Source organism: Demequina sediminis, assembly GCF_039545075.1.
In the GTDB taxonomy this organism is placed as follows: domain Bacteria; phylum Actinomycetota; class Actinomycetes; order Actinomycetales; family Demequinaceae; genus Demequina; species Demequina sediminis.
This window is the reverse complement of the sequence record NZ_BAABRR010000001.1, coordinates 1-54,763: the sequence shown is the minus strand read 5'-3', so window position 1 is coordinate 54,763 and position 54,763 is coordinate 1. Positions and strand designations below refer to the sequence as shown.

The 54,763-nt window shown below is 71.1% G+C and carries 62 protein-coding genes and 2 tRNA genes (1 of these 64 cut by a window edge); 31 read left to right on the top strand and 33 right to left on the bottom strand.

Going from position 1 to position 54,763, the window contains the following annotated elements; translation table 11 throughout:
* From ABEA62_RS00315 to ABEA62_RS00305, 3 genes are all read left to right on the top strand, one after another.
* Positions 1–8, top strand: the end of a protein-coding gene (locus tag ABEA62_RS00315; protein WP_286215701.1) for a beta-ketoacyl-ACP synthase III. The gene continues 994 nt to the left of window position 1, outside the view; the window shows 8 of its 1,002 coding nt (coding positions 995–1,002); the start codon falls outside the window, past its left edge; the stop codon is at positions 6–8.
* Between the two features lie 81 nt (positions 9–89).
* The gene (locus ABEA62_RS00310; protein ID WP_286215700.1) at positions 90–338 is read left to right on the top strand and encodes an acyl carrier protein; all 249 of its coding nucleotides are present in this window, start codon (positions 90–92) and stop codon (positions 336–338) included.
* A 52-nt stretch (positions 339–390) separates the two neighbouring features.
* Positions 391–1,623 (top strand): beta-ketoacyl-[acyl-carrier-protein] synthase family protein, encoded by a 1,233-nt coding sequence (locus ABEA62_RS00305; protein WP_286215698.1) that lies wholly within the window; start codon positions 391–393, stop codon positions 1,621–1,623.
* Between the two features lie 34 nt (positions 1,624–1,657).
* On the opposite strand, the gene ABEA62_RS00300 is transcribed toward ABEA62_RS00305, so the two are convergent.
* The 3 genes from ABEA62_RS00300 to def all read right to left on the bottom strand — a co-directional run bounded on the left by ABEA62_RS00300 (position 1,658) and on the right by def (position 3,402).
* Positions 1,658–2,239 carry a TetR/AcrR family transcriptional regulator gene (locus ABEA62_RS00300; protein WP_286215696.1) on the bottom strand — a complete coding sequence of 194 codons (582 nt, stop codon included), beginning with the start codon at positions 2,237–2,239 and terminating at the stop codon, positions 1,658–1,660.
* Positions 2,240–2,277: 38 nt separating this feature from the next.
* Positions 2,278–2,775 carry a DUF3145 domain-containing protein gene (locus ABEA62_RS00295; RefSeq protein ID WP_286215694.1) on the bottom strand — a complete coding sequence of 166 codons (498 nt, stop codon included), beginning with the start codon at positions 2,773–2,775 and terminating at the stop codon, positions 2,278–2,280.
* Positions 2,776–2,901: 126 nt separating this feature from the next.
* Positions 2,902–3,402: a peptide deformylase gene (gene def / locus ABEA62_RS00290; protein ID WP_286215693.1), complete on the bottom strand. Its 501-nt coding sequence runs from the start codon at positions 3,400–3,402 to the stop codon at positions 2,902–2,904.
* 44 nt (positions 3,403–3,446) lie between these two features.
* Between def and ABEA62_RS12670 the strand changes: the two genes are divergently transcribed.
* From ABEA62_RS12670 to ABEA62_RS00280, 3 genes are read left to right on the top strand one after another with little or no spacing between them, the layout of a single operon-like run.
* Entirely contained in the window at positions 3,447–3,809 is a 363-nt protein-coding gene (locus ABEA62_RS12670; protein ID WP_425557930.1) for a GNAT family N-acetyltransferase, read from the top strand.
* Positions 3,701–4,003: a GNAT family N-acetyltransferase gene (locus ABEA62_RS12665; protein WP_425557929.1), complete on the top strand. Its 303-nt coding sequence runs from the start codon at positions 3,701–3,703 to the stop codon at positions 4,001–4,003. Before ABEA62_RS12670 ends, ABEA62_RS12665 begins: the two co-directional genes overlap by 109 nt.
* 43 nt (positions 4,004–4,046) lie before the next feature.
* Positions 4,047–4,868 carry an NAD(P)H-hydrate dehydratase gene (locus ABEA62_RS00280; protein WP_345377925.1) on the top strand — a complete coding sequence of 274 codons (822 nt, stop codon included), beginning with the start codon at positions 4,047–4,049 and terminating at the stop codon, positions 4,866–4,868.
* Positions 4,869–4,885: 17 nt separating this feature from the next.
* Here ABEA62_RS00280 and ABEA62_RS00275 read toward each other — a convergent pair whose 3' ends face one another.
* The 3 genes from ABEA62_RS00275 to ABEA62_RS00265 form a co-directional block, all read right to left on the bottom strand.
* Positions 4,886–5,458 (bottom strand): hypothetical protein, encoded by a 573-nt coding sequence (locus ABEA62_RS00275; protein ID WP_286215687.1) that lies wholly within the window; start codon positions 5,456–5,458, stop codon positions 4,886–4,888.
* Positions 5,459–5,519: 61 nt separating this feature from the next.
* Positions 5,520–5,819, bottom strand: a complete 300-nt coding sequence (locus tag ABEA62_RS00270; RefSeq protein ID WP_286215685.1) for a DUF1905 domain-containing protein — start codon at positions 5,817–5,819, stop codon at positions 5,520–5,522.
* Positions 5,816–6,337, bottom strand: a complete 522-nt coding sequence (locus ABEA62_RS00265; RefSeq protein WP_286215684.1) for a gluconokinase — start codon at positions 6,335–6,337, stop codon at positions 5,816–5,818. The genes ABEA62_RS00270 and ABEA62_RS00265 overlap by 4 nt, the downstream gene beginning before the upstream one ends.
* A 118-nt stretch (positions 6,338–6,455) precedes the next feature.
* On the opposite strand from ABEA62_RS00265, the gene ABEA62_RS00260 reads away from it, so the two are divergent.
* The 7 genes from ABEA62_RS00260 to ABEA62_RS00230 all read left to right on the top strand — a co-directional run bounded on the left by ABEA62_RS00260 (position 6,456) and on the right by ABEA62_RS00230 (position 12,349).
* Positions 6,456–6,593, top strand: coding sequence for a hypothetical protein (locus ABEA62_RS00260; RefSeq protein ID WP_345377921.1), 138 nt, complete (start codon positions 6,456–6,458; stop codon positions 6,591–6,593).
* A gap of 88 nt (positions 6,594–6,681) precedes the next feature.
* Entirely contained in the window at positions 6,682–9,432 is a 2,751-nt protein-coding gene (locus ABEA62_RS00255; RefSeq protein ID WP_345377919.1) for a DUF4040 family protein, read from the top strand.
* Positions 9,429–9,800: a cation:proton antiporter subunit C gene (locus ABEA62_RS00250; RefSeq protein WP_345377917.1), complete on the top strand. Its 372-nt coding sequence runs from the start codon at positions 9,429–9,431 to the stop codon at positions 9,798–9,800. Before ABEA62_RS00255 ends, ABEA62_RS00250 begins: the two co-directional genes overlap by 4 nt.
* A complete protein-coding gene (locus ABEA62_RS00245; protein WP_286215677.1) occupies positions 9,797–11,344 on the top strand; it encodes a monovalent cation/H+ antiporter subunit D family protein in 1,548 nt (515 codons plus the stop codon). Before ABEA62_RS00250 ends, ABEA62_RS00245 begins: the two co-directional genes overlap by 4 nt.
* Positions 11,341–11,703, top strand: a complete 363-nt coding sequence (locus ABEA62_RS00240) for a Na+/H+ antiporter subunit E (RefSeq protein ID WP_286215676.1) — start codon at positions 11,341–11,343, stop codon at positions 11,701–11,703. The genes ABEA62_RS00245 and ABEA62_RS00240 overlap by 4 nt, the downstream gene beginning before the upstream one ends.
* Entirely contained in the window at positions 11,700–11,957 is a 258-nt protein-coding gene (locus ABEA62_RS00235; protein ID WP_286215674.1) for an MrpF/PhaF family protein, read from the top strand. The genes ABEA62_RS00240 and ABEA62_RS00235 overlap by 4 nt, the downstream gene beginning before the upstream one ends.
* Positions 11,954–12,349, top strand: coding sequence for a cation:proton antiporter (locus ABEA62_RS00230; protein ID WP_286215672.1), 396 nt, complete (start codon positions 11,954–11,956; stop codon positions 12,347–12,349). Before ABEA62_RS00235 ends, ABEA62_RS00230 begins: the two co-directional genes overlap by 4 nt.
* A gap of 7 nt (positions 12,350–12,356) precedes the next feature.
* On the opposite strand, the gene ABEA62_RS00225 is transcribed toward ABEA62_RS00230, so the two are convergent.
* Positions 12,357–12,599 (bottom strand): hypothetical protein, encoded by a 243-nt coding sequence (locus ABEA62_RS00225; protein ID WP_286215669.1) that lies wholly within the window; start codon positions 12,597–12,599, stop codon positions 12,357–12,359.
* Positions 12,600–12,933: 334 nt separating this feature from the next.
* Between ABEA62_RS00225 and ABEA62_RS00220 the strand changes: the two genes are divergently transcribed.
* Positions 12,934–13,353: a hypothetical protein gene (locus ABEA62_RS00220; RefSeq protein ID WP_286215668.1), complete on the top strand. Its 420-nt coding sequence runs from the start codon at positions 12,934–12,936 to the stop codon at positions 13,351–13,353.
* Between the two features lie 29 nt (positions 13,354–13,382).
* On the opposite strand, the gene dinB is transcribed toward ABEA62_RS00220, so the two are convergent.
* Both dinB and ABEA62_RS00210 read right to left on the bottom strand, forming a co-directional pair.
* Entirely contained in the window at positions 13,383–14,579 is a 1,197-nt protein-coding gene (gene dinB, locus ABEA62_RS00215) for a DNA polymerase IV (RefSeq protein WP_345377911.1), read from the bottom strand.
* Between the two features lie 182 nt (positions 14,580–14,761).
* A tRNA-Ile gene (locus ABEA62_RS00210) sits at positions 14,762–14,835 on the bottom strand.
* A gap of 119 nt (positions 14,836–14,954) precedes the next feature.
* Between ABEA62_RS00210 and ABEA62_RS00205 the strand changes: the two genes are divergently transcribed.
* Positions 14,955–15,027: transfer RNA gene (locus ABEA62_RS00205), tRNA-Asn, on the top strand.
* A gap of 98 nt (positions 15,028–15,125) precedes the next feature.
* Here the strand turns inward: ABEA62_RS00205 and ABEA62_RS00200 are convergent.
* On the bottom strand, positions 15,126–15,410 hold the full coding sequence (locus ABEA62_RS00200; protein WP_286215667.1) for a VOC family protein: 285 nt from the start codon (positions 15,408–15,410) through the stop codon (positions 15,126–15,128).
* 116 nt (positions 15,411–15,526) lie between these two features.
* Positions 15,527–17,515 (bottom strand): DNA primase, encoded by a 1,989-nt coding sequence (gene dnaG, locus ABEA62_RS00195; RefSeq protein ID WP_345377908.1) that lies wholly within the window; start codon positions 17,513–17,515, stop codon positions 15,527–15,529.
* 170 nt (positions 17,516–17,685) lie between these two features.
* Between dnaG and ABEA62_RS00190 the strand changes: the two genes are divergently transcribed.
* From ABEA62_RS00190 to ABEA62_RS00170, 5 genes are all read left to right on the top strand, one after another.
* Positions 17,686–19,227, top strand: coding sequence for an HNH endonuclease (locus ABEA62_RS00190; RefSeq protein ID WP_286215666.1), 1,542 nt, complete (start codon positions 17,686–17,688; stop codon positions 19,225–19,227).
* Between the two features lie 88 nt (positions 19,228–19,315).
* Positions 19,316–19,771 (top strand): DUF6941 family protein, encoded by a 456-nt coding sequence (locus ABEA62_RS00185; RefSeq protein ID WP_345377905.1) that lies wholly within the window; start codon positions 19,316–19,318, stop codon positions 19,769–19,771.
* 4 nt (positions 19,772–19,775) lie between these two features.
* Positions 19,776–20,198, top strand: a complete 423-nt coding sequence (locus tag ABEA62_RS00180; protein WP_345377903.1) for a hypothetical protein — start codon at positions 19,776–19,778, stop codon at positions 20,196–20,198.
* A complete protein-coding gene (locus ABEA62_RS00175; RefSeq protein WP_286215664.1) occupies positions 20,195–20,599 on the top strand; it encodes a hypothetical protein in 405 nt (134 codons plus the stop codon). Before ABEA62_RS00180 ends, ABEA62_RS00175 begins: the two co-directional genes overlap by 4 nt.
* Positions 20,596–21,624: a DUF368 domain-containing protein gene (locus ABEA62_RS00170; RefSeq protein WP_286215663.1), complete on the top strand. Its 1,029-nt coding sequence runs from the start codon at positions 20,596–20,598 to the stop codon at positions 21,622–21,624. Before ABEA62_RS00175 ends, ABEA62_RS00170 begins: the two co-directional genes overlap by 4 nt.
* A gap of 15 nt (positions 21,625–21,639) precedes the next feature.
* On the opposite strand, the gene ABEA62_RS00165 is transcribed toward ABEA62_RS00170, so the two are convergent.
* The 5 genes from ABEA62_RS00165 to ABEA62_RS00145 form a co-directional block, all read right to left on the bottom strand.
* On the bottom strand, positions 21,640–22,917 hold the full coding sequence (locus ABEA62_RS00165) for a deoxyguanosinetriphosphate triphosphohydrolase (protein ID WP_286215662.1): 1,278 nt from the start codon (positions 22,915–22,917) through the stop codon (positions 21,640–21,642).
* Positions 22,918–22,973: 56 nt separating this feature from the next.
* Positions 22,974–23,546, bottom strand: a complete 573-nt coding sequence (locus ABEA62_RS00160) for a dihydrofolate reductase family protein (RefSeq protein ID WP_286215661.1) — start codon at positions 23,544–23,546, stop codon at positions 22,974–22,976.
* An 88-nt stretch (positions 23,547–23,634) separates the two neighbouring features.
* The gene (dusB, locus tag ABEA62_RS00155; protein ID WP_425557926.1) at positions 23,635–24,807 is read right to left on the bottom strand and encodes a tRNA dihydrouridine synthase DusB; all 1,173 of its coding nucleotides are present in this window, start codon (positions 24,805–24,807) and stop codon (positions 23,635–23,637) included.
* Positions 24,808–25,112: 305 nt separating this feature from the next.
* Positions 25,113–26,372, bottom strand: coding sequence for a YibE/F family protein (locus ABEA62_RS00150; RefSeq protein ID WP_286215659.1), 1,260 nt, complete (start codon positions 26,370–26,372; stop codon positions 25,113–25,115).
* Positions 26,373–26,379: 7 nt separating this feature from the next.
* On the bottom strand, positions 26,380–27,765 hold the full coding sequence (locus tag ABEA62_RS00145) for a glycine--tRNA ligase (RefSeq protein ID WP_345377899.1): 1,386 nt from the start codon (positions 27,763–27,765) through the stop codon (positions 26,380–26,382).
* A 175-nt stretch (positions 27,766–27,940) separates the two neighbouring features.
* Between ABEA62_RS00145 and ABEA62_RS00140 the strand changes: the two genes are divergently transcribed.
* Genes ABEA62_RS00140 through ABEA62_RS00120 form a run of 5 tightly spaced genes read left to right on the top strand, consistent with a single transcriptional unit; the run spans position 27,941 to position 31,475 of the window.
* Positions 27,941–28,894 carry a metal ABC transporter substrate-binding protein gene (locus tag ABEA62_RS00140; protein ID WP_286215658.1) on the top strand — a complete coding sequence of 318 codons (954 nt, stop codon included), beginning with the start codon at positions 27,941–27,943 and terminating at the stop codon, positions 28,892–28,894.
* A 46-nt stretch (positions 28,895–28,940) separates the two neighbouring features.
* Positions 28,941–29,699, top strand: coding sequence for a metal ABC transporter ATP-binding protein (locus tag ABEA62_RS00135; protein WP_286215657.1), 759 nt, complete (start codon positions 28,941–28,943; stop codon positions 29,697–29,699).
* On the top strand, positions 29,696–30,532 hold the full coding sequence (locus ABEA62_RS00130; RefSeq protein WP_286215655.1) for a metal ABC transporter permease: 837 nt from the start codon (positions 29,696–29,698) through the stop codon (positions 30,530–30,532). Before ABEA62_RS00135 ends, ABEA62_RS00130 begins: the two co-directional genes overlap by 4 nt.
* Positions 30,529–30,930: a Fur family transcriptional regulator gene (locus ABEA62_RS00125; RefSeq protein WP_286215654.1), complete on the top strand. Its 402-nt coding sequence runs from the start codon at positions 30,529–30,531 to the stop codon at positions 30,928–30,930. Before ABEA62_RS00130 ends, ABEA62_RS00125 begins: the two co-directional genes overlap by 4 nt.
* The gene (locus ABEA62_RS00120; protein WP_286215653.1) at positions 30,930–31,475 is read left to right on the top strand and encodes a DedA family protein; all 546 of its coding nucleotides are present in this window, start codon (positions 30,930–30,932) and stop codon (positions 31,473–31,475) included. The genes ABEA62_RS00125 and ABEA62_RS00120 overlap by 1 nt, the downstream gene beginning before the upstream one ends.
* Here ABEA62_RS00120 and ABEA62_RS00115 read toward each other — a convergent pair.
* The 12 genes from ABEA62_RS00115 to hrcA all read right to left on the bottom strand — a co-directional run bounded on the left by ABEA62_RS00115 (position 31,472) and on the right by hrcA (position 42,780).
* The gene (locus ABEA62_RS00115) at positions 31,472–32,230 is read right to left on the bottom strand and encodes an isoprenyl transferase (protein WP_425557924.1); all 759 of its coding nucleotides are present in this window, start codon (positions 32,228–32,230) and stop codon (positions 31,472–31,474) included. The two genes, ABEA62_RS00120 and ABEA62_RS00115, sit on opposite strands and share 4 nt — an antisense overlap.
* 44 nt (positions 32,231–32,274) lie before the next feature.
* On the bottom strand, positions 32,275–33,006 hold the full coding sequence (gene recO / locus ABEA62_RS00110) for a DNA repair protein RecO (RefSeq protein ID WP_286215652.1): 732 nt from the start codon (positions 33,004–33,006) through the stop codon (positions 32,275–32,277).
* 241 nt (positions 33,007–33,247) lie between these two features.
* Positions 33,248–33,691 carry a phage tail protein gene (locus ABEA62_RS00105; protein WP_286215651.1) on the bottom strand — a complete coding sequence of 148 codons (444 nt, stop codon included), beginning with the start codon at positions 33,689–33,691 and terminating at the stop codon, positions 33,248–33,250.
* Between the two features lie 68 nt (positions 33,692–33,759).
* Positions 33,760–35,499: a 2-isopropylmalate synthase gene (gene leuA, locus ABEA62_RS00100; protein WP_345377892.1), complete on the bottom strand. Its 1,740-nt coding sequence runs from the start codon at positions 35,497–35,499 to the stop codon at positions 33,760–33,762.
* 352 nt (positions 35,500–35,851) lie between these two features.
* Positions 35,852–36,751, bottom strand: a complete 900-nt coding sequence (gene era / locus ABEA62_RS00095; RefSeq protein ID WP_286215650.1) for a GTPase Era — start codon at positions 36,749–36,751, stop codon at positions 35,852–35,854.
* Complete coding sequence (locus tag ABEA62_RS00090; protein WP_286215649.1) at positions 36,744–38,051, bottom strand: hemolysin family protein; 1,308 nt, start codon at positions 38,049–38,051, stop codon at positions 36,744–36,746. Before ABEA62_RS00090 ends, era begins: the two co-directional genes overlap by 8 nt.
* Positions 38,048–38,497 carry an rRNA maturation RNase YbeY gene (gene ybeY, locus ABEA62_RS00085; protein WP_286215647.1) on the bottom strand — a complete coding sequence of 150 codons (450 nt, stop codon included), beginning with the start codon at positions 38,495–38,497 and terminating at the stop codon, positions 38,048–38,050. Before ybeY ends, ABEA62_RS00090 begins: the two co-directional genes overlap by 4 nt.
* Positions 38,494–39,492 carry a PhoH family protein gene (locus tag ABEA62_RS00080; RefSeq protein WP_286216641.1) on the bottom strand — a complete coding sequence of 333 codons (999 nt, stop codon included), beginning with the start codon at positions 39,490–39,492 and terminating at the stop codon, positions 38,494–38,496. Before ABEA62_RS00080 ends, ybeY begins: the two co-directional genes overlap by 4 nt.
* Positions 39,493–39,530: 38 nt before the next feature.
* Positions 39,531–39,872 carry a histidine triad nucleotide-binding protein gene (locus ABEA62_RS00075; RefSeq protein ID WP_286215646.1) on the bottom strand — a complete coding sequence of 114 codons (342 nt, stop codon included), beginning with the start codon at positions 39,870–39,872 and terminating at the stop codon, positions 39,531–39,533.
* Positions 39,869–40,636, bottom strand: a complete 768-nt coding sequence (locus ABEA62_RS00070; RefSeq protein WP_286215644.1) for a 16S rRNA (uracil(1498)-N(3))-methyltransferase — start codon at positions 40,634–40,636, stop codon at positions 39,869–39,871. The genes ABEA62_RS00075 and ABEA62_RS00070 overlap by 4 nt, the downstream gene beginning before the upstream one ends.
* Complete coding sequence (gene dnaJ / locus ABEA62_RS00065) at positions 40,633–41,772, bottom strand: molecular chaperone DnaJ (RefSeq protein WP_345377887.1); 1,140 nt, start codon at positions 41,770–41,772, stop codon at positions 40,633–40,635. The genes ABEA62_RS00070 and dnaJ overlap by 4 nt, the downstream gene beginning before the upstream one ends.
* The gene (hrcA, locus tag ABEA62_RS00060; protein WP_286215642.1) at positions 41,773–42,780 is read right to left on the bottom strand and encodes a heat-inducible transcriptional repressor HrcA; all 1,008 of its coding nucleotides are present in this window, start codon (positions 42,778–42,780) and stop codon (positions 41,773–41,775) included.
* 237 nt (positions 42,781–43,017) lie between these two features.
* On the opposite strand from hrcA, the gene ABEA62_RS00055 reads away from it, so the two are divergent.
* Positions 43,018–43,401 (top strand): DUF4870 domain-containing protein, encoded by a 384-nt coding sequence (locus ABEA62_RS00055; protein ID WP_286216640.1) that lies wholly within the window; start codon positions 43,018–43,020, stop codon positions 43,399–43,401.
* A gap of 83 nt (positions 43,402–43,484) precedes the next feature.
* Positions 43,485–43,961, top strand: coding sequence for a DUF4870 domain-containing protein (locus tag ABEA62_RS00050; RefSeq protein ID WP_286215641.1), 477 nt, complete (start codon positions 43,485–43,487; stop codon positions 43,959–43,961).
* Positions 43,962–44,027: 66 nt separating this feature from the next.
* Here the strand turns inward: ABEA62_RS00050 and ABEA62_RS00045 are convergent, their stop codons facing one another.
* The 3 genes from ABEA62_RS00045 to lepA all read right to left on the bottom strand — a co-directional run bounded on the left by ABEA62_RS00045 (position 44,028) and on the right by lepA (position 49,267).
* A complete protein-coding gene (locus ABEA62_RS00045; protein WP_425557943.1) occupies positions 44,028–45,986 on the bottom strand; it encodes an acyltransferase family protein in 1,959 nt (652 codons plus the stop codon).
* Between the two features lie 190 nt (positions 45,987–46,176).
* Positions 46,177–47,361, bottom strand: a complete 1,185-nt coding sequence (gene hemW, locus ABEA62_RS00040) for a radical SAM family heme chaperone HemW (RefSeq protein ID WP_286215638.1) — start codon at positions 47,359–47,361, stop codon at positions 46,177–46,179.
* A gap of 52 nt (positions 47,362–47,413) precedes the next feature.
* On the bottom strand, positions 47,414–49,267 hold the full coding sequence (gene lepA, locus ABEA62_RS00035; RefSeq protein WP_345377879.1) for a translation elongation factor 4: 1,854 nt from the start codon (positions 49,265–49,267) through the stop codon (positions 47,414–47,416).
* A 165-nt stretch (positions 49,268–49,432) separates the two neighbouring features.
* Between lepA and ABEA62_RS00030 the strand changes: the two genes are divergently transcribed.
* The 4 genes from ABEA62_RS00030 to ABEA62_RS00015 all read left to right on the top strand — a co-directional run bounded on the left by ABEA62_RS00030 (position 49,433) and on the right by ABEA62_RS00015 (position 52,773).
* Entirely contained in the window at positions 49,433–51,133 is a 1,701-nt protein-coding gene (locus ABEA62_RS00030) for a putative bifunctional diguanylate cyclase/phosphodiesterase (RefSeq protein WP_286215635.1), read from the top strand.
* Positions 51,133–51,657, top strand: a complete 525-nt coding sequence (locus tag ABEA62_RS00025) for a type II toxin-antitoxin system PemK/MazF family toxin (RefSeq protein WP_286215634.1) — start codon at positions 51,133–51,135, stop codon at positions 51,655–51,657. The genes ABEA62_RS00030 and ABEA62_RS00025 overlap by 1 nt, the downstream gene beginning before the upstream one ends.
* A gap of 79 nt (positions 51,658–51,736) precedes the next feature.
* Positions 51,737–51,997, top strand: coding sequence for a 30S ribosomal protein S20 (gene rpsT, locus ABEA62_RS00020; protein WP_286215633.1), 261 nt, complete (start codon positions 51,737–51,739; stop codon positions 51,995–51,997).
* Positions 51,998–52,065: 68 nt separating this feature from the next.
* Positions 52,066–52,773 (top strand): EAL and HDOD domain-containing protein, encoded by a 708-nt coding sequence (locus ABEA62_RS00015; protein ID WP_286215632.1) that lies wholly within the window; start codon positions 52,066–52,068, stop codon positions 52,771–52,773.
* A 15-nt stretch (positions 52,774–52,788) separates the two neighbouring features.
* Here ABEA62_RS00015 and holA read toward each other — a convergent pair whose 3' ends face one another.
* Together holA and ABEA62_RS00005 are read right to left on the bottom strand one after the other, a co-directional pair.
* Positions 52,789–53,769, bottom strand: coding sequence for a DNA polymerase III subunit delta (holA, locus tag ABEA62_RS00010; RefSeq protein WP_345377870.1), 981 nt, complete (start codon positions 53,767–53,769; stop codon positions 52,789–52,791).
* 5 nt (positions 53,770–53,774) lie between these two features.
* A complete protein-coding gene (locus ABEA62_RS00005; RefSeq protein WP_345377868.1) occupies positions 53,775–54,608 on the bottom strand; it encodes a ComEC/Rec2 family competence protein in 834 nt (277 codons plus the stop codon).
* Between the last annotated feature and the right edge of the window lie 155 nt (positions 54,609–54,763).

Genomic DNA, 54,763 nt, shown 5'->3' with positions numbered 1-54,763 from the left:
TGCCCTGACGCGGGGCCCCGCGTAGAGTTTCCAAGCGTTCGCAACGAACACGGCGCCCCGGCGCCGCATCACCCACAAAGGAGCAGCACATGGCACTGTCCAACGACGAGGTCCTCGCCGGCCTGGCCGAGATCGTCTCCGAGGAGACGGACATCGACACCGCCGAGGTGACCGCAGACAAGTCCTTCACCGACGACCTCGACATCGACTCGCTGTCGATGATGACGATCGTCACCCTCGCGGAGGAGAAGTTCGACGTCCGCATCCCCGACGAGAAGGTCAAGGACCTCGTGACCGTCGGCGACGCCGTCGACTACATCACGGCCGCACAGGCCTAACCCTCCCTTCCCGATCCCTCCCCATCCCTCCTCACCCCACGGAGCCACGCCCATGAACGTCGTTGTCACCGGACTCGGCACCACCTCGCCCCTTGGCGGGGACGTCGCGAGCACGTGGGAGGGCGCCCTCGCGGGCCGCTCCGGCGTGCGCACGCTCGACAACGACTGGGCGGAGCTCTACGGCGTGCCCGTGACCTTCGCCGGTCAGCTCGCCGTGCGGCCCGAGGAGGTGCTCTCGCGCCCCGAGACCAAGCGCATGGACCCGTCCGCGCAGATGGCGCTCGTCGCCGCGCGCGAGGCGTGGGCCGATGCCGGGTTGCCCGAGGTCGAGCCGGAGCGCCTGGGGAGCGTGGTGTCGTCGGGCATCGGCGGCGTGTGGACGCTGCTCACGGCGTGGGACACGGTGAAGGAGCGGGGCGCCTCGCGCGTCCTGCCCCTCACCGTGCCCATGCTGATGCCCAACTCCCCCACCGCCTACATCTCCCTCGAGTTCAAGGCGCGTGCGGGCGCACACGCGCCCGTGTCGGCCTGCGCGTCGGGCGCCGAGGCGATCGGCATGGGCTTCGAGATGATCCAGTCCGGCCGGGCCGATGTCGTGATCTGCGGAGGCACCGAGGCCGCGATCCACCCGCTGCCGATCTCGGCCTTCGCCGCGATGCAGGCGCTGTCCAAGCGCAACGACGACCCCGCGGGTGCGTCGCGCCCGTACGACGTCAGCCGCGACGGCTTCGTGCTCGGCGAGGGCGCCGGAGTCGTCATCCTCGAGTCCGAGGAGTACGCGCTCGCGCGCGGCGCGCGCATCCACGCTCGTCTGCTGGGTCTCGGCATGACGGGCGACGCCCACCACATCGCGGCACCCGAGCCCAATGGCGCGGGTCAGACGCGCGCGATGGAGCTCGCGCTCGAGCGCGCGGGCCTGTCCACCGCGGACGTCGTCCACGTCAACGCCCACGCCACGTCGACCCCGGTGGGCGACATGATCGAGGCGCGCGGCATCCGCGCGCTACTGGGCGCCCACGCGGACCAGGTGCTGCTCTCCGCGACCAAGTCGATGACCGGTCACCTGCTCGGTGGCGCGGGGGCGCTCGAGTCGGTCTTCACGATCAAGGCCCTCGAGACGCGCACGGCTCCCCCGACCATCAACGTCACGGAGCCGGACCCGGAGCTCGAGGTGGACCTGGTCCGCGACACGCCGCGCGCCCTTCCCGAGGGTCAGATCGCGGCGATCAACAACTCGTTCGGATTCGGCGGGCACAACGTGGCGCTCGTGTTCGGCACGGCCTAACCGAGGCCCTTCCCCCGCGCCGGCCGGCATTCGATCACGGGATGCCGGCCTCCAGGCGGGCGAGCGCGCGGTCGACGACCTCGGAGACCGGCTCATTCGAGTGCTGTGCCCACCACACGGAGGCGGACAGGATCGCCCCGGTCGCGGCCTGTCCCGCGACATGAGCGTCGAGGCCGCCCTCCTCGAGGCCATCCGCGCGCGCGAGGTGGCGGGCCAGGCGGTCCGTGATGTCCACGAGCCCGAGCATCCCCGCCGCGAACACCTCGGGCGACTCCCCGATGATGCGCAGGCGCACGCGCGCGGCCTCCTCGGCCACGGCATCGGGCGCAAGTACCTCGCGCATCGCGGCGCGCAGGCCGGTCATGCCCGGCTGGGCCGAGTCGCGCGTGAGCGCCTCGTCGAGCCGCCGGTAGGTCGCGAAGAACTCGTGCCAGACCAGGTCCGCCTTGTTCGCGAAGTGGCGGAACAGGGTCCTGCGGGAGACGCCGGTGCGGGCGGCGACGTCGTCCATCGACACCGCCGCATAGCCGTGCTCATGGAACAGCGCGACCGCCGCCTTCCCAATCTCGACGGGATCGGCAATCTGAGGTCGGCCGGGGCGCCTGTGGTCGTTCACCCTCTCACCCTAGCGCGCACCGGTTCCAGGCGAGACGTTCAACCGACGCGGTGAAGCCAGCGCACCGGCGCGCCATGGCCCGCGTAGCGGAACGGCTCGAGCTCCTCGTCCCACGCGGTGCCCAGCGCGAGGTCCATCGCGCGCTTGAAGTCCGACACCGTGGAGCCCGCCTCGAGTGCCGCGCGGATGCGGTCCTCGGGCACCACGATGTTGCCGTGGACGTCGATCACGGCGTGGAAGATGCCCAGCGAGGGCGTGTGCGACCACCGCCCGCCGTCCGAGCCGAACGACGCCTCCTCGGTGACCTCGTACCGCACGTGCTCCCAGCCACGCAGGGCGGACGCGAGGCGCGCGCCGGTCCCCTGCTGGCCCTGCCACGAGAGTTCGGCGCGCAACAGACCGGTGCCTGCCGGCTGGTCGGTCCACTCGAGCGTGGCGCGCGAACCGAGCACTCCCTGCGCCGCCCACTCGATGTGCGGAGACATCGCGCGGGTGGCGGAGTGCACGAAAAGAACACCACGGGTGATGGCGGCCATGACTCTTCCTTCCTGAGAGGTGCGTCTTCCCCTACGACCTCGAAGGAACCCCACGGCTGCACCGGGTGTAGTCCGATCATGCCTCACGCGGGGCGGATGGTCCAGCGCGCGTGACCGCGAGTCGCGTCAGTCGGCCTGCTCGAGGGACTCGCGGAGCTCGCGCATGGCCTTCTTGCGCACGTCTCGCTTGAGCCGATCGAGGTAGAGCTTGCCGTCGAGGTGGTCGACCTCGTGGTTGATGAGGCGGGCCCAGATCTCCTCGCCCTCGACCTCGACCTTGTCGCCGTTGAGGTCGGTGCCCACGGCACGCGCATAGGCCGCCCGCTCGCACGGGTACCAGAGGCCGGGGACCGAGAGACAGCCCTCCTCGCCGATCTCCTGGAACTCGTCGCTCACCTCGACGATCTCGGGATTGATGATGTAGCCGATGTCCCCGTCGATGTTCCACGAGAACGCCCTCAGCGACACACCGATTTGATTGGCGGCGAGTCCCGCGCGACCGTCGTGATCGACCGTCTCAACAAGGTCCTCGATCAGTTGCCGCACGCGGTCGTCGATCTCGCCGATCGGTTCACAAGGGGTGCGGAGGACCGGGTCCCCAATCACTCGAATGTCGCGCATTGCCATGCGCGTATTCTTCCACGGCCGCGAGGGGGGCGTATCGTCGGCTTATGACGCTCGAGACCGCGAGACTCCTGCTACGGCCGTTCGCTCGTGAGGACGCCGGGGACGTCCACGTCTATGCGTCGGACCCCGCCGTGTGCCGCTTCACGGACTGGGGCCCCAACAGCCTCGAGGACACCCAGGGCTGGCTCGAGGAGGCCGTCGCGGCGGGGGTTCCCTCCCACTGGGCGATCACGCTGAGGGACGATGCCGTGGGCACGGCAGGGCGCATCGCGGCAGCTACCGTCGTGGGCGGGTGGGCGTGTATGGCGAGAATCGCGGCCGCCTCGAGGACTCCCCCGCGGTGCGGGAGCTCGGGTGGGTGGTGCGACGCGACCTGTGGGGCCGCGGCATCGCGACCGAGGCGGTGAGCGCGGTGATCACGGCCCTTCTCGAGGACCCCGCCGTCGCGGAGATTCACGCGCGCTGCCGGCCCGAGCATCGCGCCTCCGCCAAAGTCATGGAGCACCTGGGCCTCGCCCTCGCGCGGCGCATCGACAACGACATCGAGCGCGACGGCGCCTGGATGCACTCCGACGTGTACGTGCGGCGCGTCGCCTCCTGATGGTCGCGGCCTGATGCCGATGCGCCGCTGGGAACGCGCGGACGTGGCCGCGTCCTGGCCGAGGCCCGGCGCGGCCGACGACAAGTACTCGCGCGGAGTCGTCGGGGTGATCGCGGGATCCGAGGCCTATCCGGGTGCGGCGGCCCTGGTCGTGTCCGCCGCGGTGCGCGCCGGCGCGGGGATGGTGCGCTACGTCGGGCCGCCGCGCGCGCAGGATCTGGTCCTCGCTCATCGTCCCGAGGCCGTGGTGCACCACCCCGTCGACGCCGCCGAACGCCTGCCGCGTGCGCAGGCCTGGGTGGTCGGCCCGGGGGTCGCGGACTATCCCGAGCAGGACGCGGCGATCGGGGCCGTGATCGCGCAGTCGGTCGCAATGGTCGTCGACGCAGGGGCGCTCGAGACCGTGGCGCGTGCACGCGCCGCAGGTGCGCGTGCGGTGGGGTCCGAGCGCGTGCTTCTCACCCCCCACGCGGGTGAACTGGTGCGCACGCTCGGGGCGCTCCGCCACGACGTCACGCTCGCTGACGTTGAGCGCGATCGCGTGGGCCACGCGCGGCTGCTGGCCGAGACCGCACGCGCGACGGTGCTTCTCAAGGGCGCCGTGACGCTCGTGGTCTCGCCCGGCGGCGCGACCATCGAGCTGCCCGAGGCCCCCGCGTGGCTCGCGACCGCGGGCGCGGGCGACGTGCTCGCCGGCATCGCGGGTGCGCTCCTCGCCGCGGGACTCAGCGCGGACGCGGCCGGCGCGAGCGCGGCGTGGATCCACGCGCGCGCCGCCGAGGACGCGTCGCGTGGCGGGCCGATCGCGGCGCTCGACGTGGCGACGGCCCTCCCCGGCGCGGTGGCCGCCGTGCTGGCCGGCTGAGTTCAGCTCGCGGCACCTCAGTTGGCAGCGCCGAACAGCGTGATCGAGGCCCACGCGAGCACGATCACCACCGCGAGCACGGCGACCACCGCGGCGGCGCGGCCCGCGGCGCGCGAGGCGGCGACGGTCGGCAGCACCGCTCGCGTGAGGCCGGACGTCACGGAGGCCGGCATCGCGACCGCGAGGATCGCGTACGCGGCGCCCGCGGCGGTCTCGGACTGACCCAGCGCCACCAGCGTCACGACCGGCGCGGCGAGCAGCGCTCCCATCACCGCGAAGACGATGCTCGCGCGGCGGTCGCCGCCGTTGCGGGTCGCGGAGAACACGAGCCTGCCGATCGTGTGGGCGATGAGCAGGATGCCCAGCACCGCGATCGCGGTGTTGAGGATGCCAACCCCGACGAAGATCGCGGCGTCGTCGACCTCACTGCGATCGGGGGCGAGAGCCTCCACCACGGGCGCCGCGGCAACCGCCATGAGGAGGGACAGCGCGCCGTAGATCGGGATGCCGATCGCGGTCGCGAGCCATGCGGCACGCCGCGGGTCGAGGGGCTCGGCCACCGGGGCCTCGCTGGCACGGTCCTCGGACATGAGCCCCTCCGCTCCGGCGTCGCGCTCGACGCCCTGGCCTCAGTGTCTCACCGGGGTGCCGCTACAGGAGGGGAGTGACGCGAACCGTGACGGTCTGCCCCGGCGCGAGGCGCTCGGCCTTGAGGACAGCGCGCTTAACGGGCAGGACAAACGTGCGCCGCTCCTTCGACGGGAAGATGCTGGTGCGCCACGTGGTCGCGCCCACGCTCACCTCGACGCGCACGGCGCCGAATCCGCGGCGCGGACCCGTCTGCGCATCCTCGATCTCGTCGGCGATGTCGAAGGGCAGGTCCGCGAACACCCACGAGTCGCTGCGCGCGTCCCAGAGGTAGAGCTCGGCGTCGAACTCGTGCGCGGTCACCTCGCCGCCTCCGCCGTCAGCGCCTTGAGGGCTCGCGCCACGATGTCTGCGGTGGCCGCGGTGGCATCCACGCGCACGCCCGGCTCATCGACCCCGAGACCCTCCAGGATCGCGAACTGCGAGGCGACCAGCGCGGCCGGCATGAAGTGTCCATCGCGCGCCGCGCAGCGGCGGGTCGCCTCCTCCTCGGAGATCGTCAGCTCGACGCACCAAGCGCCCGGCGCGTTCGCCCGCAAGCGGTCGCGGTACTCGCGTCGCAGCGCGCTGCACGCAACCACTACGCCCCCGGTGGACGCGGCGTCCGCGAGCACGCCGCCCACGCGGTCGAGCCACGGCCAGCGGTCCGCATCGTCGAGCGGAGTGCCCGCGGCCATCTTGGCCAGGTTCGTGTCCGGGTGAAGGTCGTCCGCATCGACAAAGGGGACCGCGAGGGCGGCCGCGAGCGCGGCACCCACCGTCGACTTTCCCGTCGCGGACGGGCCCATGACGACGATGCGCGGGATCGCGTGCGACGTCACGGCACCGCCCTTCGTGTGGGGATGGCCACGACCCTATCGGGATCGGGCTCGGCGCCGCGGGCATCGTCGCGGGGGTGGCTCTCCTGGCAGGGGCGCCGCACCGGGTAAGATCAGGACGGTGATCCCCCACTACCCCAACACCCGCACGGCGTTCGCCGGCGGACTGTCGCTGGGGATGCACGTGGGCACCAACGGACAGGTGTCGAGCTGGGGCGCGAGCCTCGCGGGCACCGCTCCCCCCACCCTCGGCGCGTGAACGCCGGCCCGGGTGTTGCCCTCGCTCCGCGAGCGAGTGACTCCCCCGCCGGTTCCCCGTCCCTCCCTGCCCCGACCGAGGTGGAACCGTGCTCCTAACCGCCGTCGCGACCGTCCTGGTCGCCTGCGCCGCCGCCCCGGCGCTCAACCGCGCCCTGGGCCGCACCGCGGGCTGGGCGCTCGCCGTGCCCCTGCTCATCGCCGCCGCGATCGTGGGAACGGCGGCGGCGCCGGGGGAGGTCGTCACCGAGTCGCTCGCGTGGATGCCCACACTCGGCATCGAGTTCGCGCTGCGCCTCGACGGCCTCGCGCTCGTCTTCGCGATGCTCGTGCTCGTGATCGGCGCCGCGATCCTCATCTACTCGGGCCGCTACCTGGGACGCGGCAAGCACGGCGTCTTCTACCTGCTCATGACGGCCTTCGCCGCCGCCATGCTGGTGCTGGTCCTCACCGACGACCTCGTGGTGCTGTTCGTCGCGTGGGAGGCCACCACGCTGTGCTCGTTCTTCCTCATCGCGCGGCCGGGCGGCGCGGCGCGCGAGTCCGCGATCCGCACGGTGCTGGTGACCGCCGCGGGAGGGCTCGCGCTGCTCGCCGCGGTCGTGACCGTCGCGATCGGCACCGGCACCACGCGCATCGGCGAGGCGCTCTCTCACCCCATCTGGGGAGAGGACGCCGGCTTCACCACCTCCGTCGCGGTCCTCATCGCGATCGCCGCGTTCACCAAGTCCGCACAGTTCCCGTTCCACGCGTGGCTTCCCGACTCGATGGTCGCGATCACCCCCGTCTCCGCGTACCTGCACGCAGCGGCGATGGTGAAGGCTGGCATCTACCTCCTGCTGCGCTTCTCCCCCGCCCTCGCGGGCGAGCAGGTGTGGACGGTCATGCTCGTGACCGCGGGCCTCATCACCGCGCTGCTGGGGGCCATCGCCGCACTGCGTCGCGACGACCTCAAGGAACTGCTCGCGTACTCGACCATCAGCCAGCTCGGCCTGCTCGTCGCCATGATCGGCATCGGCACCCCCGAGGCGCTGACGGCCGCGGTGGTCCACACCGTCGCGCACGCGCTGTTCAAGGCGTCGCTGTTCATGCTGGTCGGCGTGATCGACCACGAGGCGGGAACGCGCCGCATCAGTCACCTGGCCGACCTCCAGCCACGAATGCCCGTCACCGCGGCCGCGATCGCTCTCGCCGCGGCCTCGATGGCGGGGGTGCCACTGCTGCTGGGCTTTGTGAGCAAGGAGACGATGCTCGAGGCGTTCCTTCACGCGCCGGGACCGGCGTGGGTGCCCTGGGTCGTCACGGGCGCCGCCGCGGCGGCATCTGTGCTGACCTTCGCCTACTCCGGGCGGATCGTGCTGGGTGCGCTCGGCGGCCGCACGGGCCGCGTCGTGCGCGAGGCCTCCCCCCTGCTGTGGGGCGTACCCGCGACGGGCGCCCTCGCGGGACTCGTGCTGGGCGTCGCGCCGTTCGTGCTCGACGGGCTGGTGTCCGGCGGGGCGTCGGGCGCGGCGGGCGAGGAGATCGACAAGCACCTCGCGCTGTGGCATGGGTTCAACGCCCCGCTCGCGGTGTCCATTGCGGTGATCGCCACCGGAACCGCGCTGATCCTCGCGAGGACGCGCGTGTCGCGCGCGCTCGAGCCGCTCGCGTTCCCGTTCCGCGCGCTCGATGTGGTCGACGCGACGCTCCACGGCGTGGTGCACGGCGGCGCCGCCGTCGCTCGCTGGGCTGGCACCGCGTCGCCCCGCAGGCACCTCGCCATTCCCGCGATCGTCCTCACCGCCCTCGCGATCGGCGCCGCTTTCCGCCTCGACGGCCTGCCGCCCGTGATCGGCGACACCTCGCGGCCCCTGGACTGGGCGCTCGTGGTGCTCGTGGCCGGCGGCGTGGTCGCGATGGTGCGGGCGCGCACGCGCATCGCTGCCGTGGTGGTCGCCGGCGTGGTGGGCTTCGCGATGACGCTGTGGTTCCTGGCGCTCGGCGCCGTCGACGTCGCGATCACTCAGCTGTTGGTCGAGATCCTCACCGTCACCGTCTTCGTGCTGCTGCTGCGTCGCCTGCCGTCACGGTTCGTGCGCGAGCGGGGCCGCCCGCGCATCGCCGCCGGCGTGGTCGCGGTCGGCGCGGGAGTCGCGACGGTGCTGGGCGTATGGGCACTCACGGGGCGGCGCGAACTCTCCCCCGCCGCGACCTACCTCCTCACCGAGGGCGAGGCGGAGACGGGCGGGGCGAACATCGTCAACACCGTGCTGGTCGAGTTCCGCGCGCTCGACACCCTGGGGGAGCTCACCGTGCTGGGCATGGCGGGGCTCACCATTGCGGCGCTGCTGCATTCGAGGCGCGCCGTGCCGGTGAGGTCCGCCCACATCGACGAGTCCTCTCCGCTGGCGGACGCCCGCAGCAACACGGTCTTCGTGCGCACCGTCGCGCGCATCCTCGCGCCGCTGATCGTCGTCATGTCCGTGGTGCTGCTGCTGCGCGGGCACCAGGAGCCGGGCGGTGGCTTCATCGCGGCGCTCGTGGGCGGCGCGGGCTTCGCCCTTGCGTACATGGCGGCGCCGAGCGATACGACCGCGCGGATTCGCTGGCCCTATCTCACACTGATCGGCGCGGGAATCGTGGTGGGCGCCGGTGCCGGCTTCGTGGGCTACTTCGACGGCTCGTTCCTCGCACCGATGAGCACGTACATCCTCGGCTACAAGCTCACCTCGTCGCTCGTCTTCGACGTCGGCGTGTACCTCGCGGTGATCGGCGTCATCCTCGCCGCCTACAACCTGCTGGGCCGCCAGCATCGTCTCCCGCGAGATCGCCGGCGCGAGGAGGTGGGGGCACGATGACCGTCGCGCTGACCGCCGGCCTGCTCGTCGCGGGCGCCGTGTACCTGCTGCTCAAGCGGGAGATGCTGCGGGTGATCCTGGGCTTCGTGCTGCTGGGCCACGCCGCGAACCTCATCATCATGGCCGCGGGAGGAACGTCGCGTCGCGAGGCCCCCTTCGGCAGCCCGGAAGACCTCGCGGGGGTCGCCGACCCCCTCCCGCAGGCCTTCGTGCTCACCGCGATCGTCATCGCGTTCGCGATCACGATCGTGATGCTCGTGTTCACCGTGACGGGGCGCGAGGATGACTCGTTCACGCCGCACGACACCGACGAGGACGCCGTGTCCGAGGATGACGATGATCGCCCCGACCCGGAGGTGACCCGATGACCGCCACCCTCTTGCCGCTGCTGGTCGCGGTCCCGCTCCTCACGGCCGGCGCGCTCGTCGTCGTGGGAGAGCGGCGCCGCGCGCACACCGCAACGCTGGTCGCGGTGCTGAGTGCCACGTTCGTCGCGGCGGTCGCGCTCGCGGTGCACTTCGGCTCGGGCGCCGCTCCGCTGGCGACCGGCGTGGGCCAGTGGCCCGTGGGGATCGCGATCCCGTTCGCGGCGGATGCTCTCACCGCGATCATGCTTGCCATCACGTCCCTCCTGTCACTCGCGAGCGTCGCGTTCGCCGTCGCGAGCGACCGCGCCTCGACGCGCTACTTCGCGCCGCTCATGCTCGTGCTGATCGCGGGCGTCAACGGCGCGCTACTCACGGCCGACCTCTTCAACCTCTTCGTCTTCGTCGAGGTCATGCTGGTGCCCTCGTATGGGCTGTTCGTGCTCGCGGGACCCGGGGCGGCATCGCTGCGACAGGTGGCAGGGGCGCGGCTGTACGTCGTGGTCAATCTGCTGACCTCGACGATCTTCCTCATCGGCGTCGCGTTCGTGTATGGCACGGCGGGCAGCGTCAACCTCGCGGACCTCGCGGGGGCCGCGCAGGAGGACTCCCGCGTCGCCCTCGCGGTCGCGGTGTGCCTCATCGCGCTGGGCATCAAGGCCGCCGTGGTGCCGGTCCATGGCTGGATCGCGCGGGCCTATCCGGCGACCTCGCCCGCGATCACCGCGCTCTTCTCGGGGCTACACACCAAGGTCGCGATCTACGCGATCGTGCGCATCTACGCGGTGGTCTTCGACGGCGACACGCGCTACCTGTGGGTGGGCGCGGTCGTCTTTGGCGTGACGATGCTCGTGGGCGCCGTGGCCGCGGCGGGCGCCTCGACGTTGCGCGAGAGCCTGACGTTCTCGATGGTGAGCGGCATCGGAACCATCCTGCTGGGAATGGCGCTGTTCACCCAGGCGGGTCTCGCGGCGGCCATCTTCTACCTGGTGCACCACATGATCGTGAAGACCTCGCTGTTCCTGTCCACGGGCGCGATCGAGGTCCGCTACGGCACGGGCGTGTTGGGTCGGGTGACGGGTCTCGCGAAGCGCGAGCCGGTCTTGGCCGCGGCGTTCCTTGTCGCGGCATTGTCGCTCGCCGGCCTGCCGCCGTTCTCGGGATTCGTGGCCAAGGTCGCGCTGGTGTGGGCGTCGCTCGACGCGGGTCAGGGCCTCATCGCGGCGCTCATCATTGTCGCGAGCCTCGTGACGCTGGTCGCCATGCTGCGGATCTGGGCCGCGCTGTTCTGGTCGACCCCGCCCGGACCGGACCTCGAGCCCGTCGCGGGGACTCCGGGGACGCCCTCGGGCGGCCGGGTCGCCCTTGCCCCGGCATCGTCCACCCGCACCCGGGTGCGTGCCGCGCTCGCGGCGCCGGCGGTGGTGCTTGCCGCGCTCACGGTGGTGCTGGGCCTGGCCGCCGAGCCGCTGCTCGCGTTGTCGCAGACGGCGGCGACGGGGCTGCTCGATACGAGCGCGTATGTGGAGGCGGTGAGCACGCCATGAGCTGGGTGACGTGGCCGGTGAGGATCGTGGGACTGGCGCTGTGGTTCGCCAAGGAGATCGTGGTGTCGAGTGCCGCCGTGTTGCGCGACAACTTCACACCCGGACAGAACTCCACGCCGGGCATCGCGCGACTCGAGACCCGCTGCAGGACGGACCTCGAGATCACGCTCTTCGCGTCGATGATCACCATCACGCCCGGCACGCTCACGCTCGGCACGGACGTGGTGGGAGACGAGCAGACGCGCGTGCTGTACGTCCACGGGATGTACGCCGCCGATGCGGACGCGCTGCGCGCGGAGCTGCGCGTCATGGAGAACAAGGTGCTGCATGCGGTGCGGCGCGAGGGGGCACGCTCATGATCGCGCTCGACATCGGAATCGTCATCATCGTGGTGGCATGCTTCGCGGCGACCTACCGCATGCTACGTGGTCCCGCCGAGGCGGACCGGGCGGTCGCGGCCGACCTGCTGCTCTTCGGGGTGGTGGGGCTCGTCGCGCTCATGGGCGTGCGGCTCGCGAACTCCTACACGTTCGACATCGTGCTGATCTCCTCGCTACTGGGGTTCCTGGGCGCGCTGTCGCTCGCCCGTGCGCTGACGAGGGGGAAGCGATGAGCCAGGTCTTCGAGGTCGTGGGATCGGTGTTCGTGGTCCTGGGTGCGCTCGTATTCGCGAGCGCGGCGCTCGGGCTGTTGCGCTTCCCCGACACGTACACGCGCATCTCCGCGGTGGGCACCGCGGGCGGCGTGGGCATGGCGCTGGTCATCGTGGGAGCGCTGTCGCTGCAGCCCACCGTGCCCGATGCCTTCAAGGCGGTCGCGATCATCGCGCTCCAGTTGGCCACGTCCGCGGTGGGATCGATCGCGATCGCGCGCTCCGCATATCTGACGGGCACTCCGCTGTATGAGCCGCGCTTCGACGAGCTCGCGGAGGAGTCCGACCCGGACGAGCGCGAGGAGGCGCGCCTGGCGCGCGAGGAGCGCGAGACGCCGCGCGACGTGGAGTAAGCGGCGCTCACCACTCCTGGAGGCGCTCAAGGCGCACGTCGTAGGCGACGGCTTCGGCCGCCACCAGAGTGAGAGTCACGCCCTCCTCCCCCGCCACGTCCGCGCTGGACGCGACCACGGCATCGGCGATCACGAGCGCGGCATACGGCCGCTTGAGGTCCCCGCGCACGTCGTGAACCTCGCCCGCGCAGGCGGCGGCGGTCGCGGCGATCAGTGCGATCAGCGCGACCGTGAGCGTGCCGCGAGCCATGTACCTCCCCCTTCGCAGGTTCCTCTGCGTGTCACCCTACGGCGCGCGAACTCGCGTCACGACTTCCGCTCTCCCGTGTCCTGACGCCCATGCACGGCTCTCGACGGGCGAGACCGTGGGCGTCAGGCTGACGAACCCCGTCGAGGGCCGCGCGGTCGCCCCGGTCTTCCCCGTCACCCGCATCGGTGTTGTGCTCCTGGGTGCGGGGCGGTTGTCGTGAGTCGGGGGTAGCGGGCTGGCCCGTGCCAACCTCACCGTGGAGCATCGCCGGTCCCGGCGAGACGTGGCCGATCCTCGCCGCCGGCGACAAGGTCCCCGCTACGATCTGGCAGGTATGAGGCGCCTCGTTCCCGGCTTTCACGCGTCATGGAACGACGCCGACTTGGCCTTCGCCTCATTCATCGAGGCACTCCCCGTGCGACGCGAGCAGCTGCGGGCCCGGCTCGCCGAAACCTGTGGACCGGAGCTCGATGGCTCGTTCGAGAGCCTGGACGCGCTCAACGAGTGGTACATCCGCATTGCGTTTGCCGACGAGGACGACGGCACGGACTGGTGGCCGATGTGGCACCAGCGCCGTGACGAGCCATTGGCGACGACTCGATGGCACCGTGGAGCGCCGCCTCGTCTGCTGCGGTTGTGGGAGCTGGTGGCGGTCTACGTCGGCGACTTGTCCCTGGCCAGGGACGACAGAAACTGGCAGAAGGCCCCCAGCGGTCGCGGCGCTGGCACGCGAGTCGCAATGCGGCCCTGGTAGCGCGCTCACCACGCGGGTCCCGAATGTGTCTACTCGTGTTCAGGCAGCCGCGGCGCCGACCAACCAGGATCACGGCCGATCAGTGCGGCGCGCGTGACGGCGGCGGAGCCGAACCGATCGCGGACCGCATCGAGGGCAGTGTCGATGCGCGCCCCGTCGTGCCAGTCGATCGGAAGCTCGAGCTGCATCCTGCCTGCGCTGGTCAGTTGCGCGAGAGAGACGCCGATGAGGGTCACGCCCCGGCCGGAGATATCAGGACCCGCTGCATCGAGCAATTGCTGAGCGACGCCGAGCAAGACCTCGGTGCGATCGGTGGGCGCGGCGAGCGTGCGCGATCGGGTCGCTTTGGTGAAGTCGCCATAGCGAAGCCTCAACACGACGGTCGCGCACGACGATCCGCGATCGCGCAGGCGCTTCGCGAGGCCGTCGACGATCTGAGTGAGGATCAGCCCAAGCTCACCAGCGGTGTACGACCGATTGCCAAGCGCGCGCTGCGAGCCGATGGATCCGTGGCGCTTGGTCGTCGCGACCGGCCGCGGGTCCCGAAGCCTCGCCAGCGCGTGCAGATGCGCACCGGCCGCCTTTCCGAGCCATCGCTCGGCGGTCGCCGCTTCGAGTTCGGCCAACTGCCCGACCGTGTAGACGCCGTTGCTGTGCAACTTCTCCGCGGTCACCGCGCCCACGCCCCAAAGCCGTTCGACGGGGAGCGGATGAAGGAACGCCTCTTCGTGATCCGGCCTCACCAGGAGGAGCCCGTCGGGCTTGCTGACCGCGCTCGCCACCTTCGCAAGGAACTTTGTTCTCGCGACGCCCACCGAAATCGGGAGCCCGGCTTCGGCACGCACACGCTCCCGCAGGCGCACGGCAATCTCCTCGGGAGTCCCGGCAAGGCGGCGAAGCCCCCCAACCTCGAGGAACGCCTCGTCGATCGAGACGCCTTCCACGTGCGGCGTGGTGTCGTGGAAGATCGCAAACACTGCGCGACTCGCTGCCGAGTAAGCCTCCATACGGGGAGGGACGATGATGGCGTCGGGACAGAGCGCACGCGCGCGCTGCACCCCCATCGCGGTGCGGACGCCCCGGGCCTTTGCTTCATAACTCGCGGCCACCACCACGCCGCCGCCCACAATGATCGGCCGTCCGCGCAGTGCAGAGTCGTCCCGCTGCTCGACCGAGGCGTAGAACGCATCAAGGTCGGCGTGGAGCACCGTCGCTTCGCCGCGCATCTCCGACCTCCCGCCACCACACGCTCTTTCGGGAATGGTCTCACCTGCGTCCGACACCGCATGGGTGCTCCCCGGTATTGGTTGACGTCAGCCAGTATCGAGGCAGAACCCGGCGGCGGCGCGCGGATGAACCGCCCCGACCTTCGCAGGTGCGCGCACCGACATCGAATACGAGTCACGCGTGGGCCAGGCGGGGCTCGAACCCGCGACCGATGGATTATGAGTCCACTGCTCTGACCTGCTGAGCTACTGGCCCGTGACCCCGAGAGGCCGCGCGTCAGTCTAGCGGGGCGTTCCCCGCCCGAGTCGCGACCACCAGCACCCCCAGGATGGTCACCGGCAGCCTCAGGGATCCGCTAGAGTATTCGAGCGCGATCCTCCGTAGCTCAATTGGCAGAGCAGCCGACTGTTAATCGGCAGGTTGCTGGTTCGAGTCCAGCCGGGGGAGCTTGAGAGCCGGTCCTTCGGGGCCGGCTCTTCGCATGTCCGGGCAGCATCGCCCCGCGGAGACGCGCATCACGGCACCGGGCGTGACGCCCAGCGGCCCTACTCTCCCACCGGTCCCGCATCCACCGGAATGGTCACCGATCCATCTGCCTCGAGATCCCCGAACGGATTGACCGCCAGCTCCCACGGGTGCCCGTCGGGGTCCGCGACGTAGCCCGAGTACCCACCCCACTCGGCCGCCTGAGGCCGCTTAAGCATCGTCCCTCCGGCCGCGAGAGCAGCCTCGAAGACACGATCCACCTCCGCCTCCGAGGGGTAGTTCTGCGCGAGCGCGATCGCGCCCGTGCCCAGCGCCGCGCCGGGTCGCGCCTGGTCAGCCGCCAAATCTGCCGCGCCGTCCAGCCCCAGGCCTCGTAGAAGCGCCTCGACCGGCCGAGATCCGCGACCCCGAGCGTCACCACCGAGACTCGTTGCGACATCGCGCACCCCTCTCCCGCTCGTCAGCCCTCGCGGAGCTGCCGCCTGCGCGTCTCCAGCCGGATCATCTCCGCGAACGCCTCCTGCGCCGCGGGAGTCCCCTCGCCTGCGCGCTGCATGCGGCCGCGCAGGTCCGCAGCCTGGCGCGTCAGGCTCAGGTCCAGGAGCCGCGCGAGCACGGACCGCGCATACGCGGCCTCCTCCGCCAGTTTGTCGTGCGGCAGCGGCGTGACGGCGAGCTGCGAGACCAGCGAGGCGAGCTCGGGACCCACCTGCTCGATCACCGCGCCCACCCAGTCCGCCGGGGCCTCCCCCGGTCCCCCGACCGCGACCATCGCGTCGAAGATCTGCGCATACTGCGGCGCGGTGAAGGCCGCGCGCGACAACTCGCTCACGATCTGCATCGCCGGGCCGTCACCCGCGATCGCCCGCTGGGCCTGCAACAGCGCACCCAACGCGAGCGCCTCCGCGCGCACGACCGGGTCGCGAGGGTTGGGCCGCGACGCGACCACGGTCGCGATCTGGCCGGTCTCCGGGTCGATCGGCGGGGGTTCGTCGGAACGATGCTGGGGCGGCGGGCCGCCCTGACGCCCCTGGGGGCCGCCGGGCTGGCCCTGCGCGCCACCGGGCCCGCCCGAGGATCCGCCCGCCCGGCCACCGGACTGGCGGCTGGCACGCGAGACGGCGCCCACGACATCGGCCGGTTCCATGCCCAGCCATCCCGCGAGGCGCCGCGCGTACTCGGGCCGCAGCGCGCGGTCGCGAATCTGCGACACGATCGGCACCGCGGTGCGCAGCGCCGCCACCCGCCCCTCGGGGGTCTCGAGGTCGTGCTGCGCGAGCGCGGCGCGAATCACAAACTCGAACAGCGGGACGCGACGGTCCATGAGACGACGCACGGCATCGTCGCCATCGCGCTGACGAATGTCGCACGGGTCCAGGCCCTCGGGATCGACCGCGACAAAGGTCTGCGCGAGGAATTGCTGGTCGAGCGCGAAGGACTTGAGCGCGGCGTTCTGGCCGGCCTCGTCGCCATCGAACGTGAAGATCACCTTGGCGCCGGTCGAGCCGACCTTGAGCTGCGCCTGGCCCGTGTCGCCCATGAGGCGTCGCACCACCTTGACGTGGTCCTCGCCGAACGCGGTGCCGCACGTCGCGACGGCATTGGTGACGCCCGCGAGGTGGCAGGCCATGACATCGGTGTAGCCCTCAACCACCACCGCGGTGCGCTCCGAGCGGATCGTGCCCTTCGCGAGGTCGAGGCCGTACAGGACGTGCGCCTTCTTGTAGAGCTGCGTCTCGGGGGTGTTGAGGTACTTGGGGCCTTGGTCGTCCTCGTGCAGGCGGCGCGCCCCGAAGCCGATGACGTCGCCCGTGACCTCCCTGATGGGCCATACAAGGCGCCCGCGGAAGCGGTCGTAGATGCCGCGCTGACCCTCGGACACCAGGCCCGATGCCTTGAGCTCGGCCTCCGTAAAGTTCTTGCCGCGCAGGTGCTCCGTGAGGTGCGACCAGCCCTGCGGTGCGTATCCGCAGCCGAACATCTGCGCGGCCTCGCGGTCGAAGCCGCGCTCGCGCAGGAAGTCGCGCGCGATGCGGGCCTCGGGGCTCGCGAGCTGCTCGGCGAAGTACTCGGCGGCGATCCTGTGGGCCTCGAGCAGGCGGCGGCGCATGCCCGCGCCCGACTCGGATCCGCGGGGGGCGCCGGACTCATAGCGCAGGGTCACTCCGGCGCGTTCCGCGAGGTATTCGACCGCCTCCGCGAACGGCAGGCCGTCCATGCGCATGACGAACTCGATGACGTCGCCGCCCTCGCCGCATCCGAAGCAGTGCCAGCGGCCCGCGGCGGGGCGCACGTGGAAGGACGGCGAGCGCTCGTCGTGGAACGGGCACAGGCCCTTGAGCGAGCCCACGCCGGCAGACTTGAGCGAGACGTGCTGGCCCACGATCTCCTCGATCGGGGCGCGTTCGCGGACCGCCGCGATGTCATCCCTATTGATCGTCCCTGCCACGGGCTCAGACTACTCGGGCGTGGGGACGATGCCGTGGCGCGGTGGAGGGGGCCGGGTCCGGGCGGGACTTCGCGACGTTCTCCCAGGTATGCGGGTCCCATTATGACTTTCCACAGGCTCCTTGGGTCCCTTTTGTCCCGATTGTCGGACCCTGGTGGTGGGATGAAGCCATGGACATTTCGGGCCTTCTCGATCGCGAACCCGGCGGCGCTGCCGTCGTGGTGGATGCGTTCTCGGCCGCGTGCGCGGTGGCGATCGCGGCGGTGGCCGGGGTGCGGGATGCCGCGCGGGGGTCTGGCGGGCCTGACGGGCGGGACGGGCGGGACGGGCACAACGGCGTGGGCGTGGATGCGGCGGTGCTCGCGGCGCGGGCTCAGATCGCCGGGCAACTCGCCCGGGAGGTCGACCTCCTCCTGGCCGAGGTAGCGTGCGCGATCGAACGCCACGGCGACACCGAGCCCGATGGCGGTGTGGCGCGCCGCCTGGGACACCGCGGGACCGTCGACATGATCGCCTCCGTCCTGGGCTCCACGCGCGCCCACGCCGGCCGGCTGCTCGACGTGGGACGGGTGCTCACCCATGAGCCCGCGTCCGACGGTGAACTCGGCCACCATCCACACGTGGCGGAGGCGCTGAACTCTCGCGAACTCTCCGTCGACTGCGCGAGCACCATCACGTCCATGCTCGACGCCCTGCCCGAGACCATCCCCACCGAGCGTCTTCGGAGCGCCGAACGCGACCTCGTCTCTCGCGCGCCCGGGCTGACAGCGACCACGTTCGGCCGCATCGTCACCCACTTCCGCACCGCGCTCACGGTCGACACGACTCCCGCCACCCTCGAACGCCTGCGCGCGAACCGCTACCTCCACCTGTGGGAGGACCGCGACGGCATGCTCGCCATCGACGCACGCCTCGACCCCGAAACCGCCGCCCCCGTCCGCGCCGCCCTCGACGCCCTCGTCAGCGACGCGATGCGCCGCGCCCGCGACAACATCGCCACCGACACCACCAGCGACACCAGTGCCGACACCACCGCCCGCGCAGGAACACCCGCCACCAAGACAGCCGCCACCACAACAGCCACGACCAGAACAGCCGCCCAGATGCGCGCCGATGCCCTCGCGGACCTCGCCCGCCACGCGCTCGCCTGCACCGCCACCGACCTCCCGCTCGCGTCGACTACGGTCGTCGTCCGCGTCCATGAGACAGACCTCCACACCGGGCTGGGCAACGCCGAGATCGACGGCACCTCTCACGCGATCGACATCTCCACCGCACGCCGCATGGCCGCCAATGCTCACGTCATCCCCGCCGTGCTGGGCTCCCACAGCGAACTGCTCGACTGGGGACGCAAACGCCGCCTGTTCACCACGGCTCAACGGCTCGCCCTCATCGAACGCGACGGCGGCTGCGCCTTCTGCGGAGCTCCACCAGGCTGGGCAGAGGTCCACCACATCGAATGGTGGAGCCGCGACCTCGGGATCACCTCCATCGCCAACGGCGTCCTGCTGTGCCGCCACTGCCACCACACGATCCACCACCAAGGCTGGACCATCCACGCCACCACCACCGAAGTCTGGTTCACCCCACCCGCAAGCATCGACCCGCTCCAGACACCCCGCCAAGGAGGCCGCGCCCGCTTCCACGCACCCCGCCACCTCACTCAGCCAGGTTCGCCAGGCATCGTCGCCCATGCGCCTGCGTACGCGTAGTCGAGCCGCGCCTCCCCGCCCCCTCGCGCGGGCCGCCCGCGCGGCGCGCGCTAGGCTGGACCCGCCCCCCACGAAAGGACTGGCTGCTGTGAGAGTGGACGCATTCCTCGCCGACTCGGCTGAGGTCGTGCAGAACAAGATCTACGCGCTGGGCGCGGGGTGGAACATCATCTTTGTGCGCGGCTTCCCTGCCGTGCACCGCCGCCTTTCGGTCGGCGCGATCGTGCACGTGCCCTTCACCGAGACCAACCGTGCGCACCAGTTCGAGCTCAAGCTGCTCACCGAGGACGGCGTCGAGTACCCGATCGGGATCCGTCCCGACGAGGACGGCAAGCCCGCCCCCGTGCGCGCCATGGGTGGCGAGTTCACGGTGGGTCGCCCCCCGCACCTCGTGGACGGCGACGAGCAGGTCGCGAGCTTCGCGTTCACCATCGACGGGCTCCGCTTCGACAAGCCCCGCCTGTTCTCGTGGGTCATCAGCGTCGACGGCGAAGAGATGACGCGACTGCCGATGCGCGTGCAGCAGGCGGCGCAGCAGGGCTGATCACGTGGGTGTCTACACCGCGGTGATCGTCCCGCTGGTGCTCGTGGTCTGCGCCGCGCTCGCACTGGCAGGCATCGTCACGCTGATCTGGCCGAATGCTCACCGGGCGGTGCTCCTTGCCATCCCGGCGACCTATGCGGCCACGGTCATCCACCTCATCGCAGTCGTCGTGCTGCTCCTCACGGGCGTCGACGCTGGGCTCGTGCTCACGCTCGGCTACCTGATGGCGTCGCTCGCGCTGCTCGCCCTGCTGGGAATCGGCCGGCTAGGCACACCCGAGGCCGCCGCCGCGGATCCCGATCCCACCCGGCCCGTCCTCGCGCCCGACCAGATCGCCCGCGTCGATGCCGCCTCGGCGGTGATCGTCGCGATCGCCCTCGCCGTCGTGGTGTGGCGCGTCATCATCATCGTCGAGGGGGGCGCGTGAACTACGTCGCACGCATCGCGCTGGTCGTCGCATACTCGGTGCTTGGCCTCGCGGCGCTCGGCCGGTCGACGGTCCAGATCACCACCAAGCTCGCCGACGCGCCCGTCCCCTATCTCGTGTCAGGACTGTCAGCACTGCTCTACACGGTCATCGCGCTCGCGCTATGGAAGCGGTGGGCGGGGGTCGCGTTGGTGGGCACCGTGGTCGAGCTCGCCGGCGTCGTGATCGTCGGCACGCTCGGCTACGTGGAACCGTCCTGGTGGCCCGACGAGACGGTGTGGACCGGCTACGGCTCGGCCTATGGCTGGGTGCCGCTGCTCCTGCCGATCATCGCCCTAGTGCTGCTGGTGCGCGAACGCACGGCACACGCCACCCGCACGGCCAGGAAGGACCCGTCATGACAACCCCTCACACCGCGGACATCGAGGCAGGCGAGCCGACTCCGCGCCGCACCCCCGCCTTGGTGGCGCTCGACCTCCTGCGCGGAGGCCTGATCGGCACTGCGGAGACCGTACCCGGCGTCTCCGGCGGCACCATCGCGCTCATGACTGGCGTCTACGAGACGCTGCTGACCTCCGCGGGACACCTCATCGCGGGCATCCGCACCTCCGTCACGGACGGCCTGCGCGGCAAGGGCCTGACGCGGGCGGGTCGCGAGTTCTCGCGGGTGCGCTGGGGGATCATCGTGCCGATCGGCATCGGCATGGTCATCGCGCTCGTCACCATGGCGCGCGTCATGGAGGACCTCATCACCGAGCACCCCGAGACCATGAGGGGACTCTTCCTCGGCCTCGTACTCGCCTCGCTCGCGGTGCCCTACCGCCACGCGATCGCCTCCGAGGACCGCCGCGGCCGTGACGGGTCGTGGAGGGCGCGTGAGTGGGTGATCGCCGTGATCGCCACGCTCGCGACCGCGGTGATCGTCTCGCTGCCGGGCGGAAGCCTCGAGCCCACCCCACTGGTGCTGGTGCCCGCGGCCGCGATCGCGGTCTCGGCGCTCGTGCTGCCCGGACTGTCGGGGTCCTTCCTGCTCCTCACCTTCGGGCTGTATGAGCCGACCCTCGCGGCCGTCAACGACCGCGACCTGGGCTACCTCGCGTGGTTCGCGCTCGGCTGCGCGATCGGTCTCGTGAGCATCGTCAAGGCACTCCAGTGGCTACTGGAGCACCACCGCCGTGTCACCCTCGTGGTCCTCACCGGCGTCATGGCGGGCAGCCTGGTCGCGCTGTGGCCGTGGCAGGACGCGGACGGGGCGAGGATCGCACCCACCGGGTCGATCGCCGCACCCCTGATCGCCCTCCTTGTCGGTGCCGGCATCGTGGTCCTCACCCTGCTCGCGGAACACCGCTTCCTGCTGCGCCGCGCCGCGATCGAGGAGGTCGCTCAGGCCGCCGACTCCGCCGCCGACGCGGCCGACGGCTCCTAGGACCTCGGGCGGCAGCTACGACCGTGGAGAGCGAGACCGCGCCACGTACCTGTGGTGCCAGTCGTATGCCGACTTATCGGTGAGCGACGCCACCTGGTCGATCACCACCCTGGTGCGCGCGGCATCGTCCGCCGCCTCCCGATACATCGCCGCGAAGTGAGGCTCGAGCGCGACGTCGCCCAACTCGACCAGCGCACCCACCAGATCCGCGAGCCGCTGGCGCTGCTGGCGATACGCGTGCTTGCGCTCGCGCGGCGCCATGAGGAAGTGCACCGCGATGCCCTTGAGCATGAGGATCTCGTCGGCGGTCTCTTCGGGGATCACGAGGCTCGCGTGGTGTCGCGTGAGCGGCCCGTCGCCGTAGCGTTCGCGGGTCGCGGAGGCGATCCGGCCCACGAGCCTCCCGATGAGCTGGCTCGTCATGTCCTTGAGCCGCGCGAGGTCCCGGTGTGAGCCGTCGTACTCGTCCATCCACCACGGCTCCGCACGCAGGCGGTCGAGCGCGGCGATGAGCGCCTCCGGCTCCCCTCGCCCGTACCACTGGCGCGCGTGGGCCGCGATCTCGCGCGCCCTGCCATGGTCGCGCAGCACCCCGAGCGACACCGTGTGATGCACCACCGAGTCCTCGACGTCGTGCACGGAGTACGAGATGTCGTCGGCGAGGTCCATGACCTGCGCCTCGAAGCTCTGCGCCCGCTCGGGGGCGCCCTCACGCAGCCAGCGGAACACCGGCAGGTCGTCGTCGTAGACGCCGAACTTGCGCGTGGGGCTGCCGTCGGGGCGCGTGGGCGTCGCGTCCTCGGTCCACGGATACTTGACGCTCGCGTCGAGCGTGGCGCGCGTGAGGTTGAGCCCCACGCTCTCCCCCGTGACGGGGTCGAAGGACTTGGGCTCGAGCCGCGTGAGCAGGCGCAGGGTCTGCGCGTTGCCCTCGAAGCCGCCGATCTCCCGGGACACCTCGTCGAGAGCGCGCTCCCCGTTGTGCCCGAAGGGCGGGTGTCCCAGGTCATGGGCGAGGCACGCGGCGTCGACCACGTCGGGGTCGCAGCCCAGGATCTTGCCGAGGCTCCGCCCCACCTGGGCCACCTCGAGCGTGTGCGTGAGACGCGTCCGAACGAAGTCGCCCGTGCCCGCGCCCAGCACCTGCGTCTTGGCACCGAGCCTGCGCAGCGCACTCGCATGAACGATGCGCGCGCGGTCGCGTTCGAACGGCGTGCGTTGCGCCTGCTTGGGAGGCTCCTGCACGTAGCGCTCCACATCGGATGCGGCATAGCCGTCGGGAAGGGCGCTCACACTCCGACTCTAGCGGCGACGCCGGCCACCTCCCTGCCCCTGCCTCCCTCCGCGGGTTAGTCGGCGCGCGGCCTGAGGTGGAGCTGCACCAGCCCGTCGCCGTAGCGCGCAACCCGCTCGACCGTCATCTCGGCCGGCACCGTCAGCCCCCCGAAGAGCGAAATCCCGTCCCCCAGTACCGTGGGCACGAGCGTCAGCACCAGATGATCGAGCAGCCCCGCCTCGAGCGTCTCGCGCACCAGCGCGGCCCCGTCGACATAGACATCGCCCTCCCCCGCAACCTCGCTCGCGCGCGCGATGAGGTCGGCGATGTCGCCCTCGATCGGCTCGACCCATGCGTGGGGCGCGTCGAGCGGCCGGTGCGTCGCGATGCGCATCGGCACGTCGCCGTACGGCCACTCCGGGAAGCCCTCGACGATGTCATACGTCCGCCTGCCCATGAGGATGCACCCGACCCCCGTGAGGAAGGCGCTGAACTCGAGCACGCCCTCGTCGCTCGTGTCGCGCCACGGCGCGACGGCGAACGGCGGCGCGTCCGGAGCGCGACCCTCGAGCCACGCGAGTTCGTCATGAGGTCCCGCGACGAATCCGTCGAGCGAGGCGGCCAGGTACGCGCGGATGCGGCTCATGCGTCCACGCTAACGTGCGCGTGCGACAGCAGGAACCGCCACCCGCGCCACCTGACCTACCCGCGCTACCCCCTACCCGCGCTACCCCCTACCCGCCCGAGACGCTGAGCTCCGCCTCCCGCAGCCTGGCCTCGAGGTCCGGAGTGATGTCCTGCGTGTCGAGCCATCCGTCGGGACACGCGGGCACGCGCGGCGAGCCCTGCCGGCCGCGCGGACCCTCGGCCTCCTCGCCCGGATACCCGGTGTCGAGCGCGAGCGAGTCGAGCAGCCCGCGCAGCTCGGCGAGCGTCTCGACCAGTCCCAAGGCGCGGCGCACCTCTCCTCCGACCGGGTAACCCTTGAGATACCAGGACATGTGCTTGCGGATCTCGCGCATCGCCTTGTTCTCGTCGGCGCCGAAGTGCGTCACCATGAGCTCGCCGTGGCGGTAGATCGTGTCCGCGACCACGCGCAGCCCCGGCCGCACCCGCTCGGGCCGTCCCTCGAACGCAGCCTGCAGATCGGCAAACAGCCACGGGCGCCCCATGCAGCCGCGTCCCACGACCACGCCGTCACACCCGGTCTGCTCGACCATGCGCACCGCGTCCTCGGCCTGCCAGATGTCCCCGTTGCCCAGCACGGGGATGCTCGTGACGGCCTCCTTGAGCCGTGCGATCGCGTCCCAGTCCGCGGTCCCCGAGTAGTACTCCGCCGCGGTGCGCGCGTGCAGCGCCACGGCCGCGACGCCCTCCTTCTCCGCGGTGCGTCCCGCGTCGAGGTACGTGAGGTGGTCGTCGTCGACCCCCTTGCGCATCTTGACGGTGACGGGGATGTCGAAGCGCGAGGCCTCGCGCACCGCGGCACGCACGATCTCCTTGAAGAGGTCCCGCTTCCACGGCAGCACCGCGCCGCCACCCTTGCGCGTCACCTTGGGCACCGGGCAGCCAAAATTCATGTCGATGTGATCCGCGCGGTCCTCCTCGCAGATCATGCGCACCGCAGCGCCGACCGTCGCCGGGTCCACCCCGTAGACCTGCACCGACCGGGGCGTCTCGTCGGGGTCGTGAGCGATGATGCGCAGCGACTCGGGGGTGCGCTCGACGAGCGCGCGCGAGGTCACCATCTCGGCCACGTACAGACCGCCGCCGTGCTCGCGGCACAGTCGCCGGAACGCGGCGTTGGTGATGCCGGCCATCGGGGCGAGCACCACGGGAGTGTCGACCTCGAGCGGGCCAAGGCGCAGCGGCTGCAGGACACGAGTCGCGGGGGTCATGGCATCCATTGTCTCAGGCGTCGTGGGGTGCCCCGCGGGACGATGCCGTGGCCGGGTGGGCGCCCCGGTTCCGCGGCGGTCTCGCCACAGCCTCACTGACGTCGGGCACACTCGCGCCCGGGCCGCTGAGGGATAGCCCGGGCGCGAGGCGTCACGGCGCAGCGAACCAGCGCGCTGCCGCAACGTATGTGCGGGGACGGCACCCGGCCTCCCCCTCGGAAACACTGGCCGCGCCCCCCGGAATGCCCGTCAGGACCAGAGTGGAGTGCCGCGGGCCCCGCGTCAAGCAAATCCGCACAATGAGGGAAAAACAGTCACGAATCCCGCGCGGGAGATCCCGTGCCGTCGCCCGCCTCATGCGGCGCGGAGGCGTCGCGCGCGGCGACCCCGGCCGCGGCATCGTCCCTCTCGGGATCCACATCGCCAGGCGCACCAGGCTCGATGTCGTCCCGCTTCTCCCCCGCCAGTCCCACGATCAGCGCGCCGATCGCGGTCGTCAGCGGCACCGCGAGCACGAGGCCGATCGACCCGACCAGGGTGCGCACCACCTCGCCGGCGATCTCGGAGGACGTGATGGCGCCCGACAGCGGATTGTCGTAGACCGCGACCAGCATGATGAGCGGCAGCGAGGCTCCCACGTACGCGAAGGCGATCGTGTAGACGGTCGACGCGATGTGGTCGCGGCCAATCCTCATGCCGCGCGAGAAGAGCTGCCACGGACCCAGGTCGGGCCGTGCCGCGCCCAGCTCCCACACCGCCGAGGCCTGCGTGATGGTGACGTCGTTGAGCACGCCCAGTCCCGCGATCATGAGGCCGCACAGCGCGAGCCCCTGGAGCGACAGCCTCCCCTCGACGAACGCGATGTTGATCTCCGCCTCGGACGGCACGCCGGGGATCTTGGCCGCGGTCACCGCCCACGTGCCGAGCGCCGCCGTCACCGCGAGACCCGCGATGGTGCCCAGGTACGCCGTGGTCGTGCGCGCGTTGGGCCCATGGGCGACATAGAGCAGCACGAAGAGCGCGCCGGCCGCCGTGACCAGGCCCACGAGGGGCGGGCTCGCGCCGTCGAGCAGCGCGGGCACGGTGTAGAACGCGACGATCCCGAACGCCGCGGCCAGGCCCAGCAGGGCGCCCAGCCCGCGCCACCAGGCGACCGCGATGACGAGCACCACGTAGACGATGAGGAGGGCGAGAATGGGCGTCCCGCGCTCGAAGTCCGAGAACACGAGCGGCCCCTCGTCGAGCTCGACCACGCGCACCTGGTCGCCGGGTTCGAGCACCAGCGAGCCCACGCCCGTGGGCGCCATCTCCCTCTCGCCCTCGGCGCCCGGGGTCGTGACACGCACCACGGACTCGCCCGTGGACTCGTCGAAGGACACGACCTCGGCGTCGAGCCGGCGCGCGTCCTCGTAGAGAAACTGCTGAGAGCCGAGCATGTCCCAACTCGACGGCCACGTCACCATGGCGCCCACGAGCACGCCGCCGAGCACGCCTATCACGAGCGCCCACAGGACGCGCGTGGCGCCCGGCGTCGCGCGCGGCCGGGTCTCGGCGTGAGAGTGACCGGCTCCCATGCCCTGCCTACGCGCCGATCAGGCGCTGCGCGAGATAGCCCTGGACCTGAGCGAGCGCCACGCGCTCCTGCTGCATCGTGTCGCGGTCGCGGATGGTCACCGCCTGGTCGTCGAGCGTGTCGAAGTCGATCGTGATGCAGAACGGCGTGCCCACCTCGTCCTGACGGCGGTAGCGCTTGCCGATCGACTGGGTGACGTCGACGTCGATGTTCCACGCGCCACGCAGTTCCTTCGCGAGCGCCTCGGCGGTCGGGACCAGGTCAGCGGACTTCGACAGCGGCAGCACCGCGGCCTTGATGGGGGCGAGGCGGTGGTCGAGGCGCAGCACCGTGCGGGACTCGGTGCCCCCCTTCGCGGTGGCCACCTCCTCCTCGGTGTAGGCCTCGACCAGGAAGGCCATGAGCGAGCGCGAGAGGCCCGCCGCGGGCTCGATGACGTACGGCACGAACCGCTCGTTGGTCGCGGGGTCAAGGTAGCTGAGGTCCTTGCCCGAGTGCTTCGCGTGGGTCGTGAGGTCGAAGTCCGTGCGGTTGGCGATGCCCTCGAGCTCTCCCCACTCCGAGCCCTGGAAGCCGAACCGGTACTCGATGTCGGTGGTGCCCTTGGAGTAGTGCGACAGCTTCTCGAGCGGGTGCTCGTAGAGGCGCAGGTTGTCCGCCGCGATGCCCAGGTCCTCGTACCAGGCCTTGCGGGTGTCGATCCAGTGCTGGTGCCACTCCTCGTCGGTGCCAGGCACCACGAAGAACTCCATCTCCATCTGCTCGAACTCGCGCGTGCGGAAGATGAAGTTGCCCGGCGTGATCTCGTTGCGGAAGGACTTGCCCACCTGCGCGATGCCGAACGGGGGCTTCTGGCGCGACGTACGCATGACGTTCTCGAAGTTCACGAAGATGCCCTGCGCGGTCTCGGGGCGCAGGTAGTGCAGGCCGGACTCGTCCTGAGCCGCGCCCAGGTAGGTGCGCAGGAGACCGTTGAACATCTTGGGCTCGGTCCACTGGCCGCGGGTGCCGCATGCGGCGCATGCGATCTCGGCCAGGCCACCCTCGGGAGCGCGCCCCTTCTTCTCCTCGAACTCCTCGAGCAGGTGGTCCTCGCGGTAGCGCTTGTGGCAACTGAGGCACTCGACGAGTGGGTCAACGAAGGCCGCGATGTGGCCGGAGGCCTCCCACACCTGCGGGGGCAGGATCACCGACGAGTCGAGCCCCACGATGTCGTCACGGCTGGTGACCATCGACCGCCACCACTGGCGCTTGATGTTCTCCTTGAGCTCCACGCCGAGCGGCCCGTAGTCCCATGCGGAACGGGTGCCTCCGTAGATCTCGCCGCAGGGGAACACGAAGCCACGGCGCTTCGCGAGCGAGATGACGTTGTCGAGACGGCTGGTAACGGCCACGTGGTGCTCCTTGCGGGGGGTCGGATTGCTCGGGTCAGTCTATAGGCGCGCACTGAGGGACGATGCTGGGCTCCAGACCCCCGACGACGGCACGGCGCTTGCGGGGCGTCGCGAGCCGACGGACGGGACATTGGTCCTTATTGACAATGATTATCAGTCACGCTAGGCTGGCACCATGACCTCGACTCTGCGACCCTCGCTGCTCGTCGCCGCCGCCGCGGCGACGACGCTCACCCTTGCCGCCTGCTCGGCCCCCGCCGAGACCGGGGCCAGCGCATCGTCCGCTCCCGCCGACGGCCTCACGGTCGCGGCGGCCTTCTACCCGCTTGAGTACGTCGCGCGCGGCGTCGCGGGCGCGGACACCACCGTGGTGGCGCTCGCGCAGCCCGGCGTCGACGCCCACGACCTCGAGCTCTCTCCCGCCTCGGTGCGAGAGATGCAGGGTGCGGACCTGGTGCTCTTCCTGAGCGACTTCCAGCCCGCCGTCGACGACGCGATCGACAGCACCGGGGTGCGTTCCCTCGACGCCGCCGCGGTCGTGGAGCTCCACGACGCCGAGGAGCACGCCGAAGAGGAGGGTGAGGCCCACGACGCCGAGGACGAGCACGAGCACGGCACGTCGGACCCCCACTTCTGGCTCGACCCCACGCTGCTCGCGGCCTACGCCGACTCCGTCGCCGCCGAGCTCTCGGAACTCGACCCCGACAACGCCGACTCCTACGCGGCCAACGCCGCCTCCCTGACGGAGACGCTCACCGGCATCGACGAGGCCTACGCGACCGGCCTCGCGCAGTGCGAGCGCGACACCATCTTCGTGGCGCACGAGGCCTTCGGCTACCTCACGGAGCGCTACGGCATTCACCAGGAGGGTTTCGCGGGCCTCGACCCCGAGTCCGAGCCCTCCCCCGCGCGTCTGCTCGAGATCAAGGAGCGGGTGGCCGACACCGGCGCGACGGTGATCTTCACCGAGGACACCGTCTCCGCCTCTGTCGCCGAGTCGCTCGCGAACGATGCCGGGGTCGCCACCGCGGTGCTGAGCCCGGTTGAGACCGTGGCCGACGGCGAGGACTACGCTTCGACCATGACCCGCAACCTCGAGGAAATCCGGGGCGCGCTTGGCTGCGCCTGATCTCGATCGCACTCGAACGCCGCTGGTCGCCAGCGGCGTTCGAGTCGTGCTCGGGACCACCGAGATCCTGCATGGCGTCGACCTCGAGGTCTCCGCGGGCGAGGTCGTCGCGCTCATGGGCGGCAACGGCTCGGGCAAGTCGACCTTCGTGCGTGCCATGGTGGGCGCGGTGCCGCTCGCGGGCGGCTCCGTCTCGCTCTTCGGCTCCCCCTCGACGCCCGCGGCGCGCGCGCGACTCGGCTACGTGCCGCAACGCATCGGCGCCGGTGGCGGCGTGTCCGCCACGGCTCTCGAGGTCGTGATGTCGGGGCTGCTGGGCAGCCGCGAGGACGGACGTGGGGCGGCCGGAGGCCTGCGCGGCCTGATCCCGCCGCGCGACGCCAAGCGACGCGCGATCGACGCGCTACGGTCGGTCGCGATCGAGGACCTCGCCCGGCGCGACGTGTTGCGGCTCTCGGGAGGGCAGCAGCAGCGCGTGCTCATCGCGCGCGCGCTCGTGCGCCGCCCGGACCTCTTGATCCTCGATGAGCCGATGGCGGGGGTGGACCTGCAGTCGCAGGTCTCCTTCGCCCACACGCTCGGCCACCTCAAGCACGACGGCGTGGCGGTCGTGGTGGTCCTGCACGAGCTCGGCTCGATCGCGCGCCACATCGATCACGCCGTGGTGCTCGAGCAGGGCTGCGTCACGTACGTGGGCGCTCCGCCCAAGGACCTGGGTGTCCACGCGCTGCCTGGCCACGAGCACGAACACGCCCACGAGGGCGCGCAGCCCACCGGCGGCGCGCTGGGACTGGAGGGGCCATGACCCTGCTCACCGATCCCCTGGTGCAGCGCATGCTGCTCGTCGGCCTGCTCGTGGGACTCGCCGCGCCCGTCATGGGCACCTACCTCGTGCAGCGCCGCATGGCGCTGCTGGGCGACGGCATCGGCCACGTCGCGCTCGCCGGAGTGGCCGCGGGCTGGCTCGCGGGTTCCGCCGCCGGGCTCGCGCAGCGCGACGCCCTCGCGATCCCCGGCGCCGTGGTCTTCGCGATCGCCGGGGCGGTCGTGATCGAGCGCATGCGCGCGCGCGGCACCGCGGCGGACGTCGTGATGGCGATCCTGTTCTACGGCGGAATCGCGGGAGGCGTGCTGCTCATCGGCCTCGCGGGCGGCTCGAACGCGAACCTGCTGGGCTACCTCTTCGGCTCGATCTCGACGGTGACCTGGGGAGACGTGTGGGTGAGCGTCGCGCTCGCCGCGCTCATCCTGATCATCGGGCTCGGGCTGCGCTCGTCGCTGTTCGCGGTCACCCACGACCAAGAGTTCGCGCGCTCGACGGGTCTGCCCGTCGCGGTCCTCAACATGGTGGTCGCCGTCCTGGCCGCGATCACCATCACGGTCGCGATGCGCGTGGTGGGCGTGCTCCTGGTGAGCGCGCTGATGATCGTGCCCGTGGCGATCGCTCAGCTAATGACGCGGTCCTTCGCGCGCACCATGCACGTGGCCATGGGGCTCGGCGCGGTGCTCACGGTCACCGGCATCTGGATCACGCTGTTCCACAACCTCCAGCCGGGCGCACTCATCGTGGTCCTCGGCGTCGCGCTCTACGTGATCGTTGCCGCGGTCACCGCCGCGCGTGAGAGGGTACGCGCATGACCGCGACCCGCATGACCCGCCAACGCCGCGAGATCCTCGACGCGCTCGACACCCGCGACTTCCGTTCCGCGCAGTCGTGGCACGAGCACCTGCGCTCGGAGGGCTCGACCGTGGGCCTCGCGACGGTGTACCGCGCGCTGACCGCCCTCGCGGATGCGGGCGAGGTCGACTCGGTCGTGTCTGAGTCGGGCGAGACCCTCTATCGCCGATGCGAGGCGGGCGAGGAGCACCACCATCACCTCCGCTGCCGCGTGTGCGGACGCGCGGTCGAGATCGACGTGCCGTCCTTCGAGAGTTACGCCGCCGCGATCGCGACGGAGCATGGCTACGCCGAGATCAGCCACACGATCGAACTCACCGGCGTGTGCCCCGCGTGCGCCGCGCGCGACCGCGGCTGATGCCCGGCGTTCCGGCCTTCGTCGCCGACGGCCCCTGGTGGTGGCTGTCGCTCTTCCTGTTCTGCGTGGTGTTCCTGCGCACCCAGGGCACCTACTGGATCGCGCGATGGGCGCGCACGGGGGCCGATGCCGTGGCGGGCAGGACACAGGCCGGCGACGGGCGTCGGGCACGCCTCGCGCAACGACTGGCGGGGCCGGGGACGGAACGCGCGCGCTCCTTCATCGAGCGCTGGGGCTGGCTTGCGATCCCGATGTCCTTCCTCACCGTGGGCTTCCAAACCATGGTCAACGCCACCGCGGGCTACACCCGCATGCGCTTTGACCTCTACACACTCGCGCTGATTCCCGGCAGCCTCATCTGGGCCACGATCTACACGCTCATCGCGTTGTCGCTGTGGGAGGCGTGGGCGACGTCCCCCTGGTTGCTCGCCGCTGCGATCGTCGCCTTGATCACGGCCGGCTGGGGGCTGTCACGATGGCGTAGGCGTGCCGCGCCCGCGCACCCGGCGACGGCATCGTCCGCGACCACGCCCTCCGACGCTTAGGCGGCCCCGAAGCGGCGGTTGCGCCGCGCGTACTCGTCGATCGCGGCCCACAGGTGCGTGCGGTTGACGTCGGGCCACAGCACGTCGCTGAAGACGTACTCGGCATAGGCGGCCTGCCAGGGCAGGAAGTTCGAGCTGCGCTGCTCTCCGCTCGACCGCCAGAACAGGTCGACGTCCGGCATGTCGGGCTCGTCGAGGTGGGCCGCGAGCGTCTTCTCCGTCACCTTCGACGGGTCCAGCTCCCCCGCCGCGACCTTGAGCGCGATCGCCTTGGCGGCATCGGCGATCTCCGCTCGGCCGCCGTAGTTCACGCACATCGTGAGGGTGAGGACGTCGTTGTCGCGCGTGAGCTCCTCCGCGCGTTCGAGCTCGTTCACCACGGACTTCCACAGCCGCGGACGGCGACCCGCCCAGCGCACGCGCACGCCCCAGCTGTGCATCTCGTCGCGCCGGCGCCGGATGACGTCGCGATTGAAGCCCATGAGGAAGCGGACCTCGTCGGGGCTGCGCTTCCAGTTTTCGGTGCTGAACGCGTACGCGCTGAGGTGGGTCACGCCGGCCTCGATCGCGCCGGCAACCACGTCGAGCAGCGCGGCCTCGCCACGCTCGTGACCGGCGGTGCGCGGCAATCCACGCTCCTTGGCCCACCGGCCATTGCCGTCCATGACGACCGCGACGTGGCGCGGCACGGCCTCGCGCGGGAGGTCGGGCGGCGTCGCGCCTGACGGATGGGGGGTGGGTCGCTCGGGGCTCACAACCGCCAGCCTAGCGGCGGACGATGCCGGGGCAGGGAGCGCCGTCAGGACCGGTCGACGTGCCCCAGGCTGCGTACCTTGCGCTCGAGGTGGAACTGGGTATACGCGGCGATGAGGCCCGCGGCGTCGCGGCGGTGGCGCGCCTCCGAGGCATCCGCCGTGCGCCAATCCCCGGCGAGCAACGCCTCGAGCAGGGAGAAGGTCTCGGGGGCGGGAGCCGCGGCGCCGGGAGGCCTGCACGACTCGCACACGGCGCCTCCGCCGCCCACCACGAAGGCGCGGTGCGGACCGGGCCTGCCGCAGCTCGCGCAGTCGGTGAAGCTCGGCTCGTAGCCCGCGAGCGAGAGCGACCTCAGCAGGAAGGCGTCGAGCACCATGCCAGCGTCGTGCTCGCCCCGGCTGAGCGACCCCAGCGCGCCATGCAGGAGGCGGTAGTGATCCCAGGCGGGTTCGCGCTCGTGGTCGACCAGCTTGTCGGCGGTCTCGACCATCGCGGTGGCCGCCGTGAACTTCGCGTAGTCCTCGGCGATCCTGCGCGCATAGGGCTCGCGGGTCTCGACCTGGCTCACGATGTCGAGGTTGCGTCCCTCGTACAACTGCACGTCGACCAGCATGAAGGGCTCCATGCGCGAGCCGATCCTGCTCGAGGTCCGGCGCACGCCCTTGGCGACGGCGCGTACCTTGCCGTGACGTCGCGTGAGCATCGTGACGATGCGATCGGCCTCCCCCAGCTTGTGGGTGCGGAGGACGATCGCATCGTCACGGTAGAGAGGCACGCCGCCATTGTCCCCCGGGCGAGGGTGGCGAGGCCGCAGGCGCGACGCCGTCCGAGCGCCCCCGGCCTGCGCTTCAGCGCACTCGGCCTGCCGCTGCGCCCTGCGAGGTGCTCAGTGCCCAAAATCCGTCGATTCGGGCACTGAGCACCTCGCGGGGCGCGCCCGAGGTCGGGGCCGAGCCCCGCGGCGCGGCCGATCAGCCGCCGCGAGCTCCCTGGTCAGGGGGATGACGTCGGTGTGACTAGTCGCGGGCAGCGTAGACGCCAGCCATGCACACGGAGTACGCCATGTAGTCCGGCGTCAGCGGACGCAGGTCCGGCAGGGCGAAGGTGGTGATGCCGTCGCCTCCGTAGCGCGTGCCGTACAGGCTGAACAGCGCCGTGAACTGCTGGATCGGAAGAAACTGACCGTTCGCGGGGAGGCGATTGTCCACGGTGCTCGCGGTCAGCAGGATCTCACCGAGCATGCAGTCCGCCCCACGACCGGACGCGACCTCTCCCGTCCGGTACCCCAGCCACTCGACCGTTCCTGCGGACCCCTGCGGACCTGCGGGACCCTGCGGACCCGTCGCGCCGATGGGGTCCGCCGGGCCGACGGGGCCCTGGATGCCATGCAAGCCCTGGAACCCGTCGGCGCCGGCCGGACCGATGCAGGCCGAGACCATCAAGGTGGACGCGAGGGCCACGGGAAGGGTGTAAGCGCGAAGACGCACGTCGGCGTGTCGATTTCCTCCTGACCGAGCGCGGCCGCGGCTCAGCGACCCTCGCGGTTGACCGCGGAGATGATCGCCTTGAGAGTCGCGGTGGTGATCGATGCGTCGATCCCCACGCCCCACAGGATCTGGTCGCCGATCTGGCACTCGACGTACGCGGCGGCGATCGCATCGCCGCCACCGCTCATCGCGTGCTCGTGATAGTCGAGCACCTCGACGCGCACTCCCCTGGTGCCGAGCGCGGCCACGAACGCGGCGACCGGGCCGTTGCCGGAGCCCTCCACCGTGACGCTCGTACCGGAGTCGGTGATGTCGGCGGCCAGCGTGTCGGGTCCGGCATCGGACGATGTCGCGCGCGTCCCGACGAGCGCGAAGCGGCCCCACGCGCGCGCGGGGTCAGGCGACGGCAGGTACTCGTCCTCGAAGATGCGCCAGAGGTGCTCCGCCGTCATCTCGGCGCCCGTGGCATCGGCCTCTCGCTGGACCACGCGCGAGAACTCGATCTGCAGCCTGCGGGGAAGGTCGAGATGACGCTCCGTCTTGAGCAGGTACGCGACTCCGCCCTTGCCGGACTGCGAGTTGACCCGGATGACCGCCTCGTACGAGCGCCCCACGTCGCGCGGATCGATCGGCAGGTACGGCACGGCCCACACGAGGTCGTCGACGCTCACGCCCTGGCGCTCGGCCTTCGCCTCCATGGCCTCGAGGCCCTTCTTGATCGCGTCCTGATGCGATCCCGAAAATGCGGTGAAGACCAGGTCGCCGCCCCAAGGGTGGCGTGGGTGGACGTCGATCTGGTTGCAGTACTCGACCGTGCGGCGGATCTCGTCGATGTCAGAGAAGTCGATTTCGGGGTCGATTCCCTGGCTGAAAAGGTTCATCCCCAGCGTCACCAGGTCGACGTTGCCGGTGCGCTCGCCGTTGCCGAACAGGCACCCCTCGATGCGGTCCGCGCCGGCCATGTAGCCCAGCTCGGCGGCCGCGATCGCGGTGCCGCGGTCGTTGTGCGGGTGCAGGCTCAGCACCACGGAGTCGCGATAGTCGAGGTTCCTGCTCATCCACTCGATCGAATCGGCGTACACGTTGGGGGTCGCCATCTCGACGGTCGCGGGCAGGTTGATGATCACCTTGCGGTCCGGCGTGGGCTTCCATACGTCGAGCACCGCGTTGCACACGCGCAGCGCGTACGCGAGCTCGGTGCCCGTGTAGGACTCGGGGCTGTACTCGTAGAACACCCTCGTGTCCGGGATGGTCTCCTCGAACTTCTGGCAGAGCATGGCGCCGTGGGTCGCGATGTCGAGGATCTCGTCCTCATTGGCGCGGAACACCACCTCGCGCTGGAGGATCGACGTCGAGTTGTAGAGGTGCACGATCGCCTGCTTGGCCCCCCGCAGCGACTCATACGTGCGCTCGATCAGGTGCTCACGGGCCTGGGTGAGCACCTGGATGGTGACGTCCTCGGGGATGCGGTCCTCCTCGATGAGGGCGCGCACGAAGTCGAAGTCGGTCTGGCTTGCGCTGGGGAAACCGACCTCGATCTCCTTGTAGCCCATGCGGACCAGGAGCTCGAAGAGGCGCATCTTGCGCTCGGCGTTCATGGGCTCGATGAGCGCCTGGTTGCCGTCGCGCAGGTCCACCGCGCACCACCGCGGTGCCTTCTCGATGCGGGCGCTAGGCCAGGTGCGGTCCGGCAGATCGACCTCGATCTGCTCGTGGAACGGAACGTACTTGCGGATGGGCATCGCGGAGCGACGCTGGTCGCCGCCGGTGTAGTGGCTCATGGGGATTCCTTGCTGCGTGGCTGTGGTCTATGGCTGGGGGCCGGCACACCAACCTCCGCGACGAGGGACCGGCCTGGCCTAGGCCTCGTCGCGGCACGTAAGCAGCGAGGGTGCACGCATGCGACCACCATAGCCGACGCCCCGCGCCGCGCGGCAAACTGGACTTCCCGACCGCCGCGGTGCCCCGCACGACCACGGCGACCACGGCATCGTCCGGGATCAGCACCTCCTGTGACGCGGGCGACTCGTGGATTCGCCCGCGTTTCGGGCTGCGCACGCCGCATTCGCGGGCGCAACCGGAATTCGCCCGCGTTTCGGGCCCCCGAACTCAGCACCCGCATCCGGCGAGCGGCTAGAACCCCAGCCGACCCAGCTGCTTGGGGTCGCGCTGCCAGTCCTTGGCGACCTTGACGTGCAGGTCGAGGAACACCTTGCGCCCCAGCAGCCGCTCGATGCCGGCTCGCGACGTCGCTCCGACCTCCTTGAGCCGCGACCCGCCCTTGCCGATGATGATGCCCTTCTGCGAGTCCCGCTCCACGAAGACGTGGGCGCGGATCTCGAGCACCTCGCGGTGGGCATCCTCGGAGTCGGGTTCGACCATCTCCTCGATCACCACGGCGAGCGAGTGAGGAAGCTCGTCCCGCACGCCCTCGAGCGCCGCCTCGCGGATGAGCTCCGCGATCCGCATCTCCTCGGGCTCGTCGGTCAGCTCGCCGTCCGGGTAGAGGGCGGGCCCCTCGGGCAGGTACCCGACGATCAGGTCGAGCAGCGTGTCGATCTGGATGTCCTTGATCGAGCTCACGGGCACGATCTCGGCCCACTCCCCCAGCTGCTGGACGTCCATGAGGTGCTGCGCGACGCGCTCCCGCGCGACCTTGTCCACCTTGGTGACGATCGCGATGACGGGTGCCCGCGCGGCGGACAGCTCGCGCGCGATCCACTGGTCGCCAGGTCCCACCTTCTCGTCGGCGGGCAGGCAGAAGCCGATCACGTCGACCTCGGCGAGGGTCTCGCGCACGAGGTCGTTGAGGCGCTCGCCCAACAGCGTGCGGGGACGATGCAGTCCCGGGGTATCGACGACCACCACCTGGGAATCGTCCCTGGTAATGATGCCACGAATCGCGCGCCGGGTGGTCTGAGGGCGCGAGGACATGATGGCGACCTTCTCGCCCACCAGGGCGTTCATCAGGGTCGACTTGCCCGCATTGGGCCGGCCCACAAAGGCCACAAAGCCCGATCGGAACTCACTCATGGTCATCGTCCTTCCGTCCGCGCCTGCGTGGCGCGGTCACATTCTCGTCGGCGGCGGGCTCGGGCTCGACGCGGGTCACCACCACCGACACGAGCCGCCGGCGGCGGCCCTCGGCACGCTCGGCCAGCAGGTCGAGCCCATGCACGCTCGCGCGCGACCCGGGGATGGGCACCTTGCCCAAGGCCTTCGCGAGCAGTCCCGCGACGGTCTCCACGTCCTCGTCGTCGATCTCGACGTCGAAGAGTTCGGCGAGCTCGTCGAGAGAGCACCGCGCGGGCACACGATAGCGCCCGTCCCCCAGGTCCTCGACCTCGGGCGCGAGCCGATCGTGCTCGTCGACCATCTCGCCCACGATCTCCTCGAGCGCATCCTCGATGGTGACCAGTCCTGCGACGCCGCCGTACTCGTCCACGACCACCGCCATGTGGAAGACCTCGTCCTGCATGCGGCGCAGGAGGTCATCGGCCGGCACCGACTCGGGCACGAAGACCGGCTCGCGCATGAGCGCGTCGATCGGTTCGTCGAGTCGCTCGGGGTGGTCCCACGTCGCGCGCACCACGTCCTTGAGATAGAGCACGCCCACGGTGTCGTCGACCCCGTCGCCGATGACCGGCACGCGCGAGAAACCCGACCTCATGAACAGCAGCATCGCCTTGCGCGCGGGAGTGCCGGCGTCGATCGTGATCATGTCCGTGCGCGGCACCATCACCTCGCGCGTGAGCGTGTCGCCGAGCCCCACGACGGAGCGCAGCAGCTCCGCATCCTCCTCCTCGAGGGCATCACCGGCCTGCTCGACGAGGTCCTCCGGCTCGGACAGCTCGCGCATCTGCAGCGCGGGCACCACGGCGCGGATGGGGGTCGTGAGGCGCACGATCGCCCAGCCCACCGGCGCGAGCGCGCGGATGGCCGCCTCCGGATGGCTGCGGGCGACGCCGCGAGGCCAGGCACGCACCACGATGACCGAGAGGAACGCGGCCACGCCCGCCGCGAGCGCGAGCGTCGCCCAGCCGTCCCACCCGAGCACGTCGCCCAACTCGAGGGCGAGCACGGTCCATGCGACCAGCGCGAGAGACTCGAGCATCGCGTAGCCGACCGAGGCGGCGTTGTCGGCATGATCCGGAAGCACCGCGAGCCGCGCGGCACGCGTGGGTCTGCCGTCGGGGCGGACCAGGGCCGCGATGCGGCGCTCGTCGGCGTAGGGGATCTGCTCAAACGCGGCGACGATCGCGTGCAACACCGCGGCTCCCGCGAGCCCCGCGACCGCGACGGCCACGAGCAGCGAGACCGCGGACGAGCTCATCGGCGCGCGAGGAAGGTGAGCAAGAGATGGCGCTGCAGCGCGAACATCTCCTTCTCCTCCTCGGGCTCGACGTGGTCGTAGCCCAAGAGGTGAAGGATCCCGTGCGTGGTGAGGAGCAGCATCTCCTCCTCGGCGCTGTGGCCGGCCGCCGCCGCCTGCCGCGCCGCAACGCTCGGGCACACCACGATATCGCCGAGCAGGCCGGGAGGCGTGGGGTTGTCGGGCGTGCCGGGGCGCAGCTCGTCCATCGGGAAGCTCAGCACGTCCGTGGGGCCGGGCTCGTCCATCCACTGCACGTGCAGCTGTGTCATCGCCTCCTCGTCCACGAAGAGGATCGCGAGCTCGGCGCCGTCGGCGACGTGCATCTGTCCCAGGACGTAGCGGGCGAGCTCCGCGAACTCGACCTCGTCGACCTCGGCATCGGTCTCGTTGTTGACGTCGATCATGGACGCTCCTCCCGGTCGAACCGGCGGCGCTGGCCGGTGGGGCGCGGCGTCTGCGCCCTGTTCTCGTCGCTCTCGGCGTAGGCGGTGATGATGTCGCTCACGAGTCGGTGACGCACCACGTCCTGCGCGCCCAGGTGGCAGAACGCGATGTCCTCGACCCCGCTGAGGATCTCGGCGGCCGACCTCAGCCCGGACTGCGTCCCGCCCGGCAGGTCCACCTGCGTGACGTCGCCCGTGACCACCATCGTGGTCCCGAAGCCGAGACGCGTGAGGAACATCTTCATCTGCTCGCGCGTGGTGTTCTGAGCCTCGTCGAGGATCACGAACGCGTCGTTGAGCGTGCGCCCACGCATGTACGCGAGGGGCGCGACCTCGATGGTGCCCGCCTCCATGAGCTTGGGGATCGACTCGGGGTCGACCATGTCGTGCAGCGCGTCGTACAGCGGCCGCAGGTACGGGTCGATCTTCTCGCTGAGCGAGCCGGGCAGGAAGCCGAGCCGCTCGCCCGCCTCGACCGCGGGACGCGTGAGGACGATGCGGTTGACCCGCTTGCCCTGCAGCGCGGCCACGGCCTGGGCCATCGCGAGGTAGGTCTTGCCGGTTCCGGCGGGGCCGATGCCGAAGGTCACCGTGTGCGTCTCGATCGCGTGAACGTACGATGCCTGGCCCTGGGTCTTGGGCCGGATCGTGCGTCCGCGCGTGGACAGGATCGAGCGGCTGAGGACGCCGGCGGGACGCTCCTCGGGCGCACCCTGCGCCTCGGCGGTCGGGGTCGATCGCAGCATGCGCACGGACTCGCGCGCCACGTCCGGGGTCAGCGGCACGCCGGCCCCCAGCACGTCACGCAGCTCCTCGACGGCGGTCGCGGCCGCGTCGACGTCGGACTCCTCGCCGGTCAGCGTGATGCGATTGCCCCTCACGAGGATGTCGACCGCGGGGAACGCGCGCTCGACCTCGCGCAGCACGCCGTCGCCCGAGCCCAGCAGCTCGGGCATGCTCGCGGCGTCGTCGATCACCACCACCCGCGTGACGCTCACGCGTTCCACCCCAGGGTGCCGCCGTTCATGACGTGACCGTGGACGTGAAACACCGTCTGGCCCGCCGAGGGGCCGGTGTTGAAGATCCACCTGAACTCGCCCCCGCATTCGGCGTCGGCGACCTGCTGCGCGACGATCGCCATCTCCGCGAGCACCTCGGGGATCTCGCGCGCCGCGGCGGCGACGTTGGGCACGTGATGCTTGGGCGCCACCAGCACGTGAACCGGTGCCTGGGGGGAGATGTCGCGGAACGCGACCACAGTGTCGGTCTCGGCGACGCGCTCCGACGGGATGTCGCCCGCGATGATGGCGCAGAAGATGCAGTCCGTGGTGCTCATCCCCCTAGCGTAGTGACCGCCCAGTGGCCACGAAGCGCCGCGAGAGCGGCGAGAGCCGCGGGTCCCGCCGACGAGGCCCGCAGCACGTGCGGGCCCAGCACCACGGCGGTCGCACCCGCGGCGGCGAGCGCCTCGAGCTCGGAGTCCGCGATTCCGCCCTCAGGCCCCACGATCACCCAGGTGGGCTGCTCGCGATCCTCCCAGTCGAGCGCGGCGAGTCCCAGCCGCGCGGACTCGTGGAGCACCAGCACGCGTGTCCCCGCGGCCGCCGCGTCGGCGACCGCCGCCGCGAGGGCGCGCGTGGTCATCACGCCGGAGACCTCGGGCACCACGGCGCGCCTGCTCTGCTTGGCCGCCGCAAGCGCGAGCGCCTGCCAGGCTGCGCGCCCCTTGTCGGCCTTGGGGCCGCGCCACTGGACGATTGCGCGGTCCGAGGCCCACGGGATCACCCCGGTGACGCCCAACTCGACGGCCGCCTCGACGGCCTGCTCGTCCCTGCCGCCCTTGGCGAGCGCCTGGACGAGCGTCACGCGGGGATCGCTCTCGCGTGTCACGCGCGCGACCAAGATCTCGAACCAGCGGTCGCCCGTCGCGGTGATCGCGCCGCTCGCGCGCACGCCCGCGCCATCGACGATGTCGACCGCCTCGCCCACGCGGCGGCGCTGGACCGTCACGGCGTGGCGCGCCTCATCCCCCTCGACGCGCAGCGTGTCGCCCGCGGTCGCGGTCGCCGCGCCCGGATCGACAAAGACGGGTGCGGTCACCGCTCCCGGCCCATGAAGGCGTCCCTGAGGCGCGAGAACACGCCGCCACCGATGGGCGCGAGCCTGGCCTCGGGGATCTCCTCGCCGCGCAGTGCGGCGAGCTGACGCAGCAGGTCGGCCTGCTCGTCCGTGAGATCGGTCGGAGTGACGATGTCGAGGTGGACGTGGAGGTCGCCGCGTCCGGCCCGCTGCAGCCGGCCCACGCCGAGGCCCTTGAGACGCACCGTCGAGCCGGAGTGGGTGCCGGGACGGACGTCGACCTCCTGCGGCCCGTCGAACGTCTCGACCGTCATCACGGTCCCGAGCGCCGCGGCGGTCATCGGCACCTCGAGCGTGCAGTGAAGGTCGTCCCCCCTGCGCTCGAAGGCCTGGTGCGCGCGCTGGCGAATCTCGATGTAGAGGTCGCCCTTCTGTCCGCCCGCGACGCCGGCGTCACCCACGCCCGACATGCGGATGCGCGTGCCGGTCTCGACACCCGCCGGGATGTCGACGCTCACGGTGTGACGCGAGTGCGTGCGTCCCTGGCCGGCGCAGTCGGTGCACGGCGACTCGATCGTCGAGCCGTAGCCGCCACACGTGGGGCAGGGCGCGGTGGTCATCACCTGTCCGAGCAGCGAACGCGCGACGCGCTGGACCGATCCCGAGCCGTTGCACTGGCGGCACGTGGTGGGAGAGGTGCCCGGTGCGCAGCACGATCCGTGACACGTCCCGCACACGTCGGCAAGGTCCACCTGGATCTCGCGGGTGACGCCGAATACGGCCTCCTCGAGCGTGACCTCGGTCTGCACGAGCGTGTCGCCGCCGCGCTGAGTGCGCGACGCGGGACCGCGCTGCGCGGAGCCGAAGGGACCGGCACCGCCGCCGAAGAACGTCTCGAAGATGTCCTCGAAGCCGAACCCCTGCGCGCCTCCCGCGGAGCCCGACGCCGCACGCGGGTCGACGCCGCGGTCGTACTGCGCACGCTTGTCCGCGTTTCCCAGCACCTCGTAGGCGGCGGCGACCTCCTTGAAGCGCTCCTCGCCCTCGGCCCCCGCCACATCGGGGTGCAGTTCGCGGGCGAGCTTGCGGTACGCCTTCTTGATCTCGGACTCGGTCGCGTTGCGCTGGACACCCAGCACGCCGTAGTAATCCTTCACCTAAAGCTCCACCACTCTCGAAAGGTAACGGGCGACGGCGCGCACGGCGGCCATCGTCCCCGGGTAGTCCATGCGCGTGGGCCCGAGCGCGCCCACCAGGGAGGACGCGTCCCTGCCATACGCCGCGGCCACGATCGACGTGCGGGACAGCGCCTCGTGGTGCGTCTCCGCGCCGATCCGAACCGAGACATCGTCTCCGCCTGCGGCCATCTCATGCAACAGCCGCAACAGCACCACTTGTTCCTCGAGCGCGTCGAGCACGGGCGCGATCGTGTCGGCCTCGAGTCCCGACCCGGCGCGCGCCAGGTTCGACGTGCCGGCGAAGACCACGCGCTCGACCGTTCCGCCGCGCGCGGCGGTGACCACGATGCTCGCGACCGCGGCCGCCCACGGCACCTGGCCGGGAGAGCCGGCCCAGGCCTCCAGCGCCTTCTCGAGGGCCGCGCCGGTGCGGCCCTGCGCTGCCTCGTTGATGTCGCGCACCGCGCGTTCGAAGGCCTCGTCGGGGGTGGCCTCGCCCAGCGGAATGGTCTGCTGGTCCACACGCGCGTCCGCGGAGACCACCACGACGAGGGCGTGCTCGGCTCCCAGGCGCACCAGCTCGACGCGCCGCACCGCGGACTCGCGCAGCGACGGGTACTGCACCACCGCGACCTGTCGCGTGAGCTGGCTCAGCAGGCGCACGGAACGCTCGACGACATCGTTGAGATCGACGGCGTCCGAGAGGAACGTGCCGATCGCGCGCTTGTGCGCCTCGGGCAGCGCGGACGCCGCAAGGTGGTCGACGAAGAGGCGATAGCCCTTGTCCGTGGGGATGCGCCCGGCCGAGGTGTGGGGCTGCGCGATGAAGCCCTCCTCCTCGAGGATCGCCATGTCATTGCGAATGGTCGCGGAGGACACCCCGAGCGCGCGGGTCTCGGCGAGTGCCTTGGACCCGACCGGCTCGTGGGTCGCGACGTAGCCCTCGACGATCGCACGGAGCACGGCGTGACGGCGTTCCTCGCTCACGTTTTCTCCTCGCCTGGGGATCGGATTGGCACTGGCACTCGGACTCGTTGAGTGCTAATCCTAGCGCGGCTCGCCCGCGCCCCCTCGAGGGCTGCGGGGGTCCCGCCGCGCGGTGATCACGCACTGTTCGCCCGTATCCCGTGACGTACCGGGGATGTCTCGGTAGCATCGGCCCGTCGGGCATGCACGCCCACCGCCGGTGGCAGCCGGCGACCAATCGAAGGAGACGTGACCGATATGACCGAGTACCCGCCGCCCCCGCCGCAGTCGCCCCAGCCGCCCTACGCGCCGCAGCCGATGAGCCAGAGCGATGAGCGCCTCTGGGCCACGCTCGCGCACGCGGGCGTGATCCTGTTCGGCTTCATCCCGCCGCTGATCATCTGGCTGGTCTTCCGCGAGCGCAGCGCGTTCGTCAACGACCAGGCCAAGGAGGCCCTCAACTGGTCGATCCTCATGGCGATCGCGTCCTTCGTCGGCGCGATCACCACGATCGCCATCATCGGCTTCGTGATCCTGCCGCTCGTGGGCATCGCCGTCCTGGTGTTCGGCATCCTCGCGGCGATCGCCGCCAACAAGGGTGAGCAGTACCGCTACCCCTTCAACTGGCGCATCATCAAGTAGGGGTCTCACCCCGACGAACATCAGGGCCCCGCTCCGCCTCCTGGCGGATGCGGGGCCCTGCCGCGTTCTGGGAGCCTGGGGGCATGAACGACACGACCGACACCGCCTCGCCCCAGCCGGAACCGCAGCCGCAGCCGCAGGCCCAGCCGGCTCAGCCCGCGGGCGCACCGCCCGCCTACGTCGCCCCCGCTCCCATGCTCGAGCGCGACGCCAGGACCATCGCCATGCTGGTCCACATCCTCGCCGCCGTCGCGATCGTGCTGTCCGCAGGCACGCTCGCGTTCGTGGTCCCGCTCGTGATGTGGCTCATCTACCGTGAGCGCAGCGCACTCATCGACTTCCACGGCAAGATGAACCTCAACCTGCAGCTCACCGTGCTCGTGGTGATGGTGGGCGGAGTGGTCCTCGGGCTCGTGACGTTCCTGTTCGGATTCCTACTCACCGGGCCCGCGATGCTGGCCTACGGCATCTACGCGCTCGTGGTGTCGATCATCGCGGGGGTGCGCGCCAACAACGGCGAGTACTACCGCATCCCGCTGGTGATCCCCTTCATCAAGTAGCGCTGACACGCGACGAGCCCCTCGTGCCCTCCGCGGCGCGGGGGGCTCGTCGCGTTGTCGGGACGGCTACGGGGAGAGCGTCGACGCGCGCAGCAACGCGTCCTCGACCACGGCGACGAACGTGCCCACTCCCGAGGGCCGCGGGTGGATGCCGTCGCTGCCCACGACGCCGGGGTCTCGATTCACCGCGACCTGCCAGTCGGCGATGACCACGGACGGGTGTCGCTCGGCCGCGCGGCGCAGCGCCTCCTGGGCCCCGCGCATCCACGGCCGGTCGCCGTAGGGGGTGACGAGCACGAGCGGCCGGTCACCCGCCGCGGCCACGAGCCTCTCGACGTCCTCGTCCCGCACCGCGCCATTGGTGCCCAGCGCCACGACCACGTAGTCGCGCAGGTCGCCCGCGCGCGCGAGTCGCTCGACGCGGTCGACGCCGGCACCGAACTGCTTGCCGACCTCGGCCTCGACCGCGATCCCCGGCATCGCCTCGACCAGCTCCGGGGCGGAGCCCAGCGTCACCGAGTCGCCGATCATCACGATGTCCCTGCCGTCCGGCACGGCGGGCTCGCGCACCTCCACCGCGGGCGCGGCGGTGGGCAGCATCGACGGCACCGCGGACGGCACCGCGGCGATGACGGGCGCCTGAGGCGCCGCGTCCGGGAGTGACGATGCCGACGGCGACGACTCCTGCGGCCCAGCCGCCGTCCCCCCTGCCGCCGCGAACGCGCCGGAGTCGAGCTGTCGCTCGAGCGAGGTCTGCTCGGGTGCGGAGGCGACGGCCGAGCCCGCGAGAGCGAGCACCGCGGCGACGGCTCCGCCAAAGGCGGCGGCGCGGCGACGCCTGGTGACCCGCACGGCCTCGGGGTCCTCCGCCACCGGGTACAGCCACTCAAGCAGCGCGCGCAGGGACGCGCGGAAGCCCGCCCGTCTGACGGGCATCTCCAGCCATCGATACGAGGCCGCGGCGGCGCCCACGGTCACCGCCACCACCAGCACCGCGGTCACACCGGAGGCCTCACGCACCCGGCCGCCGTCGAGCATCGTCACCATGATCACCAGCACGGGCCAGTGCCACAGGTAGATCCCGTACGAGCGCTCGCCGATCCACCTCAGCGGGGCGACGTCCGCGCGGCGTCCCACCGCGGGCGCATGGAGCATGGCGTTGATGATCGCGACCGTCGCGAGCGACGCGATCACGAGACCGCCCCGGTAGGTCGCGGGAGACTGCCACGGCAGCCACAGGGCGAGCACGGCGAGGACGGCCGCGCCGGTCACGCCCGCGGCGAGGGCACCGCGCGCCCCCACCGACCGATGCCCCCGAGAGGACGCGGAGGCGGCCCCGTCGCGCCCGGACCACCAGAACGCGAGCCCGGCGCCCGCCATCAGCCCGAACGCGTGCGTGTCGGTTCCGACGTAGACGCGCGTGGGATCCGCGTCGGCGACAAAGAGCAGCGCCATCGCGCCCGCAGATGCCAGCGCAAGCGCCGCGGCACCTGCGGTCGCCCTGATGCGCGACGCGCCCGCCGCGAGCGCGCCGGCGACGACCAGCGGCCACAGCACGTAGAACTGCTCCTCGACGGCGAGAGACCAGAGGTTACCCAGCAGCGCGGGTGCCCCGGCCGTCGCGTAGCTCTGGCCGACCGCGACGCTCAGCCAGTTGCTCGTAAACGTCGCGGCGGCAGTCATCTGAGCGCCCACCCCCACGAGCAGGTCGCTCCAGGGGGCACCGCCCGCATCGTCGCCGCCCGTCGGCGCGACCGCCTGGGCCGCCGCGACCGCGGCAACGCTCACGGTCACCACGACCGCGAGCGCGGGCACGAGCCTGCGCGCGCGATGGATCCAGAATCGCCTCAGCGAGATGCGTCCGGAGGCGGTTCGCTCGCGCACCAGGATCGTCGTGATGAGGAAGCCGGATAGCACGAAGAACACGTCGACGCCGATGAACCCGCCCGGCAGCGCCGACGGCCACACGTGGTGCGCCACCACGAGCACGACCGCGAGCGCGCGCAACGCATCGAGACCCGCGATGCGTCCCCGTGGGACCGCGCGGGTCTCGGCCGTGCGCGGGCTGACCCGCGCGAGTTCCTGAGTGCTGATGTGCGTTCCGGTGACCCCTGCGGTCCCGCTCCTTCGTGTCCAGGATAGGCGGCACAGAAGGGGTGTTTCCGACGCGCCGCGAAGTCCCACGTCCGCCCGGCGCGTCGCTCCTCTCGCGCGGTTAGAACGCGAGCGCGCGGACCGCGAGATCCGCGAGCAAGCGCCCGCGGCGGGTCAGCCGGAGCGTGCCGCGCACCGCGGCGCCGCCGTCGAGCACGCCGTCGGCGATGAGTCGCGCGATCGCCTCCGCACGCCCCTCGACCAGGGCCGCGGGAATCCCCTCCGAGAGCCGCAGGCGCAGCATCACCTGCTCGAGCCGCAGGTCCTCGTCGGCGAGCGGCTCCGTCTCGGCAGCGGGGCTCTCCCCCGCCGCGAGCCGCGCCGCATATGCGCGCGGATGCTTGACGTTCCACCAGCGGCTTGCTCCCGCCGCGATCCCGTCCCCCTGGACGCGCGGACCCAGATAGGAGTGCGCGCCCGGCCCGATGCCCCACCAGTCCTGGCTCCGCCAGTAGGCGAGGTTATGCCGGCAGCGGTCCGCGGGCTCGCGGGCCCAGTTCGAGACCTCGTACCAGTCGTAGCCCGCCGCGCTCAGCATCGTGTCGGCCAGCTCGTACATGTCGGCCTGAACGTCGGGATCGGTCGGGGCCACCTCGCCGCGACGCAGCTGCGCACCCATGCGGGTGCCCGGCTCGATCACGAGCGCATAGGCGCTCACGTGGTCGGGCTCGAGCTCGAGCACGGCCTCGAGGCTCGCGCGCCAGTCGGACAGGGACTCGCCAGGGGTGCCGTAGATGAGGTCGAGGCTCACCTTGAGGCCCGCCTCGCGCGCGGCGGCGACCGCGCGCGCCACGTTGGCCGGACGGTGGGTCCGCTCGAGCGTGGCGAGCACGTGTGGCACGGCCGACTGCATGCCCAGGCTCACGCGCGTGAAGCCCGCGCGCGCCAGCGCGTGCAGCGACTCGGGCGTGACGGAATCGGGGTTGGCCTCGGTGGTGACCTCGGCATCCGCGCTCAGCCCCCACGTGCCGCGCACGCCCTCGAGTAGCGCGACGAGCGCGGCCGAGTCGAGCATCGTGGGCGTGCCGCCGCCGAAGAACACGGTGCGCGCGGGACGACCGTCGCCGCGCATCGTCTCCCGCGCGAGCGCCATCTCCGCGAGCGCCGCCGTCACGTAGCCCTCGCGCGTCGCGCCCTCGACCTCGCCCGGCGCATACGTGTTGAAGTCGCAGTAGCCGCACCGGACCGCGCAGAAGGGAACGTGGATGTAGACGCCGAAGTCCCTCGCCCCTGAGGCGCTGCTCATACGCTCATCATGGCTGGTGAGGAGGTGATCCGTCGCGCGGGACGGAGGCACACTACTTCTTCTTGCCCTTGTCCGAGCCGTCGTCGGACGTCGACAGGGCGGCGATGAACGCCTCGGGCGGCACCTCGACGGAGCCGATGTTCTTCATGCGCTTCTTTCCGGCCTTCTGCTTCTCGAGCAGCTTGCGCTTGCGCGAGATGTCGCCGCCGTAGCACTTCGCGAGGACGTCCTTGCGGATCGCGCGGATGGTCTCGCGCGCGATCACACGGGAGCCAATTGCCGCCTGCACGGGGACCTCGAACTGCTGGCGGTCGATGAGGTTCTTGAGCTTGCCCACCATCGACAGGCCGTACGCGTATGCGGCGTCCTTGTGCACCACCGCGCTGAACGCGTCGACGGTCTCACCCTGAAGCAGGATGTCGACCTTGACGAGGTCGGCGACCTGGTCGCCAGCGGGCTCGTAGTCGAGCGACCCGTACCCGCGGGTGCGGGACTTGAGCTGATCGAAGAAGTCGAATACGACCTCGGCGAGGGGCAGCGTGTAGTGCATCTCGACGCGCGTCTCGCTCAGGTAATTCATCGTGCCCATCGTGCCGCGACGCTCCTGGCACAGTTCCATGACCGTGCCGATGAACTCGCTCGGCACCAGGATCGATGCCTTCACCACGGGCTCGCGCACCTCGCGAATCTTGCCGCCGGGGTATTCCGAGGGGTTGGTGACGGTAATGACCTTGCCGTCCTCCATCGTGACCTCGTAGACCACGTTGGGCGCGGTCGAGATGAGGTCGAGCCCGAACTCGCGCTCGAGGCGGTCGCGCACGATCTCGAGGTGGAGCAGGCCCAGGTAGCCGCAGCGGAAGCCGAAGCCCAGGGCGACGGAGCTCTCGGGCTCGTAGACGAGCGAGGCGTCGTTGAGCTGGAGCTTGTCGAGCGCGTCGCGCAGGATCGGAAAGTCCGAGCCGTCGAGCGGGAACAGGCCCGAGTAGACCATCGGCCTGGGGTCGCGGTAGCCGCCGAGCGACTCCTGCGCGCGACGCGACGCAAGCGTCACGGTGTCGCCCACCTTGGACTGGCGCACGTCCTTCACGCCCGTGATGAGGTAGCCCACCTCGCCCACGCCGAGGCCCTTCGTGGGGACCGGCTCGGGGCTGATGACGCCGATCTCGAGGAGGTCGTGCGTCGCGAGCGTCGACATCATGGCGATCTTCTCGCGCGGCTTGAGGCCGCCGTCCACCACGCGCACGTAGGTCACCACGCCGCGATACGTGTCGTACACGGAGTCGAAGATCATGGCGCGGGTGGGGGCCGATGCGTCGCCCACCGGGGCGGGGATGTCGCGCACGACGCGATCGAGGAGTTCGGGAACGCCCGCGCCGGTCTTGCCCGAGACGCGCAGCACGTCGTCGACCTCACAGCCGATGAGCTGCGCGAGCTCCGCCGCGTAGCGGTCGGGGTCCGCGGACGGCAGGTCGATCTTGTTGAGCACCGGAATGATCGTGAGGTCGTTCTCCAACGCGAGGTACAGGTTCGCGAGAGTCTGCGCCTCGATGCCCTGCGCCGCGTCCACCAGCAGGATCGCTCCCTCGCAGGCCGCGAGCGAGCGCGAGACCTCGTACGTGAAGTCCACGTGGCCGGGCGTGTCGATCATGTTGAGCGCATGGGGCTGGCCGTCGACCGTCCAGGGCATGCGCACCGCCTGCGACTTGATGGTGATGCCGCGCTCTCGCTCGATGTCCATGCGGTCGAGGTACTGCGCACGCGCCGCCCTCTCCGACACGACTCCGGTGATGCCCAGCATGCGGTCCGCGAGGGTCGACTTGCCGTGGTCGATGTGCGCGATGATGCAGAAGTTGCGAATCAGCGCGGGCTGCGTCGAGGCAGGCTCGATGCGGGGATCTCCAGACACGGTGATGACGGTTCCTCGGTTCGGACGGCAGGGTGCGCGCCATTCTCCCACGAAGTCGAGGGGTGCCGCCGCTGCGCTCGGTCCTCATGCACGGCCCCCGATTGCCGATACAGAGGGCAGACCGGGTGAGTGATGCGCCCGGCTGACACCCTCGAGGGGACGACCATGGCGCAGTCCGACCTGTTCCGCCCCGCGTTCGACGGATCACCCATCGGGATGATCGTCATGGACGCGGAGGGCGCGATGCTCGACGCCAACCGCGCTTTCGCACGCATCGTGGGACGCACCACCGCGGGACTGCGCACCTTCCGCCTGCGCGACCTCACGCACCCCGACGACGTCGCGCGGGACGAGGAGCTGCGCGGACAGCTCGACACGGGCGAGCTGCCCTACTTCCAGGCCCAAACGCGCCTCATCCACCGCAACGGCGATACCGTCTGGACGCGTCTCACGGTCTCCCTCGCCCCCGCCGAGGCCGCACCGGCGCGCTACCTCGCCCACGTCGAGGACGTCACCGAGATCCGCCGCGCCAAGGACCTGCTCGAGCGGCGCGCCCTCTACGACCACCTCACCGGCCTACCCAACCGGACTCTGCTTCTCGAGCGCCTTGAAGCGGCGCTCGAGTCGCGCCGGGCCGACGCACACACCGTCGCATGCATCTTCCTCGACGTCGATCACTTCAAGCTCGTCAACGACTCCCTCGGCCATGAGGCCGGCGACACGCTGCTCCAAGCGATCGCGAGCCGCGTGCGCGGCGCGGTCCGGCCGGGCGACACCGTGGCACGGCTGGGCGGCGACGAGTTCGTGGTGATCCTCGAGTCGGTCGCGACGCAGGCCGCCGCGGAGGCCTTCCTCACGGTCATCGCGGCGGACGTTCAGGTGCCGTTCGCCGTGGGCGGTCACGAGGTGGTGCCCACGGTCAGCGCCGGCCTGGCCCTCGCGGAGCCAGGCATCACCGCGGAGAGCCTGTTGCGCAACGCCGACACCGCGATGTACACCGCGAAGCAGCGCGGCAGGGCCCGCGTCGAGGTGTTCTCCACCGAGCTGCGCTCGCACGCGCTGTCCAAGCTGTCGATCGAGTCGGAGCTAAGGACGGCGATCCGCGAGGGCGAACTGGTGGTGCACTACCAGCCGATCGTCCGTCTCGACACGAACGAGGCCGTCGCGTACGAGGCGCTGGTGCGCTGGCAGCACCCGAGTCGCGGCCTCCTGCTTCCGGAGGAGTTCATCGAGGTGTGCGAAGAGGCAAACCTCGTGGTTCCGCTGGGCGCGTTCGTCATCAACGAGGCGTGCGAGCTCATCGCCGCACACCCCGAGTTCACGGGCCGCATCTTCGTCAACGTGTCGACCCGGCAGATCGGCTCGGCCGACCTCACCAGGGTGGTGACCCACGCACTCGAGTCCACGGGCATCGACCCCGGCCGCCTCGGGCTCGAGATCACGGAGTCGGGGATGCTCATCGCGACGCAGGCCGCGCGAGCGGACCTGGACGGCCTCAGCCAGTTGGGCGTCGAGCTCATCATCGACGACTTCGGCACGGGGTACTCGGCGCTCAGTTCCGTGCTCCTCAACCCCGTCTCGGGACTCAAGCTCGCGCGCGAGTTCACGCTGCGCCTGGGCGACCGGTCCACGGGCGACCGCATCTCGACCACGGTCGCGGCCCTGACGCGCAGCCTGGGAATGTCGGGCGTCATCGAGGGCGTCGAGTCGGAGGCCCAGCGCGACATCGCGAGGGAGCACGGCTGGGCGCTGGGCCAGGGCTTCCTCTTCGGCCACGCGATACCCGTCACCGAGCTCCCGTTCGCGGCGCATCGTCCCTGCCCGCAGTCCGCTGATGACCGGAGCGGACCGCTAGCCTCGGCCTGATGAGCCCCTGGTCCCTCGTTCGCAGGATCGTCCACGCGGTCCGCACGACCCCGTCGCCGCGCGCCCGTGCGCGGGCCACCGCTCCCGCCCCTGGCCGTTCCCGAGCATCCGCCCCCGCCGGGTATCCGGGCGACTTCACGGGCCGCCCCCGGGTGACCTACTCGCCCACGCACGGCGGCACGCCCGATCCGGGCGAGGTGGTGTGGACCTGGGTGCCGTTCGAGGAGGACCACCGCCAGGGCAAGGACAGACCCGTGCTCCTCATCGGCAAGGACGGGCGCTGGCTGCTGGGGCTGATGCTGACGAGCAAGGACCACGACCTCGACGCCGCCGACGAGGCGCGCCACGGCCGCTTCTGGCTGGACATCGGCGCCGGACCGTGGGACTCTCGGGGGCGGCCCAGCGAGGTGCGCCTCGACCGAATCGTGAGAATCGACCCCGCAGCAGTGCGCCGCGAGGGAGCGATCCTCGACCGTGCGACGTTTGACACGGTGGCGCAGTCGCTCAAGAAGCACCATCGCTGATATGATGTTCGTTCGTGTGTGAGCGCGCCTGCTCGCGCCGCACCCAGAACTTTTTCACCTGATCGCTTAAAGGAACGCTGTGGCAAACATCAAGTCGAAGATCAAGCGCATCGGCACCAACGAGAAGTCGCGCCTGCGCAACGTCGCCGTGAAGTCCGAGCTCAAGACCCACGTCCGCAAGGTGCGCGAGGCCATCGCCGCCGGCGACAAGCCCGCGGCGCAGACCGCGCTGTCGTCCGCGTCGGTCAAGCTCGACAAGGCCGTCTCCAAGGGCGTCATCCACAAGAACCAGGCCGCGAACCGCAAGTCGGCCCTCGCCAAGCAGGTCGCCGCTCTCTAGCGCAACCGTCACGAACGCCCCGTCTCGCCCACGCGATTCGGGGCGTTCGTTCGTCTTCGCTCTCGACTGTGACCTTCTCCCGCCCTCCCCGCCTGTGGCATCCGCCGCACCTGCGCCGCAATGGCGCGCGCGTCCATGTGGCGCGGCAGGGCATCTTCACGCACACGGGCGAGATCGCGGGACACGAGCTGGTGTACCGCACCGCGGGTCATCACGGCCTCGCCATCGACCAATGGCCGGCCCGCCTGCAGGATCGCGCCACCGAGCACGTCATCGCGGCCGCCTTCTGGCGTGAGCCCGACATCACGGCGCCTCACCCCGCGTTCATCAACGTCACGCGCTCGTTCCTCTTGCGCCACCCCGGCACGCTGCACTGCGATCCGCCGCGCGTGGTCCTGGAGATTGTCGAGTCGGCATTCGTGGACGATGCCCTGGTCGAGCGCGTGATCGAGCTGCGGGAGGCCGGCTTCCGGGTCGCGATCGACGACTTCGTGGGCTCGGCCTCGCAGCGCCGCCTGCTCTGCATCGCGGACTTCGTCAAGGTGGACTTCAGGGACCTGGTGCGCCTGGGGCCCGCGCTCGCGGATGCCGCACGCGTCGACCACGCGGCGTTGATCGCCGAGCGGATCGAGGACCCCGAGACGCTCGAGGCGTGCGTCGACCTGGGCTTCGACCTGTTCCAGGGCTTCCTGTTCGAGCGGCCCGAGGTTCACGAGCGTGGTGACCACGATCCCGAGGAGCGGCGCGACGCGGACCTCGCGGACGCCGAGGTCTAGGACCGGTTCGACGGCCTACGCGGCGAGCTCGGCCACGGTGCGCACCGCGCGCTCGAGCGCGAATCCGGGTGCCCTCGAGGCCCCCTTAATCTCGGAGTCGGCGCGCGCGACCGCCTGCACCGCTGCGGCCAGGGAGTCGGCATCCCACTTGCGCAGGTCCCTCCGCGCACGCTCCTCCTGCCAGGGCTGAATCCCCAGCGACCGCAGGTCCATCCCGCGCCCGCGCGCCCCGCCCACCTTGATGAGGGTGCGCAGCTTCGAGGCGAGCGCCGCGATGAGCGGGACGGGATCGGTTCCGGTCGACAGCGCGTGACGCACGAGCGCAATGGCCTCGCCCGTGCGGCCCGCGATCGCGGCATCCGCGACCGCGAAGCCCGTCGCGTTGACGCGCGTGCCGTAGTACCGCGTCACCGCAGCCTCATCGATGGTGCCGTCGACGTCACTGATGAGCTGCGCGCACGCGGCCGCGAGTTCGGCGACGTCCTCGCCGATCGCGTCGACGAGCGCGCGGACGGCCCGCGCCGGGGCCGATCGGCCCGCCCGGTCGAGCTCCGCGGCCGCGAAGTCGACGAGCTCGGCATCGCGCTTGATCGCGGGGCACGTGTACTCGGGGGTGCCCGCCTTGCGCAGCGTGTCGAGGAGGCGCTTGCCGCGCGTCCCGCCCGCGTGGAGGAGCACGACCACGCAGTCGGGATCGGGACGCTCCGCGTACGCGAGCGCGTCCTGCAGGAAGTCGTCGTTCATCGCCTCGAGCGCCTCGACCACGACCAGTCCGGGATCGGCAAAGAGCGAGGGGCTGGTGGCCGCGGTGAGGGCGCCGCGCGCATACGCGCTCGCATCGAGCCTGCTGATCTCGATGTCCCCGCTCCCCCGGACTGCCGCGCCGACGCGTTCCACGGCGCGCGACGCCAAGAGCCGTTCGGGGCCCGAGATCAGCACGAGCGGCGCGGGTGCGGCACGATGCCACGTCGCCGGAGGTGCCTGTCGCGCTGCCACGGCACCTAGCCTGCCATGGCCGACCGACACGGACGGACCAGCGTCACGGCGCCATCGGCGGCGCCGAGCAGCACGTCCCCGCACAGGTCCGTGCGCAGCACCACGGCTCCCCCCTCGCCGTAGAGGTCGAGAGCCTCGGGAGCCGGGTGCCCGTAGTCGTTGTCCGCGCCCACGGTCGCGATCGCCACCGGCGCCGCCAGGGCGCTCACGAGACCCGCGTCCTGTGCAGCGGACCCGTGATGCGCGATCTTGACGATGTCGACGCCAGCCGGGAGGGGGCCGCGCGAGAGCCGCTGCTGGCCGGCGACCTCGAGATCGCCGAGGAGCATCAGCGACACCCCCGCGGCCTCGACGTGGAGGATGGTCGACGACTCGTTGACCTCGGTGCCGTCCCGAGATCGCGGCGCGGGACCCGTCTGCATCACCGTGATCTGGATGCCGCCGAGCGTGACGGCCTCGCCCTCGACGGGTAGCCTCGCGTCTGCGGTCGCGCGCGCCGCCCCGCTCGTCGTGGCCGCGGAGGCCGCGTGCGGCAGCCAGACCGCGCGGATCGCGGCGGCATCGGCCACCTCGTCGAGACCGCCGGTGTGGTCGGCGTGCTCATGGGTGAGCACCAGCAGGTCGATGCGCGTGACGCCGAGTCGCTCGAGGCACGCGGCGGCCGCGGGACCGCGCGGACCGGCATCGACCATGAGCACCGCCCCCGCGGCGCGCACCACGAGCGCGTCTCCCTGCCCCACGTCGCAGGCAGCGACCGTCCAGCCCCGTGGTGCGCCGCCCCACCCCGGCGGCAGCCACGTGGCGGGTGCGAAAGCGATCGCGGTGACGGCGAGAGCCATGGCGGTGGGGGGGGGGGGGGGGGGGGGGGGGGGGGGGGGGGGGCCCCCCCCCCCCCCCCCCGGGGCACAGCCACACCGGCCCCGACAGGGGTCATCGATCGCCGGTGGCGGCCACATATCGTGGACCGTTCCCCGGCCCGAACCCACCTAGGAGA

Bases quoted from the DNA above. Each gene is read 5' to 3' on its own strand.
- ABEA62_RS00310 (WP_286215700.1), top strand. From the start codon at position 90: ATGGCACTGTCCAACGACGAGGTCCTCGCCGGCCTGGCCGAGATCGTC.
- ABEA62_RS00305 (WP_286215698.1), top strand. From the start codon at position 391: ATGAACGTCGTTGTCACCGGACTCGGCACCACCTCGCCCCTTGGCGGG.
- ABEA62_RS00295 (WP_286215694.1), bottom strand. From the start codon at position 2,775: ATGGCCGCCATCACCCGTGGTGTTCTTTTCGTGCACTCCGCCACCCGC.
- def (WP_286215693.1), bottom strand. From the start codon at position 3,402: ATGGCAATGCGCGACATTCGAGTGATTGGGGACCCGGTCCTCCGCACC.
- ABEA62_RS12670 (WP_425557930.1), top strand. From the start codon at position 3,447: ATGACGCTCGAGACCGCGAGACTCCTGCTACGGCCGTTCGCTCGTGAG.
- ABEA62_RS00275 (WP_286215687.1), bottom strand. From the start codon at position 5,458: ATGTCCGAGGACCGTGCCAGCGAGGCCCCGGTGGCCGAGCCCCTCGAC.
- ABEA62_RS00250 (WP_345377917.1), top strand. From the start codon at position 9,429: ATGACCGTCGCGCTGACCGCCGGCCTGCTCGTCGCGGGCGCCGTGTAC.
- ABEA62_RS00245 (WP_286215677.1), top strand. From the start codon at position 9,797: ATGACCGCCACCCTCTTGCCGCTGCTGGTCGCGGTCCCGCTCCTCACG.
- ABEA62_RS00240 (WP_286215676.1), top strand. From the start codon at position 11,341: ATGAGCTGGGTGACGTGGCCGGTGAGGATCGTGGGACTGGCGCTGTGG.
- ABEA62_RS00235 (WP_286215674.1), top strand. From the start codon at position 11,700: ATGATCGCGCTCGACATCGGAATCGTCATCATCGTGGTGGCATGCTTC.
- ABEA62_RS00230 (WP_286215672.1), top strand. From the start codon at position 11,954: ATGAGCCAGGTCTTCGAGGTCGTGGGATCGGTGTTCGTGGTCCTGGGT.
- ABEA62_RS00225 (WP_286215669.1), bottom strand. From the start codon at position 12,599: ATGGCTCGCGGCACGCTCACGGTCGCGCTGATCGCACTGATCGCCGCG.
- ABEA62_RS00220 (WP_286215668.1), top strand. From the start codon at position 12,934: ATGAGGCGCCTCGTTCCCGGCTTTCACGCGTCATGGAACGACGCCGAC.
- dinB (WP_345377911.1), bottom strand. From the start codon at position 14,579: ATGCGCGGCGAAGCGACGGTGCTCCACGCCGACCTTGATGCGTTCTAC.
- ABEA62_RS00190 (WP_286215666.1), top strand. From the start codon at position 17,686: ATGGACATTTCGGGCCTTCTCGATCGCGAACCCGGCGGCGCTGCCGTC.
- ABEA62_RS00170 (WP_286215663.1), top strand. From the start codon at position 20,596: ATGACAACCCCTCACACCGCGGACATCGAGGCAGGCGAGCCGACTCCG.
- ABEA62_RS00160 (WP_286215661.1), bottom strand. From the start codon at position 23,546: ATGAGCCGCATCCGCGCGTACCTGGCCGCCTCGCTCGACGGATTCGTC.
- dusB (WP_425557926.1), bottom strand. From the start codon at position 24,807: ATGGATGCCATGACCCCCGCGACTCGTGTCCTGCAGCCGCTGCGCCTT.
- ABEA62_RS00150 (WP_286215659.1), bottom strand. From the start codon at position 26,372: ATGGGAGCCGGTCACTCTCACGCCGAGACCCGGCCGCGCGCGACGCCG.
- ABEA62_RS00140 (WP_286215658.1), top strand. From the start codon at position 27,941: ATGACCTCGACTCTGCGACCCTCGCTGCTCGTCGCCGCCGCCGCGGCG.
- ABEA62_RS00130 (WP_286215655.1), top strand. From the start codon at position 29,696: ATGACCCTGCTCACCGATCCCCTGGTGCAGCGCATGCTGCTCGTCGGC.
- ABEA62_RS00125 (WP_286215654.1), top strand. From the start codon at position 30,529: ATGACCGCGACCCGCATGACCCGCCAACGCCGCGAGATCCTCGACGCG.
- ABEA62_RS00120 (WP_286215653.1), top strand. From the start codon at position 30,930: ATGCCCGGCGTTCCGGCCTTCGTCGCCGACGGCCCCTGGTGGTGGCTG.
- leuA (WP_345377892.1), bottom strand. From the start codon at position 35,499: ATGAGCCACTACACCGGCGGCGACCAGCGTCGCTCCGCGATGCCCATC.
- era (WP_286215650.1), bottom strand. From the start codon at position 36,751: ATGAGTGAGTTCCGATCGGGCTTTGTGGCCTTTGTGGGCCGGCCCAAT.
- ABEA62_RS00090 (WP_286215649.1), bottom strand. From the start codon at position 38,051: ATGAGCTCGTCCGCGGTCTCGCTGCTCGTGGCCGTCGCGGTCGCGGGG.
- ybeY (WP_286215647.1), bottom strand. From the start codon at position 38,497: ATGATCGACGTCAACAACGAGACCGATGCCGAGGTCGACGAGGTCGAG.
- ABEA62_RS00080 (WP_286216641.1), bottom strand. From the start codon at position 39,492: ATGCCCGAGCTGCTGGGCTCGGGCGACGGCGTGCTGCGCGAGGTCGAG.
- ABEA62_RS00075 (WP_286215646.1), bottom strand. From the start codon at position 39,872: ATGAGCACCACGGACTGCATCTTCTGCGCCATCATCGCGGGCGACATC.
- ABEA62_RS00055 (WP_286216640.1), top strand. From the start codon at position 43,018: ATGACCGAGTACCCGCCGCCCCCGCCGCAGTCGCCCCAGCCGCCCTAC.
- ABEA62_RS00050 (WP_286215641.1), top strand. From the start codon at position 43,485: ATGAACGACACGACCGACACCGCCTCGCCCCAGCCGGAACCGCAGCCG.
- hemW (WP_286215638.1), bottom strand. From the start codon at position 47,361: ATGAGCAGCGCCTCAGGGGCGAGGGACTTCGGCGTCTACATCCACGTT.
- ABEA62_RS00030 (WP_286215635.1), top strand. From the start codon at position 49,433: ATGGCGCAGTCCGACCTGTTCCGCCCCGCGTTCGACGGATCACCCATC.
- ABEA62_RS00025 (WP_286215634.1), top strand. From the start codon at position 51,133: ATGAGCCCCTGGTCCCTCGTTCGCAGGATCGTCCACGCGGTCCGCACG.
- ABEA62_RS00005 (WP_345377868.1), bottom strand. From the start codon at position 54,608: ATGGCTCTCGCCGTCACCGCGATCGCTTTCGCACCCGCCACGTGGCTG.